General features: G+C 60.8%; 43 protein-coding genes and 6 pseudogenes (2 of these 49 cut by a window edge). 23 read left to right on the top strand and 26 right to left on the bottom strand.

Annotated elements, in window-relative coordinates; all coding sequences use genetic code 11:
- From QA640_RS04865 to cysG, 12 genes are all read right to left on the bottom strand, one after another.
- Positions 1-555, bottom strand: the 5' portion of a protein-coding gene (locus tag QA640_RS04865; RefSeq protein WP_283039615.1) for a 3-hydroxybutyrate dehydrogenase. It extends 234 nt beyond the left edge of the window; 555 of the gene's 789 nt are visible here — the first part of the coding sequence; it begins with the start codon at positions 553-555; its stop codon lies beyond the left edge, outside the window.
- A 1-nt stretch (position 556) separates the two neighbouring features.
- Positions 557-1,738: a patatin-like phospholipase family protein gene (locus tag QA640_RS04860; protein ID WP_283039614.1), complete on the bottom strand. Its 1,182-nt coding sequence runs from the start codon at positions 1,736-1,738 to the stop codon at positions 557-559.
- Between the two features lie 79 nt (positions 1,739-1,817).
- A complete protein-coding gene (locus QA640_RS04855; RefSeq protein ID WP_283039613.1) occupies positions 1,818-2,321 on the bottom strand; it encodes a CAP domain-containing protein in 504 nt (167 codons plus the stop codon).
- Positions 2,322-2,413: 92 nt separating this feature from the next.
- On the bottom strand, positions 2,414-3,451 hold the full coding sequence (locus tag QA640_RS04850) for a sulfate ABC transporter ATP-binding protein (RefSeq protein WP_283039612.1): 1,038 nt from the start codon (positions 3,449-3,451) through the stop codon (positions 2,414-2,416).
- Complete coding sequence (gene cysW, locus QA640_RS04845) at positions 3,441-4,352, bottom strand: sulfate ABC transporter permease subunit CysW (RefSeq protein ID WP_283039611.1); 912 nt, start codon at positions 4,350-4,352, stop codon at positions 3,441-3,443. Before cysW ends, QA640_RS04850 begins: the two co-directional genes overlap by 11 nt.
- Positions 4,353-4,362: 10 nt before the next feature.
- Positions 4,363-5,148, bottom strand: coding sequence for a sulfate ABC transporter permease subunit CysT (cysT, locus tag QA640_RS04840; RefSeq protein ID WP_283043122.1), 786 nt, complete (start codon positions 5,146-5,148; stop codon positions 4,363-4,365).
- 90 nt (positions 5,149-5,238) lie between these two features.
- Positions 5,239-6,228: a sulfate ABC transporter substrate-binding protein gene (locus QA640_RS04835; protein WP_283039610.1), complete on the bottom strand. Its 990-nt coding sequence runs from the start codon at positions 6,226-6,228 to the stop codon at positions 5,239-5,241.
- 124 nt (positions 6,229-6,352) lie between these two features.
- Positions 6,353-7,084, bottom strand: a complete 732-nt coding sequence (locus QA640_RS04830; RefSeq protein ID WP_283039609.1) for a phosphoadenylyl-sulfate reductase — start codon at positions 7,082-7,084, stop codon at positions 6,353-6,355.
- A complete protein-coding gene (locus QA640_RS04825) occupies positions 7,081-7,596 on the bottom strand; it encodes a DUF934 domain-containing protein (protein ID WP_283039608.1) in 516 nt (171 codons plus the stop codon). Before QA640_RS04825 ends, QA640_RS04830 begins: the two co-directional genes overlap by 4 nt.
- Positions 7,583-9,238 (bottom strand): nitrite/sulfite reductase, encoded by a 1,656-nt coding sequence (locus tag QA640_RS04820; RefSeq protein ID WP_283039607.1) that lies wholly within the window; start codon positions 9,236-9,238, stop codon positions 7,583-7,585. The genes QA640_RS04825 and QA640_RS04820 overlap by 14 nt, the downstream gene beginning before the upstream one ends.
- Positions 9,239-9,248: 10 nt before the next feature.
- Positions 9,249-9,566 (bottom strand): DUF2849 domain-containing protein, encoded by a 318-nt coding sequence (locus QA640_RS04815; protein WP_283039606.1) that lies wholly within the window; start codon positions 9,564-9,566, stop codon positions 9,249-9,251.
- Positions 9,563-10,990 (bottom strand): siroheme synthase CysG, encoded by a 1,428-nt coding sequence (gene cysG / locus QA640_RS04810; RefSeq protein ID WP_283039605.1) that lies wholly within the window; start codon positions 10,988-10,990, stop codon positions 9,563-9,565. The genes QA640_RS04815 and cysG overlap by 4 nt, the downstream gene beginning before the upstream one ends.
- Positions 10,991-11,234: 244 nt before the next feature.
- Here cysG and cysD point away from each other — a divergent pair, with 244 nt between their 5' ends.
- The 4 genes from cysD (at position 11,235) to QA640_RS04790 (ending at position 16,772) form a co-directional block, all read left to right on the top strand.
- Positions 11,235-12,029 carry a sulfate adenylyltransferase subunit CysD gene (gene cysD / locus QA640_RS04805; protein ID WP_283043121.1) on the top strand — a complete coding sequence of 265 codons (795 nt, stop codon included), beginning with the start codon at positions 11,235-11,237 and terminating at the stop codon, positions 12,027-12,029.
- 22 nt (positions 12,030-12,051) lie between these two features.
- Positions 12,052-13,989, top strand: a complete 1,938-nt coding sequence (gene cysC, locus QA640_RS04800; RefSeq protein WP_283039604.1) for an adenylyl-sulfate kinase — start codon at positions 12,052-12,054, stop codon at positions 13,987-13,989.
- 322 nt (positions 13,990-14,311) lie between these two features.
- The gene (locus tag QA640_RS04795) at positions 14,312-16,477 is read left to right on the top strand and encodes a malate synthase G (RefSeq protein ID WP_283039603.1); all 2,166 of its coding nucleotides are present in this window, start codon (positions 14,312-14,314) and stop codon (positions 16,475-16,477) included.
- Positions 16,478-16,571: 94 nt separating this feature from the next.
- Complete coding sequence (locus QA640_RS04790; RefSeq protein WP_283039602.1) at positions 16,572-16,772, top strand: CsbD family protein; 201 nt, start codon at positions 16,572-16,574, stop codon at positions 16,770-16,772.
- Between the two features lie 60 nt (positions 16,773-16,832).
- On the opposite strand, the gene QA640_RS04785 is transcribed toward QA640_RS04790, so the two are convergent.
- From QA640_RS04785 to QA640_RS04775, 3 genes are all read right to left on the bottom strand, one after another.
- Positions 16,833-16,988, bottom strand: a complete 156-nt coding sequence (locus tag QA640_RS04785; protein ID WP_008546817.1) for a Thivi_2564 family membrane protein — start codon at positions 16,986-16,988, stop codon at positions 16,833-16,835.
- 209 nt (positions 16,989-17,197) lie between these two features.
- The gene (locus QA640_RS04780; protein WP_283039601.1) at positions 17,198-17,845 is read right to left on the bottom strand and encodes a DUF2865 domain-containing protein; all 648 of its coding nucleotides are present in this window, start codon (positions 17,843-17,845) and stop codon (positions 17,198-17,200) included.
- Position 17,846: 1 nt separating this feature from the next.
- Positions 17,847-18,650 (bottom strand): L,D-transpeptidase, encoded by an 804-nt coding sequence (locus QA640_RS04775; RefSeq protein WP_283039600.1) that lies wholly within the window; start codon positions 18,648-18,650, stop codon positions 17,847-17,849.
- Positions 18,651-18,862: 212 nt separating this feature from the next.
- Between QA640_RS04775 and QA640_RS04770 the strand changes: the two genes are divergently transcribed.
- The 3 genes from QA640_RS04770 (at position 18,863) to QA640_RS04760 (ending at position 21,006) form a co-directional block, all read left to right on the top strand.
- Positions 18,863-19,975 (top strand): AI-2E family transporter, encoded by a 1,113-nt coding sequence (locus QA640_RS04770; protein WP_283039599.1) that lies wholly within the window; start codon positions 18,863-18,865, stop codon positions 19,973-19,975.
- Between the two features lie 77 nt (positions 19,976-20,052).
- Positions 20,053-20,424 carry a DUF883 family protein gene (locus tag QA640_RS04765; RefSeq protein ID WP_283039598.1) on the top strand — a complete coding sequence of 124 codons (372 nt, stop codon included), beginning with the start codon at positions 20,053-20,055 and terminating at the stop codon, positions 20,422-20,424.
- 129 nt (positions 20,425-20,553) lie between these two features.
- Complete coding sequence (locus tag QA640_RS04760) at positions 20,554-21,006, top strand: hypothetical protein (RefSeq protein WP_283039597.1); 453 nt, start codon at positions 20,554-20,556, stop codon at positions 21,004-21,006.
- Positions 21,007-21,028: 22 nt separating this feature from the next.
- On the opposite strand, the gene QA640_RS04755 is transcribed toward QA640_RS04760, so the two are convergent.
- From QA640_RS04755 to QA640_RS04745, 3 genes and pseudogenes are all read right to left on the bottom strand, one after another.
- A complete protein-coding gene (locus QA640_RS04755; protein WP_283039596.1) occupies positions 21,029-21,421 on the bottom strand; it encodes a hypothetical protein in 393 nt (130 codons plus the stop codon).
- A 1,093-nt stretch (positions 21,422-22,514) separates the two neighbouring features.
- A pseudogene (locus tag QA640_RS04750) lies at positions 22,515-22,616 on the bottom strand (transposase); the annotation flags it as partial.
- A 751-nt stretch (positions 22,617-23,367) separates the two neighbouring features.
- The gene (locus QA640_RS04745) at positions 23,368-24,540 is read right to left on the bottom strand and encodes a trypsin-like serine protease (RefSeq protein ID WP_283039595.1); all 1,173 of its coding nucleotides are present in this window, start codon (positions 24,538-24,540) and stop codon (positions 23,368-23,370) included.
- Between the two features lie 970 nt (positions 24,541-25,510).
- Here QA640_RS04745 and QA640_RS04740 point away from each other — a divergent pair.
- A complete protein-coding gene (locus QA640_RS04740) occupies positions 25,511-26,518 on the top strand; it encodes a serine protease (protein WP_283039594.1) in 1,008 nt (335 codons plus the stop codon).
- A gap of 506 nt (positions 26,519-27,024) precedes the next feature.
- Here the strand turns inward: QA640_RS04740 and QA640_RS04735 are convergent.
- A pseudogene (locus tag QA640_RS04735) lies at positions 27,025-27,941 on the bottom strand (IS3 family transposase); the annotation flags it as partial.
- 181 nt (positions 27,942-28,122) lie between these two features.
- Here QA640_RS04735 and QA640_RS04730 point away from each other — a divergent pair.
- A pseudogene (locus QA640_RS04730) lies at positions 28,123-28,504 on the top strand (transposase); the annotation flags it as partial.
- A gap of 257 nt (positions 28,505-28,761) precedes the next feature.
- Here the strand turns inward: QA640_RS04730 and QA640_RS04725 are convergent.
- Positions 28,762-29,523, bottom strand: coding sequence for a DUF1353 domain-containing protein (locus tag QA640_RS04725; RefSeq protein ID WP_283039593.1), 762 nt, complete (start codon positions 29,521-29,523; stop codon positions 28,762-28,764).
- A gap of 164 nt (positions 29,524-29,687) precedes the next feature.
- Positions 29,688-30,951: pseudogene (locus QA640_RS04720) on the bottom strand (IS256 family transposase).
- Positions 30,952-31,205: 254 nt separating this feature from the next.
- Here QA640_RS04720 and QA640_RS04715 point away from each other — a divergent pair.
- Positions 31,206-32,431 (top strand): IS3 family transposase gene (locus tag QA640_RS04715; protein WP_283039592.1). Its coding sequence is split into 2 segments (ribosomal slippage): positions 31,206-31,542 and positions 31,542-32,431, totalling 1,227 coding nucleotides; the frame shifts between segments, so codons are not numbered across the junction.
- Positions 32,432-32,537: 106 nt separating this feature from the next.
- Here the strand turns inward: QA640_RS04715 and QA640_RS04710 are convergent.
- Positions 32,538-33,545: a hypothetical protein gene (locus QA640_RS04710; protein ID WP_283039591.1), complete on the bottom strand. Its 1,008-nt coding sequence runs from the start codon at positions 33,543-33,545 to the stop codon at positions 32,538-32,540.
- Between the two features lie 310 nt (positions 33,546-33,855).
- Here QA640_RS04710 and QA640_RS04705 point away from each other — a divergent pair, with 310 nt between their 5' ends.
- From QA640_RS04705 to QA640_RS04645, 13 genes and pseudogenes are all read left to right on the top strand, one after another.
- Complete coding sequence (locus QA640_RS04705) at positions 33,856-34,869, top strand: hypothetical protein (protein ID WP_283039590.1); 1,014 nt, start codon at positions 33,856-33,858, stop codon at positions 34,867-34,869.
- A 1,382-nt stretch (positions 34,870-36,251) separates the two neighbouring features.
- Positions 36,252-36,527 carry a transposase gene (locus tag QA640_RS04700; RefSeq protein WP_283043120.1) on the top strand — a complete coding sequence of 92 codons (276 nt, stop codon included), beginning with the start codon at positions 36,252-36,254 and terminating at the stop codon, positions 36,525-36,527.
- A gap of 11 nt (positions 36,528-36,538) precedes the next feature.
- Complete coding sequence (gene tnpB / locus QA640_RS04695) at positions 36,539-36,868, top strand: IS66 family insertion sequence element accessory protein TnpB (protein WP_283039589.1); 330 nt, start codon at positions 36,539-36,541, stop codon at positions 36,866-36,868.
- Between the two features lie 72 nt (positions 36,869-36,940).
- Entirely contained in the window at positions 36,941-38,566 is a 1,626-nt protein-coding gene (locus QA640_RS04690; RefSeq protein WP_283039588.1) for an IS66 family transposase, read from the top strand.
- Between the two features lie 294 nt (positions 38,567-38,860).
- Complete coding sequence (locus QA640_RS04685; protein ID WP_283039587.1) at positions 38,861-40,492, top strand: S8 family serine peptidase; 1,632 nt, start codon at positions 38,861-38,863, stop codon at positions 40,490-40,492.
- Positions 40,492-40,875, top strand: coding sequence for a hypothetical protein (locus QA640_RS04680; protein WP_283039586.1), 384 nt, complete (start codon positions 40,492-40,494; stop codon positions 40,873-40,875). Before QA640_RS04685 ends, QA640_RS04680 begins: the two co-directional genes overlap by 1 nt.
- Positions 40,848-41,330, top strand: a complete 483-nt coding sequence (locus QA640_RS04675) for a hypothetical protein (RefSeq protein WP_283039585.1) — start codon at positions 40,848-40,850, stop codon at positions 41,328-41,330. The genes QA640_RS04680 and QA640_RS04675 overlap by 28 nt, the downstream gene beginning before the upstream one ends.
- 149 nt (positions 41,331-41,479) lie before the next feature.
- Positions 41,480-42,154: a hypothetical protein gene (locus QA640_RS04670; protein ID WP_283039584.1), complete on the top strand. Its 675-nt coding sequence runs from the start codon at positions 41,480-41,482 to the stop codon at positions 42,152-42,154.
- Between the two features lie 147 nt (positions 42,155-42,301).
- The gene (locus tag QA640_RS04665) at positions 42,302-42,919 is read left to right on the top strand and encodes a hypothetical protein (protein ID WP_283039583.1); all 618 of its coding nucleotides are present in this window, start codon (positions 42,302-42,304) and stop codon (positions 42,917-42,919) included.
- Between the two features lie 73 nt (positions 42,920-42,992).
- Positions 42,993-43,340 (top strand): annotated as a pseudogene (locus tag QA640_RS04660) (transposase); the annotation flags it as partial.
- Between the two features lie 215 nt (positions 43,341-43,555).
- Positions 43,556-44,932 (top strand): IS110 family transposase, encoded by a 1,377-nt coding sequence (locus tag QA640_RS04655; RefSeq protein ID WP_283042810.1) that lies wholly within the window; start codon positions 43,556-43,558, stop codon positions 44,930-44,932.
- A 12-nt stretch (positions 44,933-44,944) separates the two neighbouring features.
- Positions 44,945-45,532 (top strand): annotated as a pseudogene (locus tag QA640_RS04650) (IS630 family transposase); the annotation flags it as partial.
- A gap of 24 nt (positions 45,533-45,556) precedes the next feature.
- Positions 45,557-46,012, top strand: coding sequence for a hypothetical protein (locus tag QA640_RS04645; RefSeq protein WP_283039582.1), 456 nt, complete (start codon positions 45,557-45,559; stop codon positions 46,010-46,012).
- Between the two features lie 285 nt (positions 46,013-46,297).
- Here the strand turns inward: QA640_RS04645 and QA640_RS04640 are convergent, their stop codons facing one another.
- The 4 genes from QA640_RS04640 to QA640_RS04625 all read right to left on the bottom strand — a co-directional run.
- Positions 46,298-46,570 (bottom strand): hypothetical protein, encoded by a 273-nt coding sequence (locus tag QA640_RS04640; RefSeq protein ID WP_283039581.1) that lies wholly within the window; start codon positions 46,568-46,570, stop codon positions 46,298-46,300.
- A gap of 184 nt (positions 46,571-46,754) precedes the next feature.
- A complete protein-coding gene (locus QA640_RS04635) occupies positions 46,755-47,228 on the bottom strand; it encodes a hypothetical protein (RefSeq protein ID WP_283039580.1) in 474 nt (157 codons plus the stop codon).
- A 60-nt stretch (positions 47,229-47,288) separates the two neighbouring features.
- On the bottom strand, positions 47,289-52,652 hold the full coding sequence (locus QA640_RS04630; protein ID WP_283039579.1) for a hypothetical protein: 5,364 nt from the start codon (positions 52,650-52,652) through the stop codon (positions 47,289-47,291).
- A 9-nt stretch (positions 52,653-52,661) separates the two neighbouring features.
- A protein-coding gene (locus tag QA640_RS04625) for a hypothetical protein (RefSeq protein ID WP_283039578.1) crosses the window boundary here: on the bottom strand, positions 52,662-57,671 show its 3' portion. 4,269 nt of this gene lie beyond the right edge of the window; only the last 5,010 of its 9,279 coding nucleotides appear in the window; its start codon lies beyond the right edge, outside the window; its stop codon occupies positions 52,662-52,664.

Genomic DNA, 57,671 nt, shown 5'->3' with positions numbered 1-57,671 from the left:
GATGCAGTTGCAGGTGATCTTATGGGTCGCAACCTCGAGCGCCACGGTCTTGGTAAGGCCGGCGATGCCGTGCTTGGCCGAGACGTAGGCCGACTTGAAGGGCGAAGCGACCAGCGAATGCGCCGAGGCCGTGTTGATGATGCGGCCCCAGCCGCGCTTCTTCATGCCGGGCACCGCGGCGCGGATGCCGTGGAAAGCCGAGGACAGGTTGATCGCGATGATCTGGTCCCACTTCTCGATCGGAAACTCCTCGATCGGCGAGACGAACTGGATGCCGGCATTGTTGACGAGGACGTCGACCGAACCGAAGGTCTTCTCGCCGAGCGCGACCATGTCTGCGATTTCGGCGGGCTTGGCCATGTCGGCGGGCGAATAGAGCGCTTTCACCCTGAAGTCGGACTCGATCTTGGCGCGCTCCTTCTCGATGTCCTCGGGCGAGCCGAAGCCGTTGATGACAACATTGGCGCCGGCGCCAGCAAAGGCACGCGCATAAGCGAGCCCGATGCCGCTGGTCGATCCGGTCACGACGGCGTTCTTGCCTGACAAGCTACCCATATCATTCACTCCTGGTTGAGGCCGGGGGCGCGGTCACGTCCCCTGTGAGATCGTAGGTCACCATGGTCTCGCCGGACTGCGGCCGCTCGAGCCAATCCTTGTGGCGCATCGACAGGTGCACGTCGCGCACGCCTGCTTCCCAATGCTCGACCATGGCGACATGCGAGAAGTCGTAGTCCTTGGACGAGGACTCGTAGTTCTTGCTGCGGTAGATCAGGTGCACGACGGTCACGGTGCTTTCACGCGCCGCCTTGGCGAGAAATTCAACGGAGGGATCGTTCTTCAGATAATCCGGCAATTTGCCGATCAGATCGCGCACGGCCCTGCGGGCGTTATGCAGCTGCTTGTTCTTGTCGGTGTTCATCCGCGTCCGGCTCGAATAGCGGATGTCCTTCTCACGCTCAGCGGCTTCGAGCAGCGAGGTCGGCAGGTCGCCGCGCGCGCTGAACAGGTCGACCTGGAAGATCAGCATGTCGCGCTCGATCTCGGCATCGAGCACGTAATCGAGCGGCGTGTTGGAGGCGATGCCGCCGTCCCAATAATGCTCGCCCTCGATGATGACGGAGGGAAAGCCCGGCGGCAGCGCGCCGGACGCCATGATGTGCTCGGGGCCAATCTTCTTGCCGAGCTTCTTGAACTCGTAATTGTCGAAATATTTGAAATTGCCCGACGTGACGCCGACCGCGCCGATGGACAAGCGTGTTTTCAGATCGTTGATGCGGTCGAAATCAACCAGCCGCTCCAGCGTCTTCTTGAGCGGCGCGGTGTCGTAATAGCTCTCCGCTTCCGGATGCCCCGGCGGCCAGAGTGGCGCGGGCGGGACGCGCGGGACGAAGAAACCCGGCACACCGAAGGTCGCGATCAGCGCGGCACTGGTGGAGTTGAACAGCTCGCGGCTGTGATCGCTCTTGCCGATCGGCTTCCACGGCACCGGCGCCGAGACCATCTCCCAAAATTCCTTCAGCCGCTTGACGCGGGTCTCGCCCTCATTGCCGGCAATGATGGCGGCGTTGACCGCGCCGATCGAGATGCCGGCGACCCATTCCGGCTCGAAGCCGAAATGGCACAGCGACTGATAGGCGCCCGCCTGATAGGAGCCGAGCGCACCACCGCCCTGGAGCACCAGGACGCGCTGCGCATTGGCGGGGATTCTGTTCGATGCCGGGCCTTGATGATCGGTCATGAGGGGATCAATGAACTGAGGAAGTCCCACCGTGACCCCACTTCACGGCGGCGTCAATGTTTTGGGGATCAAGACTGGCTTATCGGGGCTCGTTGGATGCCAGAATCATCGTCCAGAACACCTTGTATTTGGTGTTCGGAGCATAGCTCGCCGCTATGCCCAATTTTGTGACACCGCTCTTGAGCATGTTGGCCCGGTGCGGGGGCGAGTCGCGCCAGCCGGAAAATGCTTCCGCCAGCGTATGATAGCCCGCAGAAATGTTCTCGACCGCGACGGTCGCCGGATAGCCGCCGGCGGCGAGCCGCTTGGCGAGCGGCGCGCGGACGTCGTGGTCCATCTTGTTGGCCGCCGCCATTGCCTGGGACTGGGATTCGGCCAGCCTCATCAGGTCGGGATCGATGATGACGGTGCCGAGGCTGTTGTTCTGGCGGTATTGCGAGATCATCACGGCCGCGGCCTGCGCATCGAGCTGCGCGCCCGATACGGCCATGTCGGCATACATCGACGGCTGTTCGACCGGCGCTTCGTTGCCCGCGCAGCCGGCGAGAAGCAAAGCGATGAGAATTGCGGCCGCAGCGCGCATGAATCTGGCCCCCAAAAAGACGGGCCGTTGTTGCATATCAACCGTGGCTGAAAGGTGAATTTTACGGAAAATTTGAGCCTGAGGCGGCGGCCTCAGGCGCCCGCAAAGATCCGGTAGCGACGGGGCGCGAGGCCGACCGTGTCGCCGGCGCGCAGTTCCTTGTCGCGGGGGGCGTCGATCTCGATGGTCTCGCCGCCGAACAGCGCGACCTCGGCGCGTTGAACGGGACCAAAATTCCGCACATGCCGCACGGCGCCGTCGAAGGCGCCCGAGCCGGGCGGGCCGACCACCATATCATGTCGCCGCACGAACAGTTTTGACGCGCCAGACGCTACTCCCTCGGCCGCGAGCCTGAGTGGTCGGTCGCCGAGCCGAACCACACCGTCTGCGACCTGAACAGGCAGCTCGATGGACTCGCCGATGAAGCCGTGGACGAAGGCGGTCGCCGGGCTCTCATAGACATCATCGGGCGAGCCGATCTGCTCGATCTTGCCCTTGTCCATCACCACGACCCGGTTGGCGACCTCGAGCGCCTCCTCCTGGTCGTGCGTGACGAAGATCGAGGTGACGTTGATTTCGTGGTGCAGCGAGCGCAGCCATTTGCGCAGTTCCTTGCGCACCTTCGCATCCAGCGCACCGAATGGCTCGTCGAGCAGCAGGATACGCGGCTCGATCGCGAGTGCCCGCGCCAGTGCAATGCGCTGGCGCTGGCCGCCGGAGAGCTGGCCCGGATAGCGGTCGGCGAGCCAGTCGAGTTGCACGAGGTCGAGCAGCTCTTTGACGCGCGCGCGGATCGCGGCCTCCTCTTTCCGGACCGCGCGCGGCTGCACCCGCAAACCGAAGGCCACGTTCTCGAACACCGTCATGTGGCGGAACAGCGCGTAGTGCTGGAACACGAAGCCGACATGACGCTCGCGCGCGCCCTGCGCGAGTGCGTCCTCGCCGTTGAAAGAGACTTCACCGGAATCTGGCCAATCCAGGCCGGCGATGATCCGAAGCAAGGTCGTCTTGCCGGAGCCGGACGGCCCCAGCAGCGCCAGCAACTCGCCATTATCGACCTTGAGATCGACGCCGTCCAGCGCCGCAAAGCTCCCGAACTTCTTGATGAGATTCTTGACTTCAATGGTCACAGGAGTCGCGTCCTTCGTCCAGATGACGTTCGAGAATGGTTTTGGCGATCAGCGTGATCAGCGCCAGCATCGCGAGCAGCGAGGCGATCGCAAACGCAGCAACGAACTGGTATTCGTTGTAGAGGATCTCGACCAGCAGGGGCATGGTGTTGGTCTCGCCGCGGATATGGCCGGAGACGACGGAGACCGCGCCGAACTCGCCCATCGCGCGCGCGTTGCAGAGCAGCACGCCATAGAGCACGCCCCATTTGATATTGGGCAAGGTCACGCGGAAAAACGTTTGCAGGCCCGAGGCGCCGAGCGAGATCGCGGCCTCTTCCTCCTGCGTACCCTGCTCCTGCATCAGCGGGATCAATGCGCGCGCCACGAATGGGAAGGTCACGAAGGTGGTCGCAAGCGCTATCCCAGGCACCGCGAACAGGACCTGGATGTTGTGGTCACGCAGCCAGCCGCCGAAATAGCCTTGCGCGCCGAACAGCAGCACGAAGACGAGACCCGAGATCACGGGGCTGACCGAGAACGGCAGGTCGATCAGCGTGATCAGAAAGGTCTTGCCCTTGAACTCGAACTTGGCGATCGCCCAGGCCGCAACCAATCCGAACACGAGATTGAGGCCGACCGAGATCGCCGCCACCAGCAGCGTCAACCGGATCGCGGCCAGGGCCTCCGGCTCCGACAGCGCCGCGAGATAGGCCATGATGCCCTTGGAGAAGGCCTGCGCGAACACCACGACCAGCGGCAGCACGACGAAGACCGTGAGGAAGAGGACCGCGACGGAAATGATCGCGATCCGTACCGCCCTCGGCTCGCTACGAAGGTTTTCCCGGGCGGCGACCGCATGCCGGCGTGCCCTCGCGTCGGGCGAGGCGAGCGAGACTGAATCGGCGATCTGCATCGTCATTGTTCGGGCCTCAATGCACCGGAATCCGGTTCTGCGCCCAACGCTGCAGCCGGTTGACGGCGAAGATGATGACGAAGGATACGACGAGCATCACGACCGCGATCGCGGTCGCATCGGCATAGCGGAACTCGGAGAGCCGGATCACGATCAGGAGCGGCGCGATCTCCGAGACGTTGGGCAGGTTGCCGGCGATGAAAATCACCGAGCCGTATTCGCCGACGGCGCGCGCGAAGGCGAGCGCCAGGCCCGTCAGCAATGCGGGCCCCAGAGAGGGCAGGATCACGCGGATGATGGTCTGGCAGCGGCTGGCTCCCAAGCTACCCGCGGCCTCCTCGATTTCAGGATCGAGGTCCTGAAGCACTGGCTGGACGGTACGCACCACGAAGGGAATGCCGATGAAGATCATGGCGATGAAGATGCCGAGCGGCGTGAACGCCACCTTGATGCCGAGGGTTGCAAGCGGCGCACCCAGCCAGCCCTTCTCGGCAAACAGCGAGGTCAGCGCAACGCCGGCGACTGCGGTCGGCAACGCAAAGGGCACGTCGACGATGGCGTCGAACAGCCGCCGACCGGGGAAGCGGTAGCGCACCAGCGCCCAGACAATGATGCTGCCCATCACCAGATTGACGCAGGCCGCCGCGAAAGCGAGCCCGAAGGACACGCGCAGCGCGTTCAACGTCCGGCGGCTGGAGAGAATGGCCCAGAACTGCTCGGGGCTGAGCTCGAGCGTGCGCAGAAAGAGGCCTGCGAGCGGAACCAGGATAATGATGGACAGCCAGGACAGCGTCAGCCCCATCGTGAGACCGAAGCCCGGCAATGTTCGTCGTCGTGTTGCGATTGCGCTCACCAGGCCCCCTGCAAAAGCATCCCGCGACAGCGCGCCCGATCAGTTCTTGTAGATCAGATCGAAGACGCCGCCGTCGGCAAAATGTTCTTTCTGCGCCTTGGTCCAGCCGCCGAAAACGTCGTCGATCGTGAACAGCTCGACCTTCGCGAAGGCATTCTCGTATTTCTTCGCCACATCCGGATCGCGCGGACGATAGAAATTGCGTGCAGCGATTTCCTGACCTTCCTTTGTATACCAATATTGCAGGTAGGCATCGGCCACGCTGCGCGTGCCCTTCTTGTCGGCAACCTTGTCGACGATCGTGACAGGCGGCTCGGCGAGGATCGAGAGCGGTGGCGCCACGATCTCGAACTTGTCGGCGCCGAACTCCTTCTGCGCGAGAAACGCCTCGTTCTCCCAGGCGAGCAGCACGTCACCGACGCCGCGCTCGACGAAGGTCACGGTCGAGCCGCGGGCGCCGGTGTCGAGGACAGGCACGTTTTGATAGAGATTCGCGATGAATTGCTTGGTCTTGTCGACCGAGCCGAACTTCTTCTGCGCATAGCCCCACGCTGCCAGATAGTTCCAGCGCGCGCCGCCCGAGGTCTTCGGGTTTGGCGTGATGACGGCGACGCCCGGCTTGACCAGATCGTCCCAGTCCTTGATGCCCTTGGGATTGCCCTTGCGCACCAGGAACACGATGGTCGAGGTGTAGGGCGATGAATTCTGCGGCAGACGCTTTTGCCAGTCGGCCGCGGTGAGACCCTTTGCCGCAATCGCGTCGATATCATAGGCAAGCGCGAGCGTCACAACGTCGGCCTGCAATCCGTCGATCACCGCGCGCGCCTGCGATCCGCTGCCGCCATGCGACTGCTTGATCTCGACGCTCTTGCCGGTCTCTTTCTGATAGGCGTTCGCAAACGCCTTGTTGAATTCGACATAGAGCTCGCGCGTCGGATCGTACGATACGTTCAAGAGGTTGATATCAGCGGCGAGAGCCGAGCTTGCCCAGAGGAGGCCTGCCACGAGCGGAACGATACGGCGGATCATGTCCATCTCCATTCACCTCGACGACGTCGGTGTCGCCGATGGCATGCGGGCATAACTCGGGTCGAAACGCTCTCAAGTCAACGGAACCGGATTTTCTTGTTTGCGGCGACGTAGCGCAGCTGTGCTACGAAATCTTCATCGTGTGAATGCCGCATTCTGTCTTGGCGCGACCTCGCCACCGGCCGGACCGCGCGTCCTCGCCTTCGGCGGTCCTGCTGGTGCAGGGCATACATCCAACCGACAGGAAACCCGACGCGACAAGCGGATGCTGCGGCAATTTGGCGCGCGCGTAGATCGCCTCGATGTCTTCGCGCGAGACGTTCGCGAACGGATTGAATTTCAGCCGCGCGCCGTCCTCTTCCGCCACCGGAATGGCGGCGCGCGCGCCGCCCTGGAAGCGCTTGCGGCCATTGATCCAGGCCGCGAACGGTTTTAGCGCGCGAGCCAGAGGCTCTACCTTGCGGATGCGGCAACATGCATCGGGGTCGGAGAACCACAGATCGCGATCGGGATCCTCGCGCGTCAGCGTCTCTTCCAGCGGCTTGATCGAGCGGACGTCCGTCAAGCCGAGCGTCGCGATCAGCGTATCGCGGTAGGCGAGCGTCTCCTCGAACAGCCAGCCGGTATCGAGGAAGATCACCGGGATCGCCGGATCGACGTCGGCCACCACCTTGAGCAGCGCGGCCGACTCAGTGCCGAATGACGACACAACCGCCAATTTTTCGCGCCCCACAACCTTCAACGCCGCAGCAACGACCTCGCCGGGCGAGGCATCGCGCAATGCGCGATCGAGCGCGTCGGCGGACGGCAGCGCCTGCGCGGCTGACAATGAACCCTCGCGCGCAATCGCGTTCATGTGCCGACACCTTCCGAATGGCGCAGTTGCATGCGCCGATGCAGCGCCGTGACACGGCCGTCGCCGGTCGGCTGGTAGAACACCGAATAGCGCTTCACGGTCTGCGTAAAGGCTTCCGCATCGGCCTGCTTCTTGACCTCGAAGCTGTCGAAGCCCGCGCGCAGCATGAACACGAACTGGTCGCGCAGCACCTGGCCCGTCGCGCGCAGCTCGCCCCGATAGTCGTAGCGTTCGCGCAGCAGCCGCGACTGGCTGTAGGCGCGGCCGTCACGGAAGGTCGGGAACACTAGCGCGACCGCGGCAAGCTTGCCGAGATACGGCACCAGCGCGTCGATGTCGCGATTGTTCGGCCAGATCACGCCGACCTTGCCGGGACGCCCGAGCAGGGCGTCCGCATCCTTCAGAAAGCGATCGCCAGGCACCAGGATATCGCCGGCTGCGGGCAGCGGCGCATCGACGTCGAGCTTGACGAAACTATCCTCGACGATCTTTCCGCCCTTAACGAGTGGCATAAACCCGCTCCTTGAATGGTTCGACGCCGAGGCGCTTCACCGTATCGATAAAGAGTTCTTCCGGCCGCTCGCGCAGCGCCAGATAAGCCTCGACGATGTCCTCGACGACGTCGGCGACCTCGTCGAATTTGACGCCGGGCCCGATCAGGGACCCGAGCGCCGCACTTTCGTCGGCGCGGCCGCCGATGGTGATCTGGTAAACCTCCTCGCCGTTCTTCTCGACGCCGAGAATACCGATATGACCGACATGATGATGGCCGCAGGCATTGATGCAGCCGGAGATGTTGATGTGCAGCCGGCCGATCAGATTGGCGAGCTCGTGATTGGCGAACCGCCGCGTCAGCTCCTGCGCGATCGGAATCGAACGCGCGTTCGCCAGCGAGCAATAGTCGAGGCCCGGGCAGGCGATGATGTCGGTGATCAGGTTGACGTTGGGCGTCGCGAGCCCGAGCTTGTCGAGCGCCTTCCACAGAGCCGGCAGATCGCGCTTGGCGACATGCGGCAGCGCCAGGTTCTGCTCATGCCCGACGCGGATCTCGCCGAACGAATATTTCTCGGCAAGATCGGCGAGGGCGTCCATCTGCGCGGCCGTGGCATCGCCCGGAGGCCCGCCCGTGGGCTTCAGCGAGATCGTGACGATCGAGTAGCCCTGGATCTTGTGCGGGAATACCGAGTTCTTGCGCCACGCCTCGAACTCCGGATCGGCCGCGGCCTGACGAAGCTCGTCGGGCATATGCGGCAGCTTCTCGTAAGCCGGATAGGTGAAGCGCGAGCGGATGTCCTCGATCACGCTGTCGTCGATCTGGAGCGCGGAGTTGCGGATGTGCTGCCACTCATCCTCGACCTCGCGCGAGAACTTCTCGATGCCGAGCTCGTGCACGAGGATCTTGATGCGCGCCTTGTAGATGTTGTCGCGCCGGCCGTACTGGTTGTAGACGCGCAGGATCGCCTCGACATAACTCAGGATGTCGCGGCCATGGACGAAATGCTTGATTGTCTTGGCGATGAACGGCGTGCGGCCGAGCCCGCCGCCGACCAGCACCTCGAATCCGGTCTCGCCCTTCTCGTTCTTGACGAGGCGCAGGCCGATGTCGTGGATCTTGATCGCGGCGCGGTCGTGGTCGGACGCGGTGATCGCGATCTTGAATTTGCGCGGCAGGAACGAGAACTCGGGATGCAGCGTGGTGTGCTGGCGGAGCAGCTCCGACCAGATGCGCGGATCCTCGATCTCACCGGGGGCGACGCCGGCCCACTGGTCGGAGGTGACGTTGCGCATGTTGTTGCCGGAGGTCTGCATCGCATGGATACCGACTTCGGCGAGATCGGCGAGCGCATCCGGCAGCTCGGCGAGCTTGATCCAGTTGAACTGGATGTTCTGCCGCGTGGTGAAGTGGCCATAGCCGCGGTCATAGCGGCGCGCGATATGCGCAAGCCGGCGCAACTGCCCCGCGGACAGCGTTCCGTAAGGAATCGCGACGCGGAACATGTAGGCGTGGAGCTGAAGATAGACGCCGTTCTGCAGGCGCAGGATCTTGAACTCGTCCTCGGTGAGCTCACCCGAGAGGCGGCGCTTCACCTGGTCGCGAAATTCGGAGACCCGCTCGTTGACCAGCGTGCGGTCGATTTCGTCGTAAGCGTACATCGAGCGTGCCTTAAACCTGGGCCTGCGATCCGATGGTCACGCCGGTGCGCCGGATCTGCTCGCGCAGGTTTCCGGGGAGGATCCTGCCATCCTCGCCGACATGCACGGGCGCGATATAGGCGCCGACAGCGCCGACGTCATCGGCCACCGACTCTGCAAGCAACGCCTTGGCCTCATCGGAGTTGCGCACGATCGCGGCCTCCGACAAGTCCGCGGACCAGCCCTTGGCCGCGGTACGATAGACCACGATGCCATCCCAGGTGCGGTTGGCGGTCACGATCGAGGGGCCGGCGATCTTGATTTTCTTTTGTTCAAGCGGAGAGGTCATTGGGCAGCTTCCAATAGCTCAGAGATGATTTGCCTGGTGGATTGATGGCGAAATGAGCCGGCATGCCGCACCACATCGCCGATGATCAGAATAGCGGGACCGCCGTCGAGACGTTTGACGAGCTCGGGCAGCTCGGCGAGCGTGCCGATCGCGCCTTGCGCATCGGGGCGCGTGACACGGGCGAACACGCCGACCGGCGTCTCCGGCGAGCGGCCGGCGGCGAGAACCCCCTCGCGCACCGCGGGCGCGGCGGTCATGCCCATATAGACGACGACAGTCATCCTGGTGTCGGTCAGCGTCGACCAGTCGACGGTCTCGGCATCGCGCGCCTTGTGCGCGGTGAGGAAGGTAATGCGCAGCGCCTCGTGACGATAGGTGAGCGGTACCTCGAAATCCGCGGCGGCGCCGAGGCCGGCGGTGATGCCGGGCACGATCGAATAGGCGATGCCGGCCGCGCGCAACGCTTCGACTTCCTCACCGCCGCGGCCGAACACGAAGGGATCGCCGCCCTTCAGACGCACCACACGCTGGCCGGACTGCGCGGCTTCGATCATCAGGCTGTTAATGGCGTCCTGGCCGATGCCGGGCCTGCCGACGCGGCGGCCCACCGGAATACGCGCCGTATCGCGACGGATACGGTCGAGAATTTCGGGCGACACCAGCTCGTCATAGAAGACGACGTCGGCGTCCTGGAGCGCACGCAGCGCCTTGATGGTGAGGAGATCGGGATCGCCGGGGCCAGCACCGACCAGCGCAACCTGCCCTGCGGGCTTGTCGGCCAGCGCGAACGCGGAGGGATCATCGATAGCCTTGAGCGCGGCTTCCGCTTCGGCCCTTCGGCCGGCGAGCACCAGCGCGCCGATCGGACCGTCGATCACGCGTTCCCAGAAGCGGCGACGCAGCGGAAACTCGGAAATCGCAGCATGAATGGATTTGCGGAAGCCGCCGATGAATTCGGCAAGATCGCCGATCCTCGCCGGCAGCAGCGCCTCGATCTTCTCGCGCACGCGCCGCGCCACGACCGGCGAGGCGCCGCCGGTACCGACGGCAACCACGACGTCGCCGCGGTCGACGATCGCCGGGAAGATGAAGCTCGAATGCTCGAGATCGTCCATGACGTTGACGGGCAGCCCGAGCGATCGCGCGCGCGCCGACATCGCCACACCAAGATCACCTGCGCCTGCGCATACTATGGCGATGACACCGGTCAGATCCGCGGCCAGCGGATCACCGTCGACGAAGGTGATGCGCCCCGCATCGTCAGCGCTGAGCCCGCTGAGGTCGTGATTGCCGTCCGTCGCATGCACGCGGATGCGCGCACCGGCGGCGGCGAGCACGCGCAATTTGGCGCGCAGCAGCTCGCCCGCGCCGATGAGAACCACCGGACCGGTCTTGATGTCGAGGAACACCGGCAAGAAGCGCATACGGTACTCGCTTCCCCAATTACGGGGTTGACTGGAATTATTTTCTATATATGTCTCGTTTCGAGCGCGCAAAGAGAAAATTTTTTCTTCTCTTTCGCATCGCAACTATAGAATTTTCGGCTCCAAACGCAAAGTGGCAGAGATGCATCTTCTCAAGGACGATTCCGCAGCTGTCGGAGTGAGCAGCCCGGGCCTCATCGGGCACATGGGCGCGCAAGAATTTTCTGCTGGTCTCGCCCCCAGCATGGATCATCTCGACCAGTTGGAAGCGCAGAGCATCTACATCTTCCGCGAGGCCTTCGCGCGGTTGAAAAAAATTGCCCTGCTGTGGTCGCTCGGCAAAGACTCCAACGTCATGATCTGGCTGGCGCGCAAAGCCTTCTTCGGCCGGATGCCGTTCCCCGCCCTGCATGTCGATACCGGCAAGAAATTTCCGGAGATGTATCGCTTCCGCGATCACTATGGAAAGGAATGGGAGCTCGACCTGCGCGTTGAACCCTGCCCGCCCATTGATGCCGTTGATCCGACGCTGCCGCCGGCGGCACGCTCGGCCGCACGCAAGACCGAAGGCCTGAAGATGGCGCTCGCCAAATTTGGCTTCGACGGCCTGATCGCCGGCATTCGCCGTGACGAGGAGGCGACCCGCGCCAAGGAGCGCGTATTCTCGCCGCGCGGGCTCGAAGGCAACTGGGACGTGCGCGACCAGCCGCCGGAGTTTTGGGATCACTTCAACGCCTCGCCGCCGCAGGGCGCGCATTTGCGCATCCACCCGATCCTGCATTGGACGGAGGCCGACATCTGGGCCTACACCAAGCGCGAGAACATCCCGATCATCCCGCTTTATCTGTCGCAGAACGGCAAGCGCTATCGCTCGCTGGGCGACCAGGACATCACCAACCCGGTGAATTCGACTGCGTCGACCATCGACGAGATCCTGATTGAGCTCGAGCGGACCAAGGTGCCGGAGCGTGCCGGCCGCGCACTCGACCACGAGACCGAGGACGCGTTCGAGCGTCTGCGCGTCGCCGGCTATCTCTGATTTCCAAGGACGCAACGCGGCTATGAACATGATCGTCACCTCTGCTACGCGGGCAACTCTGAACGGCACCACGTCGATGCCAAATGGCACGACACGACCCCAGGTCCGCATCGTCATCGTCGGCCATGTCGACCACGGCAAGTCGACGCTGGTCGGCCGCCTCCTGCATGAGACCGGCAGCCTGCCCGAGGGAAAGCTCGAGATGCTCAAGGCGGTCAGCGCACGGCGCGGCATGCCCTTTGAATGGTCGTTCCTGCTTGACGCGCTCCAGACCGAGCGCGACCAGGGCATCACCATCGACACCACGCAGATCCGCTTCCGCACCAATTCGCGCGACATCGTTTTGATCGACGCGCCCGGCCACGCGGAATTCTTGCGCAACATGATCACCGGCGCTTCGCAAGCCGACGGCGCGGTGTTGATCATCGACGCGCTTGAAGGTGTGCGCGACCAGACCCGCCGACACGGCTATCTCCTGCATCTGCTCGGCGTGAAGCAGGTCGCGATCGTCGTCAACAAGATGGACCGCGTCGATTTCAGCGCCGATCGCTTCAAGGAGATCAGCGACGAGATTTCGGCGCATCTGAAGAGCCTGGGCGTCACGCCGACGGCGGTGATCCCGATTTCGGCACGCGACGGCGACGGCGTCGCCGAGCGAACCGACCGCATCGGCTGGTACAAGGGCCCGACCGTGGTCGAGGCGCTCGACCGGCTCGAGCCGGCGCGGCCGCTGGAGGCGCTCGCGCTGCGCCTGCCGGTGCAGGCGATCTACAAGTTTGACGACCGCCGCATCGTGGCGGGCCGCATCGAATCCGGCAGCCTCAAAGCCGGCGAAGAGATCGTGATCATGCCCGCCGGCAAGATCGCCAAGATCAAGACGGTCGAGAGCTGGCCGGTGACGCCGGTCGCGAGCCGGCAGGGTGCGGGCCGCTCGGTCGGCATCACGCTCGACCGCGAATTGTTCGTCGAGCGCGGCGACATCATCGCGCATGCGGGCACTGCTCCGCGCGAGACGCGGCGGCTGCGCGCGCGCATCTTCTGGCTGCACGACAAGCCGCTCGCCAAGGGCGATCAGCTCCTGGTGCGCTGCGGGCCGAAGGAAAGCCGCGCTACGGTCGTTGCCATCGAGAAGGCGGTCGACCCGGGCGAGCTTGAAAGCAGCGAGAACAAGGCGATCGGCCGCAACCATGTCGGCGAGATCGACGTTTCTCTTTCGAATCCGATTGCCACCGATCCTTATACCGAGAACCCGCGCACTGGACGCCTCGTGATCGAGATCTCCGGGCGCATCGCCGGCGGCGGCCTCGTGCTGTCGGTCGATGCCGGTCAGCGCGCCGTGCCCGTCGACATCGTGCCGGTGGAGTCCGCACTCCGGCCCGACGAGCGCTCCGCGCGCTACCAGCACAACGGTGCCGTGGTCTGGCTCACCGGCCTTCCCGCCTCCGGCAAGTCGACGCTGGCGAAGGCGCTGGAGCGGCGGCTCTTCACCATTGGCGGCTCGCCGATCCTGCTCGACGGCGACACGCTGCGTGCGGGGCTGAACAGCGATCTCGGTTTCTCCGCCGCTGATCGAAGCGAGAACATCCGCCGCCTCGCCGAGGTCGCGACGCATCTGGCGCGCAACGGTCACATCGCGATCGTCGCTGCCGTCTCGCCCGCGCGCGAGGACCGCGCCACGGCACGCCGCATCGCCGACACGACGTTCCGCGAGATCTACGTCGCAACGCCCGCCGAAGTCTGCGAGAGCCGCGACCCCAAGGGCCACTACGCCAAGGCCCGCTCCGGTGCGCTTCAATCCTTCACCGGAATCGGCAACGACTACCAGCCGCCGCAGGGCGCCGAGCTGACGATCGACACCTCGACGCGTTCGGTCGCGGATGCGACGGACGCAATCGAACAGATGCTGAAGGCAAGCGGTGTGCTGTTCGACGAGGCCGTCGACCTCGCTGCGAATATTTGAGACCGTAACGTATCTCTCCAACCGTCGTCGCCCGGCTTGACCGGGCCATCCGGCATTCCAGAGATCGTGATGGGATACTGATAGGCCGCGGCGCCCTGGATTCCCCCCTTTCGCGGGGAATGACAGCGGTGGGAATGCGGCTGCCCCCAATCCTTCGACAAAAAGGCTAGAGGCGCGCCTGGATAACGACGGCTCTAGGGCCTTCTCACGGCCCCGGTTTTGAGGCTAATAGGGGCCCGAAACCCGCCCTTGGCGGATGCATTTTGCTGCTTTCGGATCCGAAACCAGCCAAAAAACGCCATTTCCAACAAGAAAGCCCCTCATGAAACGCCACGACGCCCATGGTTTGAAGATCGCCCCTGTTCTCTTCGACTTCATCGCGAAGGAAGCGGCCCCGAAGACCGGGATCGCGCCTGATACGTTCTGGGCCGGGCTTGCCGCGATCGTGAAGGAGCTGGGTCCGAAGAACCGCGCACTGCTTGCGGTTCGCGACACACTTCAGGCCAAGATCGACGACTGGCATCGCGCGAATAAAGGCAAGCCGTTCGACATCAATGCCTATACCGCCTTTCTGAAGGAGATCGGCTATCTGCTGCCCGAGCCTGCGACGCAGAAGGTCGAGACCGCTGATGTCGACGAGGAGATCGGCAAGATCTGCGGGCCGCAGCTCGTCGTGCCCCTCACCAATGCGCGCTACGCGCTGAACGCGGCCAATGCACGCTGGGGCTCGCTCTATGACGCGTTCTATGGCACCGACGCGATCCCGCATGACGCGGCCGACACCGCCAAGGGCTACAGCAAGGCGCGCGGCGACAAGGTCATTGCGAAAGCAAAAGCCTTCCTCGATGCCGCCGTGCCGCTCGCGACCGGCAGCCACACCGACGTCACCGCCTATAGCGTGGTCGCTGGCCAGCTCGCGGTGAAGCTGAAGAGCGGCAACGCCACCGCGCTGAAGAACGCCGCGCAGTTCGCGGGCTTCCAGGGCGATGCGTCGGCGCCGTCTGCGGTGCTGCTGGTCAACAACGGCCTGCACGTCGAGGTGAAGATCGATCGCGGAAACACGATCGGCAAGGACGATCCGGCCGGCGTCGCCGACATCATCATGGAGGCCGCCGTCTCCACCATTCTCGACATGGAGGACTCCGTCGCCGCGGTTGACGCCGAGGACAAGGTGCTGGTCTACCGCAATACGCTCGGGCTGATGAACGGCACGTTGTCGGCGGATTTCGAGAAGGGCGGCAAGACGATGACCCGCGCGCTCAACACCGACCGCAGCTACAAGACGCCGGACAGCAAGGGCGAAGTGAAGCTGCACGGCCGCAGCCTGCTGCTGATCCGCAATTGCGGTCACCACATGTTCACCGACGCCGTGCTCGACGAGACGGGCGAGGAGATTCCGGAAGGCCTGCTCGATGCGGCGGTCACCGGCCTGCTTGCGATCCACGACCTCAAGGGCCTTTCCAAGAGCAAGAACAGCCGCACCGGCTCGGTCTACATCGTCAAGCCGAAGATGCACGGCCCCGACGAGGTCGCGCTGACTTGCGAGATCTTCGGCCGCGTCGAGCAGATGCTGTCGCTGCCGGAGAACACGCTCAAGGTCGGCATCATGGACGAGGAGCGGCGCACCACCGTCAACCTCAAAGCCTGCATTCAGCAGGCCTCCAAGCGCATCGTCTTCATCAACACCGGCTTCCTCGACCGCACCGGCGACGAGATCCACACCTCGATGGAAGCAGGTCCCATGATCCGCAAGAACGAGATGAAGGCGCAAGCCTGGATCAAGGCCTATGAGGACTGGAACGTCGACATGGGCCTGATCGACGGGCTGCCCGGCCACGCCCAGATCGGCAAGGGCATGTGGGCGGCGCCCGACAAGATGGCGGACATGTTGCAACAAAAGCTCGCGCATCCTCAGGCCGGCGCCACCACCGCGTGGGTGCCGTCGCCGACCGCGGCGACGCTGCACGCGCTGCACTACCACCAGGTCAACGTCATCGCACGCCAGCAGGAGCTCACCAAGGGCGGCCCGCGCGCAAAGCTGTCCGACATCCTGACCATTCCCGTGTCGAAGTCGAACTGGGCGCCTGATGACGTCAAGCAGGAGATCGACAACAACTGCCAGGGCATTCTCGGTTACGTGGTGCGCTGGATCGACCAGGGCGTCGGCTGCTCCAAGGTGCCCGACATTCACGACGTCGGGTTGATGGAAGACCGCGCAACCTTGCGCATCTCGAGCCAGCACCTCGCCAACTGGCTGCACCAGGGTGTCATCACCGAGGCCCAGGTGATGGAGTCGCTCAAGCGCATGGCCGTGGTCGTCGACAAGCAGAACGCAGGCGATGCGCTCTACAAGCCGATGGCACCTTCGTTCGATGGCGTCGCCTTCAAGGCCGCCTGCGACCTCGTCTTCAAGGGCCGCGCGCAGCCGAACGGCTACACCGAGTACATCCTCACCGCGCGCCGCCGCGAGGCGAAGGCGCTGGGCTGAGAGGCGGCCGGCCGATCGGGCGAAACGTCGCGGCGCGCAGCGGAACGGCTGCGCGCCGCTCGCGTTGTCGGCCATCAACCAACGGGAGATGGCCATGGACTGGAATCGCGTCGAGGGAAATTGGAAGCAGTTCAAGGGCTCCGCCAAGGAGAAATGGGGCAAGCTCACTGACGACGACCTCAACGTGATCGAGGGTCGTCGCGAACAGCTCGAAGGCCGGCTACAGCAGCGCTACGGCCTCGCCAAGGACCAGATTCGGAAGGACGTCGACGATTGGCTCAAGTCGTTGCACTGAATTCTGCGCAAGACGAACGGCCCCGGCCCACGCCGGGGCTTTTGTTTGGCCCGTAGCCCACTAGAACACCGCCAGATATTTCAGCAGCGAGACGATGCCGATGATGATGACGATGACACGCGCGATCTGCTTGGCGCGGCCGTCCATCGGCAGCATGTTGATGAGATAAAGAACGAGGATGACGACGAGAAAGGTGACGAGTACGCCGACGAGCATCGGAAGGGCCCCCCTGTTTGCTACCAGACTTCCAACGCCGCGCCCCTCGCCTCGGTTCCATTCAGGCAACCCATTACAACCCCTCATGAATGCGCATTTCCAGGGGCACGGGGATGCTGTGGCGGCTTGAGCACCAGGCTCTGTCGTTCATCTGTGATTGCCCGGCACTTCGAGGGAACGAGACCAAGAGGACAAGCCGATACCAGCGCTTACTCCCGCGCCACGACCGGCAGGTGGCGGAATTTTGCCCGCATGGACTCCGGCAGCGGCGAGAAGTTCATGGCGACGCCATGCCGGTCGTTGGCGTTGCGATTTGCAACCACCAATCCGCGGGGGCTCGCGACGATGTCACCTTTGCGCAAGGTCGGATCGTCCGTGACCTTGACCGTTGCGAGACCGACGGGGTCCTTGCCATTGCAGGTGCAGCCCGCGACGAGCTCGTTGCGGTAGCGGTAGGCGTTCGGCAGTTCGGAATAGTCCTGACCGGTCTCCGTGACCGCGTCGTCGATGTCGCTGCCATAGACCAGCGTGGTTTCGGCCGCCGGGCAGAAGCTGTTGCAGCTCTGCGCCTTGCTCTCACCATCGGTGCCTTGCGCCGGAAAGTGGCGTCCGTCGCAGGTGCGCACGCACCAGGCCTGCCCGCCGCCATAGAAACGCCCGCGCGGCGCCTCGTAGCGCGGCATGTCGTCGGTGGGGAACGGCATCCTGATCTGTGGCGGCGGCCGGGCACCGAACGCGCCGAACAGCGCCGAGAGGAAATCCTCCGCGCGCGCCGACGACGTCAGCGCCAGGCTGAGCGAAGCAAACAGCAAGACCGCCGCTCCGCCTGTCACCTTGACTGTCGAACGCCTGATCATGTTACCTCGGCGCCGAACTGTTCAGGGAGACGGGCGAAAGATTGAGCGCCTGGCGTCCCGATGTCGGCGTCGTCGTGACACCGCGCGCGGGCTTATGCAGGCCATCGCCGCCTCGCGCCAGCAACGGCGCGTTCTTCGGGAGCACCACGACCCTGGTGCCGATGTTGACCCGGTTGAAGAGATCGACGACGTCCTCGTTGGTCATGCGGATGCAGCCGGAGGAGACGAATTTTCCGATCGTGGTGGGATCATTGGTGCCGTGGATGCGATATTCGCTCGCGCCCAGATACATCGCACGCGCGCCGAGCGGATTGCCGGGGCCGCCGGCGACGAAACGCGGCAGATAGGGCTGGCGCGCGATCATCTCCGTCGGCGGATGCCAGTCCGGCCATTCCGCCTTGCGGCTGATCGACTGCACGCCCGACCAGGTGAAGCCGTCGCGCCCGACACCGACGCCATAGCGGATCGCGCGGCCCTGGCCGAGCACGTAGTAGAGCACGGTATGGCCCGTATCGATCACGATCGTCCCGGCCGGCTGGCCGCCGTCGAAGCTGACGATCTGCCGGCGCAGCCGCTCGGGCAGGACTGAATCATCCGCGGCTACCGGATCGTCCGAGGCCTGCGGCTGCTCGGTCACGTAGCCTTGCGCATAATCTCGCGGAAAGGCCTGCGGCTGCATCGGCGCGAACAGAAGCGACTGCGCGCTCGCGGCGCCGAGTGGCACCGTCAGCAATGCTGTCGCAAAGGCAAATGCGGCGACCGCGCGCGGCGAAAGCCGGCGGTGGGATGCAGATAACTGTGTCATGTGCTGCCCCGTTGACGAGAAGTGCATCATGGTGATGCGTTGCCCGAACAAACGCGTTTGCGACGACTCAAGTTCCGCGCGCACGCGGCGCCGGCGGATCACAGTCAAGGCAAGGCGTCTTCACGAGTCCGCGACGGAACCTTCGGGTCCGCGACACGTTTTCGGACAATCTTGGGCGTGCGGAGCGTGAGCCTTCGTGCGGGAGAATGGTGGTGCGCGTCCTTCCCAGCGAACGTCTGATTGCCAACGACAGCGAAGGCGCGCCGCTTCCCGACAGCAAGAGCGACCTGCCGCCGGTGATCCGGCGCACGGAGTTCGTCGCCTTCGCACTCGCAGGCCTGCTCCTGATCGCGGTCGTGGCCGTGCTCTATGTCGGCAAGCCGTTCTTCCTTCCCGTGGTGATGGCCTTCGTCACGGGCACCATGCTGTCGCCAGCGGCAACATCTCTGGAACGGCAACGGGTGCCCCGCGCGCTGGCTGCCGTGCTAATCGTGGTCACGGTCACGGCGATGGTCACCTTTGTCGTCGCCCTGATCGCTTCGCCGGTCATGGAATGGAGCACGCGCCTGCCCGAACTCGGCGCGCTGCTCAAGGACAAGCTGCATTTGTTCGACCGGCCGCTTGCGCTGTGGCAGGAACTGCAGGCCATGGTCGGCGGTTCGGGAGGCCTGCCCACCCTCCAGATGCCGAAATTCGAATGGGTGCAGCCGACCCTGGAATTCCTGTCGCCGACCTTCACCGAATTCCTGCTGTTCTTCGCGACCCTGATCCTGTTCATCGCGAGCTGGCGCGACTTGAGACGCGCCCTGATTATGACCTTCAGCGATCGCGACGCGCGGCTGCGCACGCTGCGGATCCTCAACGAGATCGAGGTCCATCTCGGCAACTATCTCTTGACGGTGACGGTCATTAATATCGGCGTCGGCATCACCACCGGCATCGTCTGTGCGCTGACTGGCATGCCCAATCCGGCCGGGCTCGGTGCGCTGGCGGCGACGCTGAACTTCATCCCGATCATCGGACCAATCGCGATGTTCGTCGTGCTGGTCGTGGTCGGCCTCATCGCCTTTCCGACCATCGGCAGCGGATTGATGGCGGCGCTCGCCTTTGGCGGCCTAACTTTCCTGGAGGGACATTTCGTCACGCCCACCATCATCGGCCGGCGGCTGGCACTGAATGCCCTGGCGGTCTTTCTCGCGCTCGCCTTTTGGACCTGGCTGTGGGGCCCGATGGGCGCATTCCTGTCGTCGCCGCTTCTGATCGTCGCGCTGATCCTGAAGGAGCATCTGGCTCCCGCCGATGCGCCTCAACTGCCTGCCGACTGAGCTGTTTCCGGGGGTGGAACTTCCGTCCCGGCGGGACGTTTTTTGGCTGTCTCACCGACAAAGATCCGGAGCTTTCGATGTCAGCGACCAATGGCGAAACCGGGACGAGAGACTGGACCGACAAGGCTACCCGAGAGCGCCTCGAAAAGGATGTCCTAGCCGTGAAAAGCGATATCGCCGCCCTCACCGAGCAGATCACCGATGCCCTCAACACCTTTGCCAACTCCGCGGGCAAGCAAGCCCGGCGCGGCTACAGGCAGGCGCGCCAACAGATGGATTCGGCGATGGATGACGCCTCCGATCGCGGCAGCGCGATGATCGATGCGGCGCAGGACGCAGCGGCCTCGCTCGAGGAAACGCTCGAGGATGCCATCACGCAGCGTCCGCTCGCGACCGTGGGCCTGGCGCTCGGCATCGGCTTCCTGATCGGCATTGCCTGGCGCCGCTGAAGCATGATCCGGAAAAGTGTGAAGCGGATGTCCGGATGATGCGCAAACAACGACCTGAAGCGCGATGACGATGCATCCTGATCTCATCGCTCTTTGGACGCCGGCCGGGGGGATTGAGGAGCGAGGGCGATGTTTCAGCGGATAATCGACGGCATCAGCGCCTCGACCGGGACGACCGTGCGCCTGACGTCGCTGGCGGCAGCCGCAGCGCTTGCGCTCTTCATCACCACGGCATTTCTCTGCGCCGCAGTCTTCATCCTGGTGCTGCAAAACTATGGTCCGGTGCAGGCATGCCTCGCCGGCGCCGGCGTGTTCTTCCTGCTCACGCTCGCTGCGGCGGGAAGCTATCTCGCCTACAAGCGAAAGACCGAGAAGCGGCTGGCGGCGGAAAGAGCCGCACGATCCGCAACGCAAAGCATGCTTGCCGATCCCATGCTGATCGCGACCGGCTTGCAGGTCGTCCGCGCCATTGGCGTCAAGCGGCTGCTTCCCATCCTTGCGATCGGAGGCGTGGCACTCGGGATTATGGCAAGCCGAGCCGGAACACCCGAAGAGGACGTCTCGCCCGAAGCGGCCGAATAGAAGACAATCGAATTCAAACCAATCAGGTCACGCAGCGGCCGGGCTGCAGCAGCTTTGCGATTTCGGTCAGCGAACTGACGACAGGCTCGCAGGCGACCGCGGGCTTGCGCCCCTGCCTTTGCAGCAGCAAGACGGGCGGCTTGGCATTGCCGGTCTCGATCGTCGCGGGAACACGCAGCAACACTGACGTATCGACGAGATCGTTGAGACGCATCGACACGGTACGCGTCGCAACGGCTGCGGGCCGAGGAGCGGCGATGCGGTCCGCCTTGTCAATGCGATTGATGTTGTGGCTCGGCTTATCAACGACGGCCTGCCAGCGATCGGCGAGATCGTGACCCGACGCCAGCTGTACGGCACCGAGTGTCAACGAGATGGCGACTGCGCCCAAAAACGCTCTGCTGATCTGTGACATGGTTGTTGTCCCTCGCCCCATGGCGATCCATGGAACAACGCTGCCGGAATATCTGAGGTTCTGCGCAGCGACGATCACTTAAGCGTGTGTAAAGAAATACGCAGCGGCGGTTCAAAAAAATTTTCGCCATGCTGGAACGACTTTCGCGCCCACGAGTCATCTCGGCAGCCGGTTATTCCCCCCTGCCCCATAAACCGGCGACGTAGGGCGCGACTGTGGTGATGCCAGTCGCGCCTTACTTTTGTCTGCGAAAATCTGCTCCGCTTGGGAAGCCGCCCTACCATCCGCCCCACCATTGCATATTTGGGCGAACCGGCCGGAAGTCCTGATGGTGAACTGCGGGGGTACGCTCGCGGTACAGTGAAGCCGGGAATCCCATCGGATCACGGCAGATGGAAGGAACGCAATGAGAGCTGTCGTCCTCGGAGCTTGTGATCCCAACCCTTGAACCGACGTCGGTTCGTCGCGAGGTCCCGTCCGCGAACGGATCCCGCCGCCAGGCCCGAGCGAAATCGCCGTGGTTGCACAGCGCGTGCATCGCCGAGCGCGCGCCTTCGGCGTCGACTAGTAGAAGCGATCGAGCCGTGCGATAACGAGCTTGGCGTTCTAGCGCTTAGCCAGCTGCATTGCCCGCTGCAACTCAATGCGGGAATCGTCTCGCCCAGATTGAAGGTCACAGAATTCAGCGATGAGCGCTCCGGCGCAGCTACGGAGTCAGTGATTTTGCGGCGCTGAGCAGCCAAAACGAGTCCAGATTTACCCTGGCGTTCTGTAGACACGCGGAAATAAGCAATGAATCTTGTCATAGGCGCCCGAACCAGAAGGTGGCACGACCGCCATCAAGCAAAACGCACAGTCAGACAACAGCTAAGATCGCCTGCTGCTTGGCTACGGTCTGCCGCTCGTCGTTGATTTTGGTTCAGTGCTGTACGAATGTGGTGGGCTCCTTCGGGAGCAGCCTCTGTTTCTCCATCTTAGTATTGAACTTGATGCGGAGCATCTGGGTTGCGCCTTGCGCTCCGGACCTAGCCGTAGGTGTGGCCACCACCGCGGGTACAAATTGCGGTTCGTCAGCCGGCAGCAAGCGCGCCAGCCGCCAGGTGAACGCTTGTTGGGGTGTTCGCCCGTGTCGTCGGGCAACGTCGGAAACGACCGCGCCTGGTGCCAGCGTCTCCTCGACAATCAGGGCCTTGTCATCCTTGGAAAACCAACGACCTCGTCCCGTCCCCGTGAACTTCCAGCCGCTCGTCGCCACGTTTGACTTAAGCTTATGGTAAGCATAGAGACAAGCCGATCCCTTCAAAGAGATCGCGAACCTCACCCATCACAAACGCCAAGAGAAGGTGGGAGCGAAACGACGCTTACGAATATGAGCGAAGTTATTCGATTTGTCTCAAAGCCTGAACGCGAGCGAGCCCTTTATCGACTCGCTGGGTCGTTTGCATTACCTCGGCACGCGACAATCCGAAATGACAAAAAAAGGTAGGAGTGTTCGCTACTCCCTGATCAGTCCGGGCCCTTTGTCCAGAGTTAGCCGGCGTGACGTCGATCGCACCCGCTACCGTGAGGGATCCTCAGGCGGCGCGATTCTCCTTGGATGAGATTTGCCATCTCCTGTGCCTGCGGGGCCAGAGCTGTGCGCTCCGGGAGTCTCCTCTACAGTCCCCGAAGGCTCCTTCAGCCCGGTTCCTCCATCGGAACCTGCAGACGGGAGCGGCATGGGACGCGCCTTCCCAAAATCGACCCGATGGCCGCCTTTGGGCTCTCCACCAACGACAGAAACAGACTCTGAAGCGGCTGCCTGAACTCTCACAGCGACTACGTCGAGCCACGGCCCCGCCGACCCGATGGTCCCAAGCATTAGGAAAGCGAGCCAGACATGGCTTAGAACTGCGCTGTTCAGTCGGCGCGTCACCCTACCCTTTAGCGGCGCATGCCAGCTCCCTTCAACAAGCATCAGGATAGGCTTTACAGGCACCATCAACTAGAACCTTGATATTCGACGATCGGAATGGGCTTGCACCCATATACTTCACTGCGTCGTTCGTGGAACCCCAACTATTAACGCCGATTACCATGTTCGGTTGAGCGGATGCTCCTGACGCGGTGCCAGTTAACGCGGGTCTAACGCCGAAGTTCACTACCATTGGACCGCCACTCGAACCACCGCACATCAGCGAGCCTATAATAGTATTGCTTGAGGAATCCGCCGATATAACGCCCTGCGCATCATTGCGCTGCATGAACCCCCCACTATCGAGGCAATTGGGATACCCAATTTGGGTCAGATGCGTTACGCCTTGACCAGTGAACCCGGCTCGATCCCAGCCGAAACTGTACCAGCCAGTATTCATTCCGGCATAATATGGCTTGCCATCCGATGCCTTCTTAGAATTGAGCACAAGCACGGCAACATCATCTTCGCACACAACCCCGGGCTGGGCACATTTATCAGTCCCCTGATAGTATGCATCGAGCACGCGCGCCTGCGCTATCGTCCACGTTCCGAACGGGGCGACACCGTTTCGATAGCCCGGTACAAACTGCCAACCGGAAAAGTACGTCTTTTTACCAAATTCAGCCACGCAGTGCGCTGCTGTGACAACAAGCCCTTTCTGGATGAGCGACGCCGAGCAGACATACGTATCGGCACCAACCAAAAAGAAGAGTTTTCCGGAAGCCCGGTAAGGATAAGCTTCGTTCGTAGCCGTGGGACTCAAATCCGCACGTGCCGTAGTAAAAGGCAAATTGCGGGTTCCAAACTCGAAGTTTGTGTTGGGCGTATCCTCGGTCGGACTCGAGACGGTCCCAAGATTGATCTCCTCCTTTTGGCCGGTGCCCACGTTGCCAGGTTCAAATCCGGGTCCCACTGCCGGGACACCCGGCGGGACGTTAAACGACTTGGCGACGTCTTGCTGAGCTTTGACACCCGTGTAGCCAGGAAAGACAGGCAACGGCATCGGACGCGCCGCTTTGAAGTCTACGCTAGCGCTCGACGTGGTTAGGACCGCCGTATCGCGCTCCTGAGATACGGCGGCCTGCTGGGCTCCTGCTGGACAGGCAAGCGAGACGGCAATCCCCCAAGCCAACACACCTAATGAATGTATTTTGTTGGTCATGCGATCCCTCCTCGAATATATTAGTGCATTTTCAACACATACTTCAGTTTTCCCTACCCATGGTTTAGTATGGCGCATTTTTCTATCTATGGCAATTCTGACTATTTGAATGCTGCTCCCCCTAAGGGAGCGATCGGCTGACGGAGCCGGAGAATGGAGAGAGAGCCCGCATTAGGTTGCTTTGCAAAAGCAAGTCGCGGTAGCGGACGCAGAGTAGATCGGCTGCCTCAGCTCAAGGGATTGGCGTGCGTTATATCGATCTGTCTGTCGGGTGCCGCGGTGGCACAGACAATGTCGGACAGCTTTGAGTTCAACGGCACTACTTATCACCGCGTCGGACGAGGCTATGTCCTCAGTACGGCCGTTTGGTCCTGGCCCACGCCGTTGCAGCCTAAGGTTATTTTCGTCTGCTGGGAGAACCCGCACGAAGTTTACGCCGAGGCTATGGATTGGGTGAAGACGGCCGTCAAGGGCTCCTGGGAAGCCAACTCAAAGTTACAGTTCAGAGGTTGGGGGACGTGTGGGCCGGGGAGCCCCGGAATACGCATACGGATCGAGGACGACGGGCCACGCACGAAAGGACTTGGAACAGAAATTGATAAGGAGCCCGACGGCATGATTCTGAATTTTTCTTTCGGCAATTGGCTACCTAGCTGCCAGGAAGGTACGCCCGCAGTCTGGATTCGGAACATAGCGGTCCACGAGTTCGGCCATGCAATCGGTTTGGCTCATGAACATACTAGGCCAGATACCCCGGCGGAATGTGTCAAGCCGGCTGGTGGGCAACCAGGCGATCGAGTCCTAACGCCTTGGGATCCAACGTCGAAAATGAACTATTGTCAATGCAGTATTGATCCGTCGCTCAGCGAGGGCGACATCATTACTGTCCAATCTTTGTATGGAAAGCCTTAGCGAGGGAGTTGAAGTCGTGGGATGCGCAGTCGTCGTTCGATCAGTGCTGGCTAGTTTCATGATGCTCGTCGCCGGAGGGATGACAAGCGCCCTTGCGGAGTCTCCCGGCGAAGCCATCAGTAAAATCTATGCCAAAAGCATGGTTTTCCTCGTCGTCAAGGGGCGAACGCCGAACGAAGTCGTGGATTGTAAATCAGGCAGTGGCTTTATGATTTCAAGCGACGGTTATGCGCTGACGTCCTGGCATCTCTTAACAGACAAGAACGGGGTCCAACTCGAGAGTCTTTCGATTCGAGGCGCCATCGCTTCTCCGTACGACTGCAAAGATCCCGTCGGTGACATTCAATCGTTTGAGTTGGTGTACGCTAATCGCGATCAAGATACCGCCCTCCTAAAAGCCACGCGGGACAAGGGTCCGTATGACTTTGTTAGCGTCTGCCGTGACACATCTATAGGCACAGGAGCAAAGCTTTGGGCACTTGGCTTCGCACTCGGTCAGAACCTACAGCCGCGCGAGCTCACACTTGGGACACGTTTCGGCCCACGCGGGTTCTGGGAGGTTGGCGATGCAATTGATCCGGGATATAGCGGGAGTCCAGTCTTCAACGAAACCGGTCGTCTCGTGGCTATAATTTACGGTGATTTGGCTGAGGCTAGAGCGAAGGGCTACGCGGTCCCAATCCAGCACGTCACTGACCTGTTCAGCGCGGCCAACGCGCGCACAGACTATTGTCGTACCACATCTGGAAACGAAGCTCCATTATCATGCATGCCGGTATCCCACGATTATCCCGTGTCGATTGAGAAGGACGACCATCCTACCGTCGCGTCAGAAGCAAAACGCTTTGATTTCGAATTCGCGGCCATGGATGGCTATCGTATCAAATCCTACGAATGGCACTCGCTTTCGTCTAACAATGCGTCGGAAGTTTATCTCTACCTTACTGACGATGGCCGACGGATAGTGGGCACCACACGACTAACGAGCGGTCCATTCTTTGATCGTTGGCGGGGCTGGCTAAACGGGCATATCTCAACTGTTCAACTGCCTAAAGATTGTTTTTGAGCGTCGGCCTCAATCTACGCATTGTTTACACTGTAGAGCATGAGCTTGCCAGCCACTTCGCACGACGCGATTATAGGCTAAGTAAGGAGGTGCCGGATCTTGAGACGCGCGACAGGGATCGGCTCCCCTGAGCCGCGCTGCGGCTAGTAAGCTTTTTCTGCGACAAAGTCTTTCGAACAGCTCCTAATTTTCAGCTGCATGGCCCAGCGGGGCCGGCCTGTACGCGTGAAGGTGCTAGGAAGCGTTGGGCACCGCTGTTCTTTGAGTGCCGTGATGGTTTTGAAGTTCAATCTATGTATATTGTGGCTGCGTTGTAGTGCGTGGCGCAATCGGTCCTTTGGTCGGACTAGCCCGCAGCCGGCCGTTGATGAGGCCTCGATCCGCGATCTCCATCAGGGCCAGCGGCCATGCTATCGGTCGCAATGACAGGCCGTATACATGAACGCACCCGACCGATATCCAAAATGCTGCAAAAATCCCTTGCATCCGCGGGGCCGTCTATACATGAAGCTCTCGATGAAGGCATTCTGCATGGGCTTGCCCGGCGCGATGTAATGCCATGCGACGCGGCTCTGATCGGCCCATGTCAGGATGGCGTTGCCGGTGAACTCGCTGCCGTTGTCGCTGACCACCATCTTCGGCTTGCCGCGCTCCACCATCAGCCGGTCCAGCTCCCGCGCCACGCGGGTGCCGGAGAGCGAGGTGTCGGCTACCAGCGCCAGGCACTCGCGGGTGCAATCATCGACGACGGTGAGGATACGGAAGCGGCGGCCATCGGTGAGCTGATCCGACACGAAGTCGAGCGACCAGCGGTCGTTGGGCGCCATCGGCAACGTCATCGGCGCCCGGGTGCCGATCGCCCGCTTGCGGCCGCCACGGCGGCGCACCGCAAGCCTCTCTTCCCGGTAGAGCCGGAACAGCTTCTTGTGGTTGATCAGATAGCCTTCCCGCTTGAGCAGAACATGCAGGCGCCGACAGCCGAAGCGACGGGGATCCTGGGCGATCGCCCTCATGCGCTGGCGAAGGCTGGCATCGTCCCGGGCCGTCTGGTATCTCACGGTCATGCGGCAGCAGCCGATGGCTTTACACGCTCGCCGTTCGCTCATTCCGAAGGCGCCTCGTAGATGGGCGACAGCTTTCCGCTTGGCTGCGGGCGTCACCATTTCTTTCCCAAGAGGTCCTTCAAGGCCGCGTTGTCCAGCATGGCGTCGGCCAGCAGCCGCTTCAGCCGCGTGTTCTCATCCTCCAGCGTCCTCAGCCGCTTGGCCTCCGAAACCTCCAGCCCACCGAACTTAGCCTTCCATTTGTAGATGCTGGCATCGCTGACGCCATGCTTGCGGCACAGATCGGCGACCGAAACGCCGGCCTCATGCTCCTTCAAAATCCCGATGATCTGCTCGTCCGAAAAGCGGCTGCGCTTCATGCTCTGGTCCTTGTTGTGGGCCAGAACGAACTTCAAACTGGATTAAGTCCGTGGGGCAAGGTCATCAGTGAACTGCTCCCTGTTTTGACCGGACACCGGCGTTAGCCGGAGGAGCTAGGCCTAGTCCTAGAAGCCCGTCTGAGTATTTTGTTGCCGTATCGATCTAATCGTGATTCAATTTTTGAATGAAGACATTTCCCCTTGGGATGTTGACCAAGACTGGCTGCTCCCACCCTCGCTAAGCGAGTTTGTGCCGGCCGATCATATCGCTCATTTCGTCCGCGATCTGGTTCGGAACGAACTTGACCTAACCCCATCCTATCGAGTTACGACGACGATCGTGGATACCCACCGTACCACCCGGGTATGATGGTCGCTCTGCTCCTATATGCCTATACACAGGGCGTTTATTCGTCGCGACGGATCTCCCGGTGCTGTGAGGAGCGTCTGGATTTCATGGCGTTAACCGCTATGAACAGACCGGACTTCCTACCATTAGTGATTTTCGGAAGCGTCATCTCTCCACACTTGCGGATCTGTTTCTGCAAGTTCTCCGACTGTGCGCGCCGATCACGTTGTCGACCATGGCCGATGCCGTGGGGCCCCAGTCACGTGACGTCGGCATGCACGCGCAAGTCGCGGATTTCATCCAGGGGCACGGCAGTGGTTCGGTCTCTGAGAAGTACGGCTCCAAATGGCCAAAGGCGTTGAAGAGGGCAGTGGAGACGATCCCGCGCTATCGAATCTCCGGATGCACCACGGCATCAAATTGAACAGTGTTTATGTCAGGATCTCGTTCTGGGACCAATGCGTTCACGATTCACTCACTTGCAAGGAAAACATTGTCGCCGTGGCTCAGCGTCGCAATAACCTCGAGGTCCTTTAGAGACAGAGGCGCGCCTCGGAGTTCGCTTAGTTCAATTTTCTTTTGGATATCCTTCAATTCATCGCTATGACTCGCAGAGAAATCTGATACTTGCTCCGCATACACGCGTCCCTCCGGAAGAGCCGCTTCGACGCCAGTCGCTATGACATCACCTTTCCCTGAGGTGCTAACTCGAAGGGGGACGGTAAAAACGCAGTTGTGTCCACACGGAACTCCTTGCGCAAGAAATCCCCAATGAGGGCCAAATGCGTAGACGGCAAAGTACATAGTCTTCGCTTTGACGATGTTGACACCGTTCACAAGCATGGCTTGATAAAAGACGCGCGCGGTATCGCGCCAGGTTCGAACACGATGGTTGCGATCCGTGTAGTGGTCATGAATGACGGCGGCTGGAAGGTAGTCGACTTCGAACGGTCCACCGACGATCGGTTGGAAAAGATCCGGGATACTGGCGCCGTCGGTCACATCTCCCTTTCCCGCCTTCCAGACAAATTTGTCAGGATCGACGAAATAGATGTCCTCGCCGAGAACCTTCGTCTTTCCTGTGGGATCCGACCCATTTGGAAGCAGCAGAAGGCTTCCGATGAAGCAGGGGCCGCAGGGCAGCGGATCTGGAAGCACGGCTGCCTGTGCCGCGTGGGCGAGCGCAAGCAGCCCAACCAAAGCAAGACTAAGTTCGCTGAACCTACCCATCATCTCACCGCGCCAAGCTGAGATCGACTGACAATGTATTCCCGCACAAGGTTTGACTCAACAAAAACAATGAAATCTATCACATGCGAAATAGTGGTTACGTTGCAAGTGCGCGCTCCTTGAAGCCGAGAGCATGAGCTATGCCTAAATCTGGGTGACGGAGCCGATCAGGCGGCGTGGCTGTGCTCGGTCGGAATGACCTCGATGCCGTCGGCGAATCTGACACCGGCGATGAGCTTCGGCAACTGATTTGTGCCCTTCAATCGACGCCAGGTTTTCGAGGCTGCATCGATCAGCTTGAACACCATCAGCCTGGCCGTCTGTGGCGACAACGATCCCTTGGTCCGAACTGTCCTGTGTCGCACCGTGGCGAACACGCTCTCGATCGGATTCGTGGTTCGCAAGTGGACCCAGTGCTCGGCAGGAAAGTCATAGAATGCCAGCAGATCCTCGCGATCCTTGACCAGGCAGTCAACGGCGCGCGCGTATTTGGCACCGTATTTCTCGGCGAAGGTTTCGAGTGCAAGCTTCGCGGTGGCCCGGCTCGGCGCCATCGAGATATCCTGCAGGGCTCTCTTCATGCCACTCTGCACGGAGCTCGGAACCTTGTTGAGCACGTTGACGGTCTTGTGCTGCCAGCAGCGCTGCCGCCGGGTGCCGGGAAAGACTTCGTCTATCGCCTTCCAGAAGCCGAGTGCGCCATCGCCGACCGCCAGTTCAGGCGCGACCTGCAGTCCGCGCCGGCGGATGTCGATTAGAAGCTCGCGCCAGCTCTGGGCGCTCTCGCGCACGCCGACCTGGAAGCCGATCAGCTCCTTCTTGCCCTCGGGCGTCGCGCCGATCAAAACCAGCATACATTCGCTGTGGTCCTCCATCCGGGCCTGCAGGAAGACGCCGTCGGCCCAGACGTAGACATAGCGCCCGCCGACAGATCGCGCTTCTGCCAGCGCTCGTACTCGCCCTGCCATTGCGCCTTCAGGCCTGAGATCACCGATGGCGACAGATTCGGCGCATCCTTGCCGAGCAGCGCCGAGAGCGCTTCCTGGAAATCGCCGGTCGAGATGCCGCGCAGATAGAGGATCGGCAGCAGGGCATCCAGGCTCTTTGTCCGCCGCGCCCACAGCGGCAGGATCGCCGAGGTGAAGCGGATCCGATCAGTTCCGGTCGCACCGCGGTCTCTGACCTTGGGCCGGCGATCTCGATCGCGCCGATCCCCGTGGCAATCTTACGCGCAGGGCCAAAGCCGTGCCGCACCACCCTGGCACGGCCGTCCGGCAGCTTCAGCTCCGCCGTCGTCGCCAGAAATGCCTGCAGCTCGATCTCGACGGCCCGGGCGAGCAGCTCACGGGCTCCGTTCCGCAGAATTTCTGTCAGTGGATCGTCAACCGCAGACGGCTGACGGAAGGGCAGGATGTTGATAGTCTCGTTCATGGCGTATCGCTCTTTCCTTGAGAGGTTCTGGCAGGCTCGACACCCGCCTCGATACGCCGCCTACCTCAACCCGTCATCACCCACTTTCCTGCATAGCTCCGAGAGCATGCTTTGAGTTCTTTCGAATAGAGGCCCATTCGTGTCGCTCTGATTCCGCGCGCAGATTTTCCCGAGTTTGACGGTGAACTGCTCCCTGTTTTGACCGGACACCGGCGTTAGCCGGAGGAGCTAGGCATAGTCCTAGCCATACGCCTATGTCCGAGACGTTTTCGAAGGTGGAAGTCATCACCGGCGTTGCCCGCCGGCGACGGTTTACGACGGAGCAGAAGCTCTTGGTCGTCAATGAGACGCTGCAACCGGGCATGTCGATCAGCTATGTTGCCCGTCGCCATGGGCTCTCCCCGAGCCTGGTCTTCCGATGGAGACGGCTGATGAGCGAAGGGGGCAAGGAAGCGGTTCGGGCAGATGAGGATGTGTTCGCCGCATCCGAGGTCCGGCGGTTGGAGGAACGGGTTAGAGACCTCGAACGCCTGCTGGGCCGCAAGACCATGGAGGTCGAGATCCTCAAGGAGGCTCTTGATCTTGCACGGGTAAAAAAACCGACCTTGCTGTCGCGATCGCAAGCGCCGGAGGATACCCCGTGAAACGGATCGCAGAGACCCTCGGGGTGGCCCGCTCCAACCTGGTTGAGCGAGTTGATGGCAAGCGTCCGAAGCGCGGGCCCCAGATCCGCGCCGGGGATGTGGAGCTCACGTCTGATATCCGGCGCCTGGTGGACGCCCGCCCGAGCTATGGCTACCGGCGGATCGCCGCGCTCCTCAAGCGCGCGCGGCGATCCGCCGGCCACGATCCCGTCAACGCCAAGCGCGTCTACCGGCTGATGAAGAAGGGCGGCTTGTTGCTGGCCCGGCATACAGGGCGCCGCATCCCGCGGGCCCATGATGGAACGATCATGACAAGCCACTCCAACGTGCGTTGGTGTTCGGACGCGCTGGAGTTCACCTGCTGGAATGGCGAGATCGTGCGGGTTGCCTTTGCCCTGGACAGCCATGACCGCGAGGTCATCAGCTGGGTGGCGACAACGGCCGGGATCTCCGGCGAGATGATCCGGGACATGATGGTCCACTGTGTCGAACGGCGGTTCGGTGACATGCGCGCTCCACGCAAGGTGCAATGGCTGAGCGACAATGGCTCGATCTTCGCCGCCTATCGCACCCTTGAGATTGCCGCGGCCTTGAACCTCGAGCCTTGCTTCACGCCGGTCGAAAGCCCCGAGAGCAACGGCATGGCCGAGGCGTTCGTGAAGACCTTCAAGCGCGACTATGTTCGCGTCAACCCGATCCCCGACGCGCGCACCGCGCTGCTGCGGATCGACCACTGGATGGAGGATTACAACTCAGAACACCCGCATTCCCGGCTGGGCTACCGCTCACCGCGGGAGTACATTGCATCTCTCAAACCAGCCGAGTGTCCGGTCTAACGGCGGCAACTCCAGTGAAAGTGCACGAGCACCACGAAATCGAGAGCGGAAACTGCAATCAAACTGATCGACCGAAGACGGTCTCGGACCTAAAACGGATCCATCGTCAGCGCAACAATACTGTTCCGAATCTGTCAAGAAACGTATCCAACCGCTGCTGAGTGACTGCGTCCAGCGCGCGCTGCTCTGCTCCGCTCGACACTGAGGTCTTTTGCAACGCGGAACGCGCACGCGGTAAACCTAGAAACGCAGGAGCCGCAACGACTTCCGCCTTTCCTGTGGCTTTCTTCTCCATTGCTAAACCAATGATCATCATGTGCTTGTCGAGCCTCTGACCGGACGCTCCGAAGTTCGAAGGTGATGCAAGTCCGACGTTGGACCCTATGGGTGCGATCTCCACATGAGGAGATGCGGAGCCAGTCAAGGTAGTTGTAAAGGTCAGGGTATCTGCGAAGACACGGGAGCTTGAACTGTCAACGGCCAAAGGCTTGTCTTCGTTTAGGTCCACAAACGTATTGATCAACTCCGCCATGCCAACAGAGCCGGCGATGGGATAGACAAAATTCGGTGGCGTATCCGCGCAGTGAAGCTTCGGATTCTGGAGAAGATTATTGAATGTATCGCTCATTATGAAATGTCGGGAGTTGTTGCGATTCAACTCACTGCTTCCATTTAAGCCGATCCCGACGGTGCCATTTGTAATTAACCGCACAGGATCTGCGACGATCCCCACCTTGTTATCTTCGGTAACATCGAACGTAAAATCATAGGCGATTCCGGTGCCAATGTACCGAGCATAGAAAGCACGCTCTTTTGAATCTGGAAGATCTATATTCGGGTCGACTCGCCACGGCTCTCCTCGTGTCGATGCGAAGCGCGCTGCCAACGCAATGGCTTGTGGAGTGCCATATCCCCGTAAGAGATCTATGGCCTTATCCTGGATGGCCAAACGCGTCTCGCAACGAATATGATCCACGATTGCAACGGTCGGGACCCCAGTCGCATCCTGTTGTAGAGGATGAATTGCGCACCCCATGCTCAAACTGCTGAGAGCCACCACTACAACAGCAGAACGAATTTGAGGGGCGGCACGCACGCCCTGTCTAACGGTCATCTGTCCCTCACCCTGATGCAATCACCTGCCGCTAGGAAGGCATCTGACGCAACCTTCACCGCGCTGCAGCAGTTCAAGTGCGCCATCGGATGTGGCAGGCATCCACCTCCACGCCCCCACCAGATTAGCCGCGAAGCCTATTGATTTCTAGCAACAGTTGAGAGATGCTAACACACGTATGACGTGGCAGTTTGGTGCCTTCCGCTCGGGGAGCACGAAGCCAGTGTCGATTGCCGCAAAATGACTATTTAGGGCAAGCCATGCTTGCTCAACAGATTTGAGGCCTTACCACTCCGGTCGGGAGGCGAGCATGAGCACATCAAAGTTGATCCTATGGTGTTTCGCTTTATCCTGCGGCGGCGCAGCATTTGCCCATGACGTGGACACCCAATCGGGTTCGGCGTCAGCAAAATGGAATTCCGAGCGCTTGGATTTTATGCCGGTGGATCGCGTCCCAACACCGACCGCTGGCGCACCACCTGACAGAATGACCGAGTATGTTGTGGTGCTACCGAATAAATGGGCTCAAACTCAGACGCTGCATGTTTGTTTTATCGGAGGATCTGACACCCTACGTCAGAAAATTCTGAGCGTGGCTGGGACATGGATAGACCACACGAACCTGAGGCTGCTACCCGCTTCGCCCGACCTAAACTGTAAGGATAGGGATCGGAGCGAAGTGAGGATCGGCTTCGCGGAGCCAGGCTACTGGTCTTACATCGGCCACGACAGCATCCGGGATGAGCTGGTTTCCAAGAATCTCGTATCTATGAACTTTGAAGGCTTTGATAGCAATCCGCCGTCCGAACCTAGGATGAGTGGAGTTATCCTTCACGAATGGGGGCATGCGCTTGGTCTACACCATGAACATCAAAGCCCTGCCGGAGGCTGTGATGATGAGTACGACTGGTCGAAGCTGTATGCGTATTATAAAAACAGCTATGGTTGGGATAAGCAGATGGTCGACAACAACGTTCGACAACTTATATCTGACCGGTCCGCTTACGATTGGTCTAATGTAGACCCCAACTCGATTATGGTTTACGCGAGCAATCCAGCATTTCTTAAGAATGGGACGGCCAGTAACTGCTACTTCCATGAGAATGACACGCTATCTTCATTGGATCTTCAGGGAATTGAGAAGACCTACCCGAAGGCAACTGCAGCATCTGCGTTACAGCTGCAGAAAGCAACACTACCCATTGTGCTGAATCTCGACCTCAACAAAAGCCTGAAAGAAGCATTGTCGATCCAAAACGAGCTTGCAAAGCGCGCCCCTGATCCATCGAGTCAACCGGTATCGCCGCCCGCTCCGAGGCAGTGAGATTTTAAGGCATTCAGCGCCTGATCGGTGATTGCGAGCAAGATGGGCAGCACTGACCAAAGAGTGCAAAAAAGATCACAGGCGAGTTTCGGCGCGACCGCTGCCGGTCGCCTTCAATCGCGACGTCGGCTCGCCGGATGCTCGGTCGACTCGGCTAACGATCCTACGATCGATCTATTCAACGGAGTTGCATTGGAAGCGCCACCGTTTCAAGCGCGGGTTGAGATGAGCGTTTGTCCCGCTGCTCATTATCAGACGACGTACGCCCGGCCGGACACCGGTCGTTAGTCGTGTAAAAGAGGAATCTGATCGTGCGAAACCCTCGCATTGGCTTCGTCGCACTTGCGATCGCCGTCTGGTTCGGCGGCAGCATGGCCGTAGCCCAAAGCGCTCTCAAGAAGCCAAGCGCCCTCCCTCCGCCGCCGGCGCCCGTTGATAACGCCAACCCGGACCATCAATTGCGGTTCGACCCTTCCAAAACTCCACAAGACCAAGGAAACCATTGTTAAGAAACTTTCAGGTCCTGCAGCAGCAACTCAAGGAGGCCGATCGGACCGCCATGCGTCGGCCGTCGCAACGGCAACGCGGCAGCTGAGAGCTCTCGATGTTTATCCGATTGAGCGATTGGTCGAGCACCGCACTGGAAATTTGGACTATGCGATCGTCGAGCTCGGCCCGGGAGCCGACGGCCAACTGCCCAATGCGCGGTATGCTATCGGCGTCATTGATGCGACCATCAGCGCGCTATCGCGATCGAACCGAGCTTACGATTATCCAGCACCCGGAAGGCAGTACCGAAACGCGTAGCTTCGCGCGCTGAAAGGCAGCTTTCGGGCAACAGCATCTTTTATAGCGATATCGATACTCTCGGCGGATCCTCGGGCTCTGGGGTGATGAATCAGGACGGCCGAGTGATTGCGGTGCACACTAACGGAGGTTGCACGGCGGTTGGAGGTTCCAATTATGGCGTGACGTTAAACGCCATCAGTCAAGTCTCGAGTATCGTTCACTAGGCTCGGGAAATCGCGAAAGCAAATTCGGTCAGAACCGCGAACTGGCCGGCAGTTGTTTGGAATCAGTTTGCGTAACAGCAAACAATTGGATGCCCCCTCTGGGGCAGAGAGCAGAGAACTACGCGATTGGGAGCCGTGCATCGTTTTCTAACGAGCGTGCTGGCATTTGGGCTGTAAGCGCCAAGGAGACCCCACATAGCGGGTTGGCGAGAGATCTGAGAGTCTTCGGCATGGGAGTCCGGAGATTCGGTAATGGAAATTTCTATAAGTAGGCCTATGCCTGATGACAGAAGTTGTCAGGTGATCGAAGCGCTAGAGGCTCGGCCGCTTCGGGGTCGCCGGGGCTGGTCGGCCGAGGCCAAGGCGCGGCTGGTTGAGGAAGCGCTACAGCCGGGAGCGAATGTGTCGGCCATTGCGCGGCGGGCCGGCATGGCCTCTTCGCAATTGTTTGGGTGGCGGCGCAAAGCGATCCGCAGTGGGGCGGTGAGAACGTGCGAGCCAGCCGAGCAACTCGGCTTCGTCGAGGTCGGCACGGTTACGACTTCGCTGGTGGAGATCAGTTTGGGCGATGCCGTCATCCGCGTCAGGGGCGATGTGGATGCCGCTCACTTGGTCAAGGTGATCCGGGCGGTTCGTCAGGCATGATTCCAGCTGGCGTGAAGGTGCTGGTCGCCAGCCATCCGGTCGATTTTAGAAAAGGCCCGGACGGGCTTGCGGCCCTGGTGCGCGACGCCGGCTCCGATCCGTATAACGGTTCGCTGTACGTGTTCCGTGCCAGGAGAGCGGATAGAATCAAGATTGTTTGGTGGGACGGATCCGGAATTTGCCTTTACGCGAAGCGACTCGAAAAAACGAAGTTTTGTTGGCCACGGATTGGCCCGCATCGGATCCAGCTCAATCACGCGCAGTTGCTGGCGCTGGTTGACGGGCTGGACTGGACGAAGGTGCGTCCGGTGGTTGTGAAGCGTCCGCAATCGGTGGGTTGATACCTGCGGCGAATTGAATCAGGGCGCTGAAAGGCTTGGAAGATCGGCGGCGATTCTGCTGTATGGGCGGCGATGGCGACGCCTGTTGCAGAGCTTCCGACGACCCTTGCCGATGCCCATGCGCTGATCCTCGCCTTGGCGGCGGAGCGGCAGGCGATCGAGGCCGAGAACAGCCGCATCGCGTCCGAGATTGCAACACTGACAGCGGCCAACGCCGATCTTGCCGCGGTCAACCAGGCCGCCGACACACGGATCGTGGAGCTGACGGCGATCGTGAAGATGTTGGAGCGCACGCTTTACGGCACGCGCTCGGAACGCTTGCGTGGCGACACGCCGAGCGATGAGCAGATCGCATTCGTATTTGACGAGATCGCCACCGGCGTGGCGGCGATTGAAGCCGAACTGGCCAAGGCAGGCGGCACGGACAAGCCGAAACGCGCGCCGCGGCCGCGCAAGGAGTTTGGTGCGCATCTGGAGCGGGTGGAGATCGTCATCGAACCCGAGGTGCCTCCTGATTGCGAAGGGTTGGAGAAGGTCCTGATCGGCGAGGACGTGTCGAAGCGCCTCGATGTGACGCCGGCGAAGTTCCGCCTGATTGTGACGCGTCGCCCAAAATACGCTTATCGCACCCGCGATGGCGTGGTTCAGACGCCAGCGCCGCCGCATCTGATCGAGAGCGGCCTTCCGACCGAGGCGCTTCTCGCCCAGATCGCAGTTGCCAAATATGCCGACGGGCTGCCGCTGTACCGGCAGGAAGCGATCTATGCGCGCGACGGCGTCGATCTCGACCGTTCGCTGATGGCGCAATGGATGGGCAAGGTCGGCTTCGAATTGCAGCCACTGGCCGACTACATGCTCGAGAAGATCAAGCAGGGTGAACGGGTCTTCGCCGATGAGACGACCCTGCCGACGCTCGCTCCCGGATCCGGCAAGACGCAAAAGGCCTGGCTGTGGGCCTATGCGCGCGACGATCGGCCATTTGGCGGCATCGGTCCACCGATGGTCGCGTATCGCTTTGAGGACAGTCGCAGCGGCGAATGCGTCGAGCGGCATCTGGCGGGTTTTGCCGGCATCCTGCAGGTTGACGGCTATGCGGCCTATAATCGGCTCGCGAGGTCGGCGGGCGCCAACGAGGGCGTGACACTGGCGGCGTGCTTTGCCCATGTCAGAAGGCGATTCTACGAACTGCACATCAACGAGAGCTCGCGCCTGGCGACACAGACCGTCACGACCATGGCCCGGCTATGGGAGATCGAGGCCGAAATCCGTGGCCAGGATCCAGAGGCGCGGATGAACGCGCGCCAGGAAAGATCCGCCGCGATCGTCGCGGCGCTGTTCGATCTGTGGGAAAAGGAGCTGCCCCGTCTGTCCGGTAAATCCAAGCTCGCCGAGGCAATCCGCTATGCCACATCCAGGCGCATCGCTCTCGAGCGCTTCCTGAGCGACGGCCGCATCGAGATCGACTCGAACACCGTCGAGCGGGCCATCAGGCCGCAAACCATTACGAGAAAAAATGCGCTCTTCGCGGGCAGCCACGGCGGCGGCCGGACCTGGGCGACCATCGCCACGCTGCTGCAGACCGCGAAGATGAATGACGTCGATCCGCATGCCTGGCTCACCCAAACTCTCGAACGGATCGCGTGGGGCTGGCCGATCTCTCAGATCGATGCTCTCATGCCCTGGAACTTCAAAGCCTGAACGGCCTCAGCTTCGCGCTTACTTTGGGCTTGTGTCAGTCTCAGGGAATATAGTGGCGCAGCAGCAAACAGCGTCGAAGATGTCGGCGGCCCTGCAAGCCCTACTCAACAGCCCACCAAAAGAGAGCGCCGGCGGATCGCTATCCTCGCCAAAAACGCCGCGGTCGCCGCGCCCGAGCTGCCCGATCGACGAATCCTGGTAACGACGCAGAACGAATACGAAGCGGCTAGGCTGCTTGCGGAAATCGGACCGAACGTCGCCCGTTCAGGGGTTTATTACGGCAAGGTCATTTTCTTGGAGAGCAAACACCTAGATGCAGAACTGATCCGTCGACTCGCCGATGATCCGCGCGTCTTGTTCATTGAGGAGGTCTCACCGGTCGGCCGCACTCCGCTTCCCCAAGCCCCCACCGTACCTTTCAATCTAGACGCACAACTCACGCACAACGTCCCCGACCTCCGCAAATTGTACAATGTGACGGGCGGGGGTATCGAGGTCGGCGTTTGGGACGAAGGCCCGGTCCTCGGGACGCATGTCGAGTTCGGCAATCGCGTACAGGTGCGCGACCCCGGACTGCAGGACTATCACGCAACCCACGTGGCAGGGACAATCGGAGCCCAAGGCATCGAGAAAACCGCTGAGGGCATGGCACCCGGAGTGACGGTGATCTCCTACAACTGGAACGATTCTATCAACAAGATGCAAGCGGCTCTGCACGAAACCCCTGGAGTTCACATCGCAAATCATTCGTATGGGCAGCTGAGAGGCTGGTCATATTCCCAGGATCTCGGGAGCTGGTGCTGGAACGGAAATCCGACTATCAGCGAAACCGAAGATTACCTATTTGGCAAATACACCTCTCTTTCGAATTCGATCGACGACCTCGTCTTTAGCCATCGTGATCTGACGATCTTCGTTGCCGCCGGGAACCAGCGGAGCAGAGCGAATAATCCCAACATCATTCCCGGCTGGAACGGTAGCTATCGTCTGGCAAGTCAAGACTATGAGCCATCGACGGTGCGTCGGCCCTCGAACTATCAGCACGCCGGCTACGACACCTTGGAGGGCTACGGGGTCGCCAAAAACGTGATCACCATCGGTGCGATGGAAGACGCGCCGCTCGGCGTCGATAAAGTGTCGCCCGACATCGTACGAGTAACGATGTTCAGCAGCTTCGGGAAACCAGACGACGGGAGGGTTAAGCCGGATTTGGTCGCTAATGGCGCGCAACTGTACTCTCCCTCGGTCCAACGCCTGCCCGGTGGGAGCTACAATCGGCATTTCTACGAGCGCAGAAGTGGCACCTCGATGGCCAGTCCGGCCGCCGCCGGAATCGCAGCCTTGATGATGGAACTCGGCCTAAAACGGCGCGGTAGAGTTCTTTCCGCCGATGAGATGAAGGCGGTTCTAGTTCACACTGCCGTGTCGCCGGAACCGGGACCAACTTACAAAATCGGATGGGGTGCGATCGACGCGCTCGCGGCCGGGCGCCTAGTAGCCGGCGATAGCGGGACGCTGGTCCTCGATTCAGTCGGTGCAGGAAAGCCAGTCGCGCTTCGCGCAACCTCCGGTGGTGTCCCAATTCGTATCACGCTGGCATGGATCGACCCACCAGCGAAGCCTAACGCGGGCGGACTTGACGACCGCACCCCATCGCTCGTCAATGATCTCGACCTGATCGTTACTGACCAAGATCATAAGCGATACTTCCCTTGGTCGCTCGATCCGAAGGAGCCGGATGCGCCGGCCACCCGAACAGCTGTCAACACTGTCGACAACGTAGAGCCGGTGGACATAGGCTCGGACGCGAACGACACGAGACAGTGGACCATCGAAATTCGTGCGCCGGAGGGACACCAAGCAAAACAGCCGTTTGCGGTCGCGATCTCCGGCCTTAAGCTCGCGCCAACGTCGGAGGCAGAATGATGAATTTGGCAGTCGGGTTGACGACAACGTTGAACTGGACCCGGATGGCCCTACTGGTGGCTACGATTGGCATGTCGTTGTCAAACCCCTGCTTTGCACGATGGCTGACGAAAGACGATTTCGTCGTCGTGCGCGGCCCTTTCCTAGTCTACCTTAGAGAGAAGGCCAATCCCAACATTTTGGGCTATGGCGTTCTGCTCGGGCAAGCTGGTTATGTGCTGACGGTCAGCCACATCATAGGCAGACTGTCCGCCGATGCGATCGAGGGAAGCCTGGGCGCTCGGGACGAGTATCCGCGGGACCTCAAGGTTATTGAGAAGCTACGGGCAAGGACGAGAAGGACGAGCTCGTTCTTATGCAATTCGTGGATCAACTCGGTTTAGGCAAACCCATGCCCGTTGCGAGTGCGACCACAACATTTTCCCTCGATAAGACGATGCGAATATTGCTCATCAACACAACACCTTCGGCAATCGAAGTGTCTCCAACATCGACGATCGGAGCGCTCGAGCTGTCCGGTGCCGCAGATGTGGGTTTCAGTGGGTCACCAATGTTCGACGCTGCCGGCAACCTCATTGGCATCGTTACTGAGGGCGTGTCGGGTCAAAATCGGTTCATCGCGAGAACAACCGGTAGTTTTCGGGAGTGGCTCGTCAAAAACGAGGTCGGCAATATTGCCCCCGAGCCATCGCCGGACGTGCTTGCTCTTTACGTTACGACCTCCAACAATGCCGCCAGCGTCAATTTGATTTACAAGTTCTTCGTTGGGCCGCTCACAGAGCAACTCACTGTACGATGCGCGCGATGTGCTCGTAATCGGGCATCTGAGGATCGATGACTTGGAGTTCCGTTCTGAGCCAGTCGCGAGCAGCTTTCGATAACAGGCGAGGTCGGGACGAGAAGATAAAAAAGATCAACGACCTCATTCGGGATCCCGTCGTAACCCCTCAAATGGGGCAGCTCGCCGGTGGGTACAGCCGGCTATACTTGGCGATCGTTCAGATCCAGCAAGCGGGAGATATTATAACCGCGTCCCCCGCCCTTATTGTGATCAATCAAGATGGCAACGGATTAAGCGCGGTTACAATAAACAAAGACTATGCAACCGTACCGAGCGCGCCCGACCAACCGTTTACTGAGGAGTACTCGGTGAAGCTCGTTCACAGTTTCATCAAGCTCCATCCCGAATTCGGCGAGAATGGCCATGTGCTCGCCGATTGTCTGACGATCGTGCCGCCGGACGAAGCAAAGCTATACATCGTCGAGCTTGGTCCGGCGATGATCGCAGACGAGCTATCGAACCTGTGGAAGAGCGAAGCTAAGCTGCGGCAATTCCGTTTGTTGTGGACCGACGCTCTCTCCTGCGAACGGCAAGCCAAGGAAAGCACACAGAGGATGAAGTTGATTCAGCGCCTGTCAGAATACAAGTTGAACGCGACTCTGGTCGGGCAGCAGCAGGACAAATTTGTCTTAAGGTGGGAGGTGCGGCATCCCTGGGGTAGCGAGGCCGAGCGATACTCAGCCGACTTTGGAGACGAAATCGCTGTGGACGATCTCAAGTCGGCCAAAGCGTTTGGCACGGTCGCGCATCAGTTTGCCAAACAGGTGACGAAAAGCTGGGGGAAAGCGCTCAAAAAAATAGGCCAGAATGCGAACCCATGAATCGATGGCAGGATTACGATAATGGCTCTAGTGGGAACGAGTATGCGCGCCGCGCTTATAGGCATTGGGCTTCTCGTAGCAGCGATCCCGGCTGCGGCACAGCCTTCCGCCAGTTCGGCTCACGAGACCAAAACTCGAGTTGTCGCCATGGAGGACACGAGGATTCTAGACGACGCCCTAGCCTCCTTTACGTCACTCGACGCCTCATCATTCACCGAAACGCTACGGCTATTGCTGGGTGCCGAGCCCGGCGTTGTCGTGATCTCCCCAACCGACCCTCGCGCCGATTCGCTGCGGACAAAGAACGTGTTCCACCTCGCGAGCAAGTTACATAAATTTCAGAGCCTCGTAATTTGGACAGGTGAGTTGAATCTTCCCGAGGGGAAGACCGTGCGCGTCGGGCCGGTGACGGTGATTGATGAAAAAGGCCTTCGCAGCACCGCTCTCGGTGATATTTCCACGACCTTGAAGAGTTATCTTAGTACCACACGCGATGACAGTGTCGGACAAATCCGGCTCGTAGTTGATTGCGCGACGCAAGCGGACACCGGCGCGCTCCCACTGAAGGACGATCTGCGCCTCGGGCTGACATCACCGTTCGCCAACTTCCCGAGGATCTCCTACACCCCGGCGGCGGGCGCAAGGTGTCCTCTCCCAAGTGATCTCACGACCGCAATCGTCACTAGTAGAACAGAGCTCAAAGGATCGCAGCTTCGTCTCAACGTTTTTCTTCGTTTGGAGAAGTCTAAAGCGGGATGGGGTTAAGTTGAATCGATTTGGGATTCCCAAATCAGCTTGTTTCTGATTCATCATGCTGGCTGGACGGAGGCCAGCATGGATGGGCAAGCCGTATTCTCTGGATCTTCGCAAGCGTGTCGTGGCTGCGATCGAGGGCGGGATGTCCCGCAATCAGGCGGCCAAACAGTTTGGAGTAGCGATCAGCACGGCTATCGGCTGGATGCAGCGGGTCGAGCAGACCGGCAGCGTTGAACCCGGCCAGATGGGCGGTCACAAGCCGAAGGCTGTTTCGGGAGACCACGCCGTCTGGCTGTCGCAGCGGATCAAGGACGGCGATTTCACCATACGTGGTCTCGTTACCGAGCTTGCCGGTCGCGGTCTGAAGGTCGACTACCACTCGGTCTGGGACTTCGTACATGCCGAGAAGCTCAGCTTCAAAAAAACCATCTCGGACAGCGTCCGCCTGTGGGCGTAGAAACGGCTGAGGTCTATGCTCGTGACGGAAGGGAGCGGCCGACAGCTTTTTGGTGGCAAATTATCCCGCAAAAAAACATGGTCCATGGGCTGTTGCGCACGTGAGAGTGGTGACGCCGTCAGGCGATCCCGTTTAGGAAATTGATCATCAGCGCGGCCCAGCCCTTCCGTTCTCAGGGAGGATTGGCAATGGGTCGACACAAATCGAAGAGCAAGGGCCGCGACACGATGTCGGTGGTTCATCCAAATGCGGCCGCGATCGACGTCGGGGCCACGATGCACATGGCCGCCGTGAATGCAGATCGCGCGCCTGAGCCGGTACGCAGCTTCCGTACCTTCACAACCGATCTGCATCGGCTGGTCGACTGGTTTGCAGAGTGCGGCGTCGACACGGTCGTCATGGAGTCGACCAGTGTCTATTGGATCCCGATCTTTGAGCTCCTCGACGCTCGTGGCTTTGCAGTGTTCCTTGTCAATGCGCGCGATGCCAAGCACGTGCCCGGTCGCAAGACCGACGTCAGTGATGCGCAGTGGCTGCAGCGGCTTCACACCTTCGGTCTGCTGCGTGCAAGCTTTCGGCCCAGAGGTCAAATCGCCGAATTGCGTGCCTACCTCCGTCAGCGTGAACGTCTGCTGGAGTATGGGGCATCTCACATCCAACACATGCAGAAGGCGTTGACTGAAATGAACGTGCAGCTCCATCACGTCGTCACCGATATTACTGGCGTGACCGGGCTGCGGATCATCCGCGCGATCCTTGCCGGCGAGCGCAATCCGACAGTGCTCGCGCGCATGCGGGATCGGCGTTGCCACGCCACTGTCGAGACGATCGAGAAAGCGCTCGCCGGTAACTACCGCGTTGAGCACCTGTTCGCCCTCGAACAGGCACTCGCCCTCTACGACACGTACCAACAGAAGGCATTTGCCTGCGACGCTCGGATCGAGGCCGTGTTGAAAGAGCTCAGCGGCCTTCGTCGTCGCGAAGGAGGTCAATTGCCAGCAGCACGTCAGAATAGATCCCATCAACAAAATGCGATGCTCTTTGATGTCCGCGCAGCGCTGTTCGCGCTACTCGGCAAGGACGTTACCCAGATCGACGGTCTCGGCCCCTACCTCGCACTTAAGCTTATCGCTGAGTGCGGCGACGACCTCTGCGCTTGGCCGAGCGCAAAACACTTTACGTCTTGGCTCTGCTTGGCGCCGAGTAACAAGATCTCCGGCGGCAAAGTGCTCTCGGCGCGCACACGCCGCTCGGGGAACCGAGCCGCGGCCCTTCTGCGGCTTGCTGCGGCAACCGTGGGACGAACCGATACAGCGCTAGGCGCTTTCTACAGACGACTCTCAGCTCGCATCGGCAAGGCCAAGGCAGTGACCGCCACGGCGCGCAAGATCGCAGTGCTGTTCTATAACGCGGTGCAACACGGGATGCACTATGTAGATCCGGGCGCGTCCTCCTACGAGACCCGATACCGTGCGCGGGTGATTGCCAATCTGCATCGGCGAGCCAAGGCCTTCGGCTTTGTACTCCAGCCCATAGACCCACCTCCCAGCATCGCCGTTTCTTAGGAAAGCGTGGCGGCTGGCGAACGGGATCGACCCGAGGTGGCGCGGCGACGAGCCCAGTGGGCAAAGTATCAAAATCGCGTCGAAGCTGAGCGCCTGGTCTTCATCGACGAGACCTGGACCAGGACCGATATGGCACCCTTGCGGGGATGGGCGCCGCGCGGGTGTAGACTTCACGCCAAGGTTCCCCACGGCCGCTGGAAGACTATGACCTTCCTGGCGGCCCTGCGCCACGACCGGATCGATGCGCCATGGTTCATCGAGGGGCCGATCGACAGCGTGAGCTTTCGCGCCTATGTCGAGAAGGTTCTTCTGCCCGTCCTTCGACCCGGCGATATCGTCATCTTGGACAACCTCGGCAGCCACAGGAGCAAAGCAGTTCGCCAGCTCATCCGTTCGGTCGGGGCCAAGCTCTTCTTCCTGCCAAAATACTCGCCCGACCTGAACCCGATCGAGCAGGTCTTTGCCAAGCTCAAGCACCTGCTTCGCAAAGCTGCCGCGCGAACTGTCGACGCAGTCTGCGCCGCAATCGGCAACGCACTCGATGCCTTTACCTCAGAGGAATGCGCCAACTACCTCAAAAATTCAGGCTATCGAACTTAATGCCATCACGCTTTAGAAATACCGATGCCGGGTTTCCAGGGCGAACTCAGAGAATTCCCGAAGGTACGCGACGAGTACTATCCGGTTCTCGCCTCGGCGATCAATGAGGTGGTAACGGTTTATCCCTTTGAAGCGTTGAGCCGAGCTGCCAGTGCGGCGTCGGCCGGGACGCCGCTGTCGGTCGGACGCGAGCTTCTTAGGGACACTTTGAGCTACCTTGCTCTGGGCGTGCTCCAGATCTCGCATGATGAAAAATCGTCGAATCCGCCATACTACGACATCGGACTGGCTGCACGCGTGAAATTTCTGATGGGCGACGACGACACGGCGCGTCATTACGCGAAGCAAGCCGCGGCGGAAGGCGATGTAAGCGAGGACCTTTTTTCGATCCTGATTCGCTTAGCACTTAATGCTCAGGATCTCGGCGATGTGATAGCTTGGACGCGCGCGCAGGTGGCCAACGCGAAACACCTTTATTAAAGAAATAGTATAGGTGTGGTCCCGGCCAGCGGTCAAGGTCAGCTTGACCCTTGGTCTGTAGCGCAGCGCGGCATTATCGAACGACGCACTGACGTTTGCTACTCTAGCCCGGCCAATCCGTGCGGCGTCCGGCAGTGCTCGCCCGCGAAGTCGCTGGCTCAAATAACGCTCCGTCAGCAGCGCTGTCTTCGGGTTGCGGAAACGGAGGTTTCACGCCGACGGATATCGGCGGGTTCTTGCTCGTTCCCACTACGTCGTCGAAGCCAAAAGTAATTGCCAGCTCTGTCATGAGCATGTGACGAACACAGGCTGTCCACCAGGGATTCCTACCACGTCAGTTTCCGTTCGAGTCTGGGCTGGATCGTCGGTTCGTGTTGCCGTCCAGTTCATGTGAGTATCGCCGTTGCCATCGACTTCGAGATCGCACCAATCCGAAGCGCCACCGTTCAATCGCTTCGCATTCCATACGGTCGGCACGCCGGCTAAGTTTCGATCTTGCACGCTCACGAAGTTGTCGTTGTTATCGCCATTTTTGATCTCGATCTGTACTTTTGCCATAGAGAACTCCTTTTTGAGTTTTTGCAGCCCAAGTATTCTCCGGATTCCAGTTTCCGTTGACGAAAGGATCGGCTGCGAGAGGGACTTTATGTCCTCCGCACAGAACATTGTTCAAGCCATAAAACACCGTCAAATCCCCTTATCTGAACGAACGAGCCGATCTCAGCACTTCAATCCGAACTCCTCATTGGCAGACGACACCGCTGCTGCTGATCGTGCAGGCTATGGCAATGCCAGTGTTTAATCCGAGGTTCGCGTCCCAATCCGGCTGAGCATCGTAATTCGGCTCGTTACAGCACGAGAACCGGCGCGCTGTGTTGAACTTGTAGTACGCGCGTGCCACGCCATCCATAACCTGCTGGCGCGAAATGCGCTCGTTGTCCTCGTCCCAGGCTATGGTCAACTTGTTTCCATCGGACCCCACTGTCATCAGGCTAAAGCCGTCCGGTGCCTGCTCAACACGAGCGACGCACGCGCCGTCGCGGTCGAGCAAGCCGACGAGATCGGACGGATAGCTGGCAGACAATGACGCCTTCTTCTTCGCCAGTAGCTTGGGATAACGGGCATCGCTTTGACAATAATCCGGGCCGCACGAACAGGCCTGGGAATAAGCCAAGGGCGATAGCAGCAAGAGAAAAAACGCCAGTATCAGTCGCATCTTGTACCTCGTTGTTGCTCTATTCGGCATCCACCGTGGGATTTCGGTATCGCAAAAAAATCACTTCCTTTCCAAGAAAGGAACTCTTGCGATGAACCTTGGACCCGACTGCAGAACGACCTCGTCCTTCAACAGGTCGGTGAGCTTGATGGGCTCGCTGGGATAGGTGGCCGGCAAGCGCTCCTCGATCTCCTCGACGATCGCAACAAGCCGGCCGGGACCCAGGTCCTTCAAGCGAACTTGCGGTATCGTCACGGAAATCGGCCATGAAATGATGCCGTCGTTCATCGTTCCACCGTCGAAGTCGACCGCCTCGCCCGGGAATACATTGGTCTGTCGCTTCCCGAAATCGTCATCTTCCGTCTCGTGCAGGACCTTCAAGACCATCTTCGCACGCTGGAGACGATTCCAGACGGCGCGGCGCGCGGCAGCCGCTTCTCCGTTCGGATCGTTCAGCAGGATCGCGGCAGCATCGTCCGGAAGCGGCTTGATGCCGTCGCTCGCTTGGCCGCACACCATCGCGTCCAGAGTAACGTCGCCGTCCTTGGTCAGCCGGGGCTTCAGGGTCAAGGTCCTGCGCGGCGGCAGCTGGGTCCACACCCGCACCGGGGTCGAGACCTGGAGCTCGCCGCCGACCGTGTTCGGCTGATAGCGCACGAGGCCGAGACGAACGAAGGGATCGGTCGCGCGGGCCGCGTCCATCGCGACGTCGACGAACCATTCTTCGGCTTCAATGTCGAAATAGGGCTCGAAAGTCAGCAATGCGACCTGCATGAACGTCAACGAGTCCGCCACCGGAGTTCCGTCCGTGGAGCCCGGCGGTTTCGTCACCATGATCGGCATCTTGACGCTCGGGACATATTTTGGATCGTGCGCCTGTGGTTCGCCCGCCTCTGCCGGATTGAGACAGGCGAATGCGGTCGGGGGCATGAACCACCCCCTCTGCGGAGTGGGATCGGAACGGATCGGATCGCCACCCCATCGCGAGATGTATTGGCCGCCATCGCCCAGATCGGCATCCACGAAATCACTCAGCGTCATCGTCCGGCCGGCGAATTTGACCGTATTGTCCTCCAGATCGTTTGGATTTTGCTTCACAATATCGGGCGGCCACAACACGATGCCAATGCGCTCACCCTCGCCGGCTGAAAACATTCCCCGATCGAAGCGCAGCCGGACGCCGCATTTGCGGACGAACGTCTGAACCGTAAGACCACGATCCTCCTCTGCAACCCGTTTGATTGCAAAGAAGGGCGTCGGCGTCCTGGCGGCCGCAGGCGCGGGACGAGCGGTTGCGTTGCTCCACGCCTCGATCGTGGCTCCGGTCTTGCGTTGCTCATTATCGTAAAGCGGCTGACGGCGATGCAGGAGGTGCTCCTTGCCGTCATCGGCGAACATCGGTGCGGTTTCGAAGGACCGAGCAAAACGGGAAACCGCAACTGCATACAACCTTAGGAAACGCGCCCGCGTATCGGAAATCTCGTGCGGCCGCGACACACCGATCGTGTGGGTTGCAACCGTGCCGGATTGGTCGGGATGGCCGTCCGAGGCAACGGGAATCTGGATAGGCTGCCCGTTGCGGGCGGCCCAGTGCAAAGCGCCCAGATTCAGCCGCGCTTTTCGTGCTTTCCAGGGCTCGGGGTCAAGAAAGATCGCCGGCCCCGACACAGGATTAACTGCCGCGCGAGGATCAGGCAGATTCTGGATGCGGAGCAATGTTACCGTTTCCCGCAGAAGCCTGGTCTTGCCGTTGGCATCGACGTCGAATCCGAACACGGCGCGCTTGCGCTTGTATCTGCGCTTGCCTTCGTTGCTCAGAACAGTCGGCCAGCGGCCCGCCCTCCTGGCGAGCACGCCACGGCCGCGGGCAGGTTCGTCAAACGGTGTACCCCCTGGATTCACCACCTCGGCCACGATGTCGACCGCGTCCACCTGCTCGAGGTCGACCAGAACTTCTCCCGTGAGCAAAAGTGTGGATGACCCTGCAACGGAGTCGGACGGCAGCCCGGAATCCGGCGGGCTCGACGTACCCGGGCGCACAATCGCGACCTTGGCAAGCGACACCGCATTCTGCGGCGCGTTGACGGCATGCTCGACGCGTAGCGTTGTCGCCGCCGCCACCTCGGTGAGCTGCCAACGATCCCGAACGCAATCGAGAAGCTCCTTGGCAACCGCGTCGAGGCCGCCTTGGTCCGGCGGCGCGTACCCACCAAGCCCTGTGCCGGCGGCAACATTGGCAACCGCCGCGGTCAGCTTTTGCTGCGGTTCGCCGCATGAAACGCAAAGCGCCTGCTTGGCTGCCGGCAAGAGGGTTGCCAGATGATGTTGAACCCCGATGTTTTCGGGCAGGGAGAACCATTGGGCGAGTTTCACCTTGCTGGGCAGGCAAGTGGCCTCAAGGTCGAACTTTTCTCCTGGCGCCAGCACAACGCGCAGGTGGCGTGCCCGAACACCCCCGGCGCCCGGCGTATCAGGCCCCCATTTGCCGCCCTCGCGAATGCGGACGATTGCCTTTGGATCTCCGAGCAGTATATCGGTTACCAATTGAGCCGGCTTTGCGCGTTGGGCGTTGACTTTCTCCACCGTGACCATAACCGGCAGTGCATTCGGATAATCTGCATCCACTCCGTTCTGATAGAGTTCGACAAGCACGTCGTGCTTCAGATACTTGTCGGATCCGGTGACGCGCAGCCGCAGCGACATGGTTTCGGCCGCGGGGTCGGGCAGATAGGAGCGGCCACCTTCGCGTTTAACCGGGGCCGGCAACGGATGGAAGATGGTGGCCCCCAGGGCATCGCCGTCCTCGAGGGTCGAACTGGCTCTGCCGGGAGTTCTGCGATAGATGAGCCGGTCGGCGTTGAAGCCGGTGTTCCGCATGACGACAGCCACGGGGAAAGCCTGCACTTTCTTGTCGACATGAAATTCCACGTTCAATAGTCCGCCGCCGAGCCGCTGCAAGGCCGTGCCGGCATTGTCGAAAACTCCGTGGCGGGCACAAAAATCAATTCCCGCCCGTGGCGCGATGAACACGCGCATCGTGGAATCGGGCCGAGCCCGATCCGCAAGTTTGACATGATCGGGACCATGTTGATTCTCGTTCGCCTCGCCGGGGGCGAGCTTGTCTGCCGCGGTCGCCGTGCGCACAACGGCCCGGGCCGGCGACTCAAAGCCCATCTCGCCGTTGCTCCCGGTAACCAGGTTGTCCGGCAGCATCAAGATCGGGGCTGCGATCGCCTCCTGACGCAGAAAGCGCCGGGGCTTCTTCATGCCTTTATTGTCGCTAGGCGGCAACGTCGTCTTGCCGTGTTGTGCCTCATGCCATCGCGATGCGTCGTCCAGAGTAGGCGAGCCTCCGCCCAGGAATTCGGAGCGGATCGAGAACACGTAACCAACACCGTAACGTAGCGGCGGCGGACGCAATTCCGGAAAGTCGGATGTCGGCAGATCGTAAGCCCGCTTGACCGGCAAGACCTCGCTTCCGGAACTGTTAGCGGTCGACTTACACGTGAGCGCGGCAAGCGGCGTTCCGTCCCACGACAGGAACGCCTCCTCGACGACAGCCTCGACGTTGCGGCTGTCGCCTGAGCCGGACTCCTGCTCGCCGACGATCGGCATCGAGCGCGACACAAGTTGAAAGGCCGCCTCGTCGAGGATCCTGCCCTTTAGCATACGGTCGGCGACAATCGCGTCCAGCCGTTCCTTCACCGCCCCCGATAGACTGGTGAACTCGACGAAGCGATTCATCAAGCTGCGCCACTGCACGTTTTTTTGCTTGGGACCTATGGCCAGGACGTCAAGGCGCCGGCCAATCGTCAGCTCTTCCGCATGCAACACAACAGCATTTTGGTCACCGTACGCTTTGCGTTGGTGGTTGGCGACGGCAAGGTCGCGCGCGGTTCGTGCCGCGCGTCCGCTGTCAAGGAAGGTCCATCCACTCGTTTGATGACGCTCGCCCTTGTCAACCGTCTCAATGCCGTCCAGCGCTTCCGAGACGGCGCCGCGCACTGCGAGAGACGTCAGATAGTAATGCGGCTGGGGATTAGCCTGTTCGTAACCCTGACCAAGGTCGAACACCCCGTGCATCTGCTCCCGGGTGAGAGCCATCGAGGCGTCCGGGTTCTCGAAGCGAGGCGCGGGCCAGAAACGCCTTGTCTTGTCTTCCCCGTCCTGCACCGCGTAACGCGCCTTGGTCCAGATCGAAATCGGAGCGTCGCCGGCGGCGAGCCAGACATCGCCGCCGTCATGGCGATCATTTGGAATGTCGAACTCGATGTCGAAGGCGAATCCGAACAGCCGCGACAAGATCGGATCGCCTTGCAGGCTGTAATAGATCGAAAGCAGTTTCGCCTGCGAGTCAGGCGGCGGTCCTTTCGGCTTGACCGGCGCCGCACCCGCCGCGGAAACCTTTTGAATCGCGGCGGAAGACTGTTGATGCTGGCGCGACCACTGAGTCCAGCTGCTATAAACGTGTGCGGCACGCGAAGGCCGCGGGGCCGCACCGCCAGCCGCTTGCTTGCCGAGGACCTGCGCCGCGGGCGCGATCGGCAGCGCGATCGCGGCTGCGGCCGTCACCGCAGTCGGCGCCGGACCGGCAGCCGGCGCGGCGGCTGCCGTAGTGTCACCGAGCGCGGTCCTGACTGCGTCGAAATACGCCTTGCTTCGCTGGCGGTCGGGATCGGTGCCATCGACCGAAGCCTTCAACCGGTCCAGCAGCACTTTTTTGCGCTGCTCGGCGAACTTCGCGCGGTCCCGCTCCGGAACCTCTGTGTCGAGGATCTGCTCCTGGTCGCCTGGCAGATACGGTCCGATCGCCAGCTTTCGGGTCACGCGCTGCGCCCTGGCAGCAGCGATATCGATGGCGTAACCCGTTTGCGGGTTGGGGACTACGCCCTTGACAATCGTTTTCTTCGTGGGGTCATGCGACTGAGCGACGATTGCCCCATTATCCAGCATCTCGGCCTTCGTGGGATCCGATTGATAGGACGGCTGGAGGTCGGCGGAGCTTTTTTGGCCGCTCACGCTTCGATCGATGTCGGCGAGGAGCGTCTGCCACGGACTGGAATCGCCGGCACCGGTGATCGCCCTCGCCCAGAGGTCATTGAGGTCGCGCAGGCCGTTCGCTTCATCCGCGAGGGCCACGAAGGCTGGTTTGCCGAGCCGTGTGGGCGTCACCGCCCCAGCGCTGGGGTCGGTCAAGCTGTACCACACCGGAAACTTTTCCGGTGCGGCAAGCCCTGCCAGATGCTTGACGATATCACCCGGCCATGTCGTAAGATTCAAATCCGTAGCCACGCCCGCGGCCGGCGATTGCGGAGTGACGATCAGAGTGGCCTTGACACGACCGTTCTTGGCGACGCCGTTGGCGACGACGCGCATATAGGCAGCGACCTTTGGACCCGAAATTGGAGAAGGAGGACTCGCCATGGCAGCCACCTATTGCACGAGCTCGACATCGAAATACGAGGCGTATTTCTTCCAATCCTCCGATTGGCAGATCGCCCTGGAGATCACGTCCGCATGTTGAGGCGGCGGCTTCGCAGCGCCCGGAGCCTCAGCAGCACCGGCGGCGACGATCAGCGGCTCGACTGCATCGCTGATGACGTTCCGATCGTTCAGGGCCGCAAAGCGCGTGACGGGCTGCAGCAACCCCGGCTCGAGTTCCCCACTGTCCCCGCCGCTTGACGAGCCAAGCTGCGGCTGGTTGTGCGATGCCGCGACCGAATAGGAGTAGTCGATAAAACCCGCGGAGAACGAGAAGGTGAAAATGGCCTCGCCATACATATTGCCGTTGTCTTCGCCGAGGCTGACGTACAGGCTCGCCGCGAAATTGAAAATCCAGATCGTCATGCTGCCGGCGGCGAGGAAGCTCCCCGCGATCTCGGTCGAATTGACCTCCCCGACCTTGAGAACCCGGATGAAGGTGCCGACCTGAACCTGAACCTGCGCCTCCAGCGGGCCGAAGCTCAGCGAACCGCCACCTCCGAAGAGGAACGAGGCTTCGAAGCCCCGGATTCCGTCGGCGGCCGAGAAGAGCGAGAAATAGCCCGATCCGGCGTAGGGAAGTATGCTGATCGTGAATGGCGCCAGCCGCGTTCCGAGCGACGTCTTGAACAACGCCCCAGCGGACGTAAACGGCAGATCGGCGGACACGTCGAAAATAATGTTGAAGAAGGAAACTTCCCCGATTCCGATGCTTCCAAGGTTGACGCCGTATCCCACTTCAATTCCAAGCGCCCAATCGAGCGGCCCAATATGGAAACCGGCACCATCGCTGGGCGTCAGGTAGGCCTGCAGTTGTTGGATGAAATCGAGAGCCGGGCCGACCTCGTAGGACTGGTAGGCAACATCAAAACGCGGAGCCGCGCCGTTGTTCGCCACAAAACCGGCGCCGCCGAACCGTAGCGTGAGCGCGTCGATGACTGAGCCCACCAGTTTGATGGCGAACGGGCCCAGAGAACCCGACGCGGCGAAATCGGTCTTGCCTTCGTTAAGCAGATCGACCTCGATCTTCGTGGTGAGCACGAAACGCGAGCCCAGCTGCGCCTGGAAGATTGCGTCGGAATCAGGCTCTTCGGTCACAGTACTGGCGAAATTGTAGGAGAACACCGCCTTGGTCGGCACCAGTTGCGCGATCGCATCAAGAATGGCATCGCGGAAGGCCGCGACGTCGATCAACGCAAGGATGTTCCCCTTGAGCACTTGCGCCGCAAGATCCTGAACGTTCCTGGCGATTTGCAGAGGCGCAGATTTTCCCGTGGTCCAACTGTCAAGGAAGCGCACGAAATTGCCGATGATAAGGTCGGGCGGCGCGGCCGGCGGCGTGTAGGCAGCGATATTTTTCAGGACGCCGGCTTCTTCGGCCAGGCGGTCCTTGCTTTCGAGAGCTTGAAGGATCGCGTCGTTATCGGTCGGGTCGTTGACGTCGACACCCGGCGGCGAAGTGTAGACAGGAGCGACGAACAGCGAGCGCCGCGCCTGAAGACTGAGCAACGGCGAGTTGATCTTCTCGGCGGCGCTGTTGCGAAGCTCGAGGAGCGTCTTGTAGGCCGAACTGAACGTCTGTAACGGCGCCTGTGCCGCCACGACCACGGCACGCTGCAGATATTGCGGCAGTCCCTTGGCGCGTGCCTGCAGGGCGCGCCACCCGGCGAAGACGGCGGCTTCGGCCTTGTGCAGGGCGACGGAGAGCTGCTGATAAGTCTGTTCTGTCGTGCTGGTAAAGAGCGTCTGGACGGTCGGCGTCGTGCCCGAGGTAACGACCGGGGTTGCGAGAAGACCGGCAATCGTTGCCGGCGCGGGCCCAATCGGGGTGTAGTTCGCAAATTTCCCAAACACGTCGCCGAGATCTTTCAGCGCCGAGTTCAGCTTATCTTCCTCCGGCTTCAGGCTCAAACCGATTTTGCCAAGCAAAGTGTCGAGCGAAGACAGAGCGTTTACGAGCGTCGTCTTGACGGCCGCGGCGAACTTGCCTCCGTTTACCAGGAACTTGATCAGAACATTTATTGCCGCCGCCAGAGCGGCAGCGACATCTTTTTCCTTGTCCTTCCAGTCGCTGGAATAGCTGTTGATTTGATTGCTGATCGAGAGGCCGGGGATCTGGGCTATCGCGTCAAGCGCAGCTCCAAGAAGGGCGGCGCCCGCGATCACGGTCTTGTTCGCCTCGATAAAGTCCGCAAGACGTTTTGTCGCCTTCGCCAGTGCGTCGCCGATGTCACCGGCAGACTGAGCGCAAGCTTGTTCGTAGCCGGTCAGCTTGACGACAATATCCTTGTCGACGTTCGTCCAGTCGGTCTTCGGAATCAGGGAGACCGCGGCGCCCATTCGGGCAAGTCCGGTAACGAAGGCGCAATACAACGCGCTGGCATCGCCCACCAGGCCGAAATCGGCGGTGTTTGCAGCCGGCCCCTCCATGAGCACACGGGCGTTGCGGATCAAATCCAGGTAGGGCGAAATATCGACGCCCGCTGCGGCCGCCTTAGTCTGTATTTCCTGCAAGTTGTTTGCATTGTCCACCACGAGCCCGGCGACATCGTTGACTACCTTCTGAGCCGATTTTGCAGCCGAGATGAAGGCGTCGAGCGATTTCATCGGATCGTTGGCGGCAGGCGTCGAGGTCGGAGGCGGGAAGTTGCCTTTCTTCTGCGCTGGCGTCCAATCGTGGTAGGTCTTGCAGTTGGCTATTTCCGCCGTGAAGGTCGTGAAATCGTTGCCGGCCGTGGGTGGCATCAAATCGGACGTCGCAAGTTGGGCCTGGAGTCCCTTGAAGCCCTGTCTCAAGGATTGGTCGATCCGGGTAAATGGCTCTTGCCCGACACCAATAATCATATCCGAAAGGGCCGCCAAATCTCCGAGCGACTTGTCGATATTGCCGGCTGAAATATGGGCCCGCAGCTGGCTGGCCCTGTCGATGAGGGCGAATATGAATGTAACCGCACCATAGACTTCCCGCAGCATGGGGGCGTTATCGGGATCCTGGGTTACGGACAGCAGGAAAGTGTCGAGCTCCGATTCTATGATGAAAACGGCCTGTGATTGAGCGCTGCCAAGCTGGGCCTCGACAGCCGTCTTGGCTTGCACGATTGCCGTGTTGACTTTAGCTGCGACAACCGTCTGAAAATTCTTGAAAGTCTCACCAGTCGGTTTGTTGGCCAAAACATCGCCAATGATGGCCTTTGCAAAATCTGAAACTTCAAGCTTCAAATCGCTCTTGAACTGCTTGTTGATGTCGTCCAACGAGGTCCCGATCCCGGTGGCGGTGTTTTGGGCGAGGGCTGCAAGATCGGGCGCGGCAAGCTCGAACGTCAGGGTGTCGTCAAGCTCGTCGCTCGTATCCTGCCCGACAAGGTTCTTCAGCCAGGTGTCAATGGTGTCCGCGTTGAGTATGCTGGCCAGATCCGTTCCGAGCTGCGCCATCGTGTCCCGGAACAGCGCCGTCGGCTGCTGGAACTGTGCAAGCACGTCCTGCACCGCACCCACTGCCGCGGTCTGCAGTCGTGCAACCGGGTTGGAGGCCATGCGGTCGAGCGCGGCGGCGAACGCGCGGGCACTCTCGTAAACGGCGGCAAGATCGAGGAACAAGCGGACCGGATCGTCGTCCCGCTGCGCAGTGGCGATTTTTCCATCGAGGTCGCGCAAACCCGAATCGATTTCGGGAAAGACCTGCGCGAGGCTGATGCCCTTCCCGGGGAATTGCTTCTGTATGTCGTTACTCAGGTTCTGCCATTGCGTCTCCAGTTTCCTTATCGCGTCCTGTAGCGGAGCCAGCACGTGAGTGTGTATTTCCTGGACCAGCTCTTGCGGGTCTCCACCGAGTGCGTCGTCCGAGCCGAATTGCAACGTCTCGCGCAGAACCGGAGCCGCTTCAAGAAGCGAAGCGAAATCGAAGCCCAGGAATTGAAGCAGATGGCGATAGCTGACAACGCCCAAAATCATGGCCGTGTCACTAAAGAAGGCGCTCAGAACTTTACGGATGTCGTCGATCGCATCCGAAGCCGCGCTTGCCGCGTTCGAAGCGCGAGGCGCGGGAACGCCTGTGGTCGGGAGCGAGGCGGCGCCTGAGGCCTGCTTGACCTGGTTAAGATACGGATTTTGCGGATCGAAGAAATCGGCGAGCGAGAGCAGGTTATGAAACTCCGGGGCCGGCGATACCGGATCAATCAATTTGACACCGCCGGAAACCGGGACCTGCCCCCGGGGCTCCGGAGTGCCCAAGGGATCGGTGGATGACGCCGGCCCCGACGCTTCGTAGATGATCGCTCCGCCCGCGCCGATCGGGCCATTTCCCCGGCCGATGGCGACGATGTTCGACTCCGGCCGGCCGATCGCTCCGCTACGGTCGCCGTTGCTGCCCATCGACATGGAAATGCATGTTCGAAGGTTGAGGAAGACCTCGAGCGGATTTGTCGGCTTGTCCGAGCCGGCTGCTTTCGGTGAAAATCCGAAACGCACATAACGTCCGTCGTACTGCACGTCCACGGGCCGCGGAACACCGCCGCTGAAGCGCTCGACGTTCTCGAGGCGGACGGTCGCAGCCTCTACCGAGGGATAGAACGGTGGCTGTTCGGCGCCCTCGAGGATCGCGTTGGTATCGTAGGCGGTAAGGTCTCCGTTCCAGACACCGCCGGAGCTCTTCAAACCGCCATGCACGCTGACGACGATACTCTGGGTCTTCAGGGTACAGTCGCCGGTCTTTGTTTCCGGGGCATAGCGGATATTCTGATCGCGAAGCGCGGCGGTGCGGCGCGATACCCAATCCGGCCATCTGCGATAGGTTTCGACGAGTGCCTTTAGCGACGCACCGTTGGTTGCCGCGATGTTGTCGACGAAGATCAGCGGCATCGACGTCTCGGCGCCGTCGATCGTGAAATCAAATTTGACCAGCCCCTGGTCGGTCTCGTTCACTCGCGGCCAGAACGCGAGGCCGGGAGCCCCTGCCAGGTCGAT

The organism is Bradyrhizobium sp. CB82 (assembly GCF_029714405.1).
GTDB lineage: Bacteria > Pseudomonadota > Alphaproteobacteria > Rhizobiales > Xanthobacteraceae > Bradyrhizobium.
Note: the sequence above shows the minus strand (reverse complement) of the source record. Positions and strands in the feature narration are given on the sequence as shown.

What these genes read in the sequence shown, in the direction of transcription:
- cysT (WP_283043122.1), bottom strand. Translation starts at nt 5,148, where the DNA reads ATGGGGCTGACGCTGTCCTGGCTGTCCATCATTATCCTGGTTCCGCTC.
- QA640_RS04765 (WP_283039598.1), top strand. Translation starts at nt 20,053, where the DNA reads ATGTCAGCGACCAATGGCGAAACCGGGACGAGAGACTGGACCGACAAG.
- QA640_RS04790 (WP_283039602.1), top strand. Translation starts at nt 16,572, where the DNA reads ATGGACTGGAATCGCGTCGAGGGAAATTGGAAGCAGTTCAAGGGCTCC.
- QA640_RS04675 (WP_283039585.1), top strand. Translation starts at nt 40,848, where the DNA reads ATGCAATTCGTGGATCAACTCGGTTTAGGCAAACCCATGCCCGTTGCG.
- cysW (WP_283039611.1), bottom strand. Translation starts at nt 4,352, where the DNA reads ATGACGATGCAGATCGCCGATTCAGTCTCGCTCGCCTCGCCCGACGCG.
- QA640_RS04830 (WP_283039609.1), bottom strand. Translation starts at nt 7,084, where the DNA reads ATGAACGCGATTGCGCGCGAGGGTTCATTGTCAGCCGCGCAGGCGCTG.
- QA640_RS04710 (WP_283039591.1), bottom strand. Translation starts at nt 33,545, where the DNA reads ATGACCGTTAGACAGGGCGTGCGTGCCGCCCCTCAAATTCGTTCTGCT.
- QA640_RS04745 (WP_283039595.1), bottom strand. Translation starts at nt 24,540, where the DNA reads ATGACCAACAAAATACATTCATTAGGTGTGTTGGCTTGGGGGATTGCC.
- cysD (WP_283043121.1), top strand. Translation starts at nt 11,235, where the DNA reads ATGGATCATCTCGACCAGTTGGAAGCGCAGAGCATCTACATCTTCCGC.
- QA640_RS04820 (WP_283039607.1), bottom strand. Translation starts at nt 9,238, where the DNA reads ATGTACGCTTACGACGAAATCGACCGCACGCTGGTCAACGAGCGGGTC.
- cysG (WP_283039605.1), bottom strand. Translation starts at nt 10,990, where the DNA reads ATGCGCTTCTTGCCGGTGTTCCTCGACATCAAGACCGGTCCGGTGGTT.
- QA640_RS04825 (WP_283039608.1), bottom strand. Translation starts at nt 7,596, where the DNA reads ATGCCACTCGTTAAGGGCGGAAAGATCGTCGAGGATAGTTTCGTCAAG.
- QA640_RS04635 (WP_283039580.1), bottom strand. Translation starts at nt 47,228, where the DNA reads ATGCGACTGATACTGGCGTTTTTTCTCTTGCTGCTATCGCCCTTGGCT.
- QA640_RS04645 (WP_283039582.1), top strand. Translation starts at nt 45,557, where the DNA reads ATGCCGGGTTTCCAGGGCGAACTCAGAGAATTCCCGAAGGTACGCGAC.
- QA640_RS04755 (WP_283039596.1), bottom strand. Translation starts at nt 21,421, where the DNA reads ATGTCACAGATCAGCAGAGCGTTTTTGGGCGCAGTCGCCATCTCGTTG.
- QA640_RS04835 (WP_283039610.1), bottom strand. Translation starts at nt 6,228, where the DNA reads ATGATCCGCCGTATCGTTCCGCTCGTGGCAGGCCTCCTCTGGGCAAGC.
- QA640_RS04780 (WP_283039601.1), bottom strand. Translation starts at nt 17,845, where the DNA reads ATGATCAGGCGTTCGACAGTCAAGGTGACAGGCGGAGCGGCGGTCTTG.
- QA640_RS04760 (WP_283039597.1), top strand. Translation starts at nt 20,554, where the DNA reads ATGTTTCAGCGGATAATCGACGGCATCAGCGCCTCGACCGGGACGACC.
- cysC (WP_283039604.1), top strand. Translation starts at nt 12,052, where the DNA reads ATGAACATGATCGTCACCTCTGCTACGCGGGCAACTCTGAACGGCACC.
- QA640_RS04705 (WP_283039590.1), top strand. Translation starts at nt 33,856, where the DNA reads ATGAGCACATCAAAGTTGATCCTATGGTGTTTCGCTTTATCCTGCGGC.
- QA640_RS04690 (WP_283039588.1), top strand. Translation starts at nt 36,941, where the DNA reads ATGGCGACGCCTGTTGCAGAGCTTCCGACGACCCTTGCCGATGCCCAT.
- QA640_RS04855 (WP_283039613.1), bottom strand. Translation starts at nt 2,321, where the DNA reads ATGCGCGCTGCGGCCGCAATTCTCATCGCTTTGCTTCTCGCCGGCTGC.
- QA640_RS04640 (WP_283039581.1), bottom strand. Translation starts at nt 46,570, where the DNA reads ATGGCAAAAGTACAGATCGAGATCAAAAATGGCGATAACAACGACAAC.
- QA640_RS04815 (WP_283039606.1), bottom strand. Translation starts at nt 9,566, where the DNA reads ATGACCTCTCCGCTTGAACAAAAGAAAATCAAGATCGCCGGCCCCTCG.
- QA640_RS04630 (WP_283039579.1), bottom strand. Translation starts at nt 52,652, where the DNA reads ATGGCGAGTCCTCCTTCTCCAATTTCGGGTCCAAAGGTCGCTGCCTAT.
- QA640_RS04775 (WP_283039600.1), bottom strand. Translation starts at nt 18,650, where the DNA reads ATGACACAGTTATCTGCATCCCACCGCCGGCTTTCGCCGCGCGCGGTC.
- QA640_RS04860 (WP_283039614.1), bottom strand. Translation starts at nt 1,738, where the DNA reads ATGACCGATCATCAAGGCCCGGCATCGAACAGAATCCCCGCCAATGCG.
- QA640_RS04740 (WP_283039594.1), top strand. Translation starts at nt 25,511, where the DNA reads ATGATGCTCGTCGCCGGAGGGATGACAAGCGCCCTTGCGGAGTCTCCC.
- QA640_RS04795 (WP_283039603.1), top strand. Translation starts at nt 14,312, where the DNA reads ATGAAACGCCACGACGCCCATGGTTTGAAGATCGCCCCTGTTCTCTTC.
- QA640_RS04665 (WP_283039583.1), top strand. Translation starts at nt 42,302, where the DNA reads ATGGAGGACACGAGGATTCTAGACGACGCCCTAGCCTCCTTTACGTCA.
- QA640_RS04725 (WP_283039593.1), bottom strand. Translation starts at nt 29,523, where the DNA reads ATGATGGGTAGGTTCAGCGAACTTAGTCTTGCTTTGGTTGGGCTGCTT.
- QA640_RS04680 (WP_283039586.1), top strand. Translation starts at nt 40,492, where the DNA reads ATGAATTTGGCAGTCGGGTTGACGACAACGTTGAACTGGACCCGGATG.
- QA640_RS04655 (WP_283042810.1), top strand. Translation starts at nt 43,556, where the DNA reads ATGGGTCGACACAAATCGAAGAGCAAGGGCCGCGACACGATGTCGGTG.
- QA640_RS04785 (WP_008546817.1), bottom strand. Translation starts at nt 16,988, where the DNA reads ATGCTCGTCGGCGTACTCGTCACCTTTCTCGTCGTCATCCTCGTTCTT.